At 71.3% G+C, this 54,940-nt stretch carries 55 protein-coding genes, 1 tRNA gene, 1 pseudogene and 1 riboswitch (2 of these 58 cut by a window edge); of the genes and pseudogenes, 18 read left to right on the top strand and 39 right to left on the bottom strand.

Annotated elements, in window-relative coordinates:
• The 7 genes from ADL29_RS09725 to ADL29_RS09695 all read right to left on the bottom strand — a co-directional run.
• Window positions 1-37: the beginning of a 2-aminoethylphosphonate ABC transporter permease subunit gene (locus tag ADL29_RS09725; RefSeq protein ID WP_078970861.1), read on the bottom strand. The gene continues 911 nt to the left of window position 1, outside the view; only the first 37 of its 948 coding nucleotides appear in the window; its start codon is at window positions 35-37; its stop codon lies off the left edge, out of view.
• Entirely contained in the window at window positions 30-1,265 is a 1,236-nt protein-coding gene (locus tag ADL29_RS09720; protein ID WP_078970860.1) for an ABC transporter ATP-binding protein, read from the bottom strand. The genes ADL29_RS09725 and ADL29_RS09720 overlap by 8 nt, the downstream gene beginning before the upstream one ends.
• A gap of 1 nt (window position 1,266) precedes the next feature.
• Window positions 1,267-1,998 carry a phosphonatase-like hydrolase gene (locus tag ADL29_RS09715; protein WP_053923278.1) on the bottom strand — a complete coding sequence of 244 codons (732 nt, stop codon included), beginning with the start codon at window positions 1,996-1,998 and terminating at the stop codon, window positions 1,267-1,269.
• Window positions 1,992-3,113 carry a TIGR03364 family FAD-dependent oxidoreductase gene (locus ADL29_RS09710; protein WP_053923277.1) on the bottom strand — a complete coding sequence of 374 codons (1,122 nt, stop codon included), beginning with the start codon at window positions 3,111-3,113 and terminating at the stop codon, window positions 1,992-1,994. Before ADL29_RS09710 ends, ADL29_RS09715 begins: the two co-directional genes overlap by 7 nt.
• Window positions 3,114-3,258: 145 nt before the next feature.
• Window positions 3,259-4,029 carry a GntR family transcriptional regulator gene (locus ADL29_RS09705; RefSeq protein WP_053923276.1) on the bottom strand — a complete coding sequence of 257 codons (771 nt, stop codon included), beginning with the start codon at window positions 4,027-4,029 and terminating at the stop codon, window positions 3,259-3,261.
• Window positions 4,030-4,080: 51 nt separating this feature from the next.
• Window positions 4,081-4,911, bottom strand: a complete 831-nt coding sequence (locus ADL29_RS09700) for a hypothetical protein (RefSeq protein ID WP_053923275.1) — start codon at window positions 4,909-4,911, stop codon at window positions 4,081-4,083.
• Between the two features lie 228 nt (window positions 4,912-5,139).
• Complete coding sequence (locus tag ADL29_RS09695; protein ID WP_063788427.1) at window positions 5,140-6,321, bottom strand: ROK family transcriptional regulator; 1,182 nt, start codon at window positions 6,319-6,321, stop codon at window positions 5,140-5,142.
• Between the two features lie 116 nt (window positions 6,322-6,437).
• Here ADL29_RS09695 and ADL29_RS09690 point away from each other — a divergent pair.
• Window positions 6,438-7,448: pseudogene (locus tag ADL29_RS09690) on the top strand (Gfo/Idh/MocA family protein); the annotation flags it as partial.
• A 308-nt stretch (window positions 7,449-7,756) separates the two neighbouring features.
• Here the strand turns inward: ADL29_RS09690 and ADL29_RS09685 are convergent.
• The 3 genes from ADL29_RS09685 to ADL29_RS09675 form a co-directional block, all read right to left on the bottom strand.
• Window positions 7,757-8,614 carry a fumarylacetoacetate hydrolase family protein gene (locus ADL29_RS09685; RefSeq protein WP_053923273.1) on the bottom strand — a complete coding sequence of 286 codons (858 nt, stop codon included), beginning with the start codon at window positions 8,612-8,614 and terminating at the stop codon, window positions 7,757-7,759.
• Between the two features lie 138 nt (window positions 8,615-8,752).
• Window positions 8,753-9,721 carry a YidC/Oxa1 family membrane protein insertase gene (locus ADL29_RS09680; RefSeq protein WP_063788426.1) on the bottom strand — a complete coding sequence of 323 codons (969 nt, stop codon included), beginning with the start codon at window positions 9,719-9,721 and terminating at the stop codon, window positions 8,753-8,755.
• A gap of 111 nt (window positions 9,722-9,832) precedes the next feature.
• Window positions 9,833-10,138, bottom strand: coding sequence for a DUF6412 domain-containing protein (locus tag ADL29_RS09675; protein ID WP_053923272.1), 306 nt, complete (start codon window positions 10,136-10,138; stop codon window positions 9,833-9,835).
• 164 nt (window positions 10,139-10,302) lie between these two features.
• Between ADL29_RS09675 and ADL29_RS09670 the strand changes: the two genes are divergently transcribed.
• The 3 genes from ADL29_RS09670 to ADL29_RS09660 all read left to right on the top strand — a co-directional run bounded on the left by ADL29_RS09670 (window position 10,303) and on the right by ADL29_RS09660 (window position 14,774).
• Entirely contained in the window at window positions 10,303-12,282 is a 1,980-nt protein-coding gene (locus tag ADL29_RS09670) for an AMP-dependent synthetase/ligase (protein ID WP_053923271.1), read from the top strand.
• Window positions 12,283-12,502: 220 nt separating this feature from the next.
• Window positions 12,503-13,177 (top strand): DUF4142 domain-containing protein, encoded by a 675-nt coding sequence (locus ADL29_RS09665; protein WP_245689276.1) that lies wholly within the window; start codon window positions 12,503-12,505, stop codon window positions 13,175-13,177.
• A 100-nt stretch (window positions 13,178-13,277) separates the two neighbouring features.
• Window positions 13,278-14,774, top strand: coding sequence for a DUF1996 domain-containing protein (locus tag ADL29_RS09660; RefSeq protein WP_245689262.1), 1,497 nt, complete (start codon window positions 13,278-13,280; stop codon window positions 14,772-14,774).
• Between the two features lie 193 nt (window positions 14,775-14,967).
• Here the strand turns inward: ADL29_RS09660 and ADL29_RS42435 are convergent, their stop codons facing one another.
• A complete protein-coding gene (locus ADL29_RS42435) occupies window positions 14,968-15,255 on the bottom strand; it encodes a hypothetical protein (RefSeq protein ID WP_157878434.1) in 288 nt (95 codons plus the stop codon).
• A gap of 495 nt (window positions 15,256-15,750) precedes the next feature.
• Window positions 15,751-16,551, bottom strand: a complete 801-nt coding sequence (locus ADL29_RS09650; protein ID WP_078970874.1) for a PucR family transcriptional regulator — start codon at window positions 16,549-16,551, stop codon at window positions 15,751-15,753.
• Window positions 16,552-17,178: 627 nt separating this feature from the next.
• On the opposite strand from ADL29_RS09650, the gene ADL29_RS09645 reads away from it, so the two are divergent.
• The 3 genes from ADL29_RS09645 to ADL29_RS09635 all read left to right on the top strand — a co-directional run bounded on the left by ADL29_RS09645 (window position 17,179) and on the right by ADL29_RS09635 (window position 20,814).
• A complete protein-coding gene (locus ADL29_RS09645) occupies window positions 17,179-17,967 on the top strand; it encodes a hypothetical protein (RefSeq protein WP_245689260.1) in 789 nt (262 codons plus the stop codon).
• A gap of 91 nt (window positions 17,968-18,058) precedes the next feature.
• Window positions 18,059-19,591, top strand: coding sequence for an NADH-quinone oxidoreductase subunit NuoF family protein (locus ADL29_RS09640; protein WP_053923266.1), 1,533 nt, complete (start codon window positions 18,059-18,061; stop codon window positions 19,589-19,591).
• A 248-nt stretch (window positions 19,592-19,839) separates the two neighbouring features.
• Window positions 19,840-20,814 carry an SCO0930 family lipoprotein gene (locus tag ADL29_RS09635; RefSeq protein ID WP_053923265.1) on the top strand — a complete coding sequence of 325 codons (975 nt, stop codon included), beginning with the start codon at window positions 19,840-19,842 and terminating at the stop codon, window positions 20,812-20,814.
• Here ADL29_RS09635 and ADL29_RS09630 read toward each other — a convergent pair.
• The 3 genes from ADL29_RS09630 to ADL29_RS09620 all read right to left on the bottom strand — a co-directional run bounded on the left by ADL29_RS09630 (window position 20,798) and on the right by ADL29_RS09620 (window position 24,220).
• Window positions 20,798-22,318, bottom strand: coding sequence for a sodium:solute symporter family protein (locus ADL29_RS09630; RefSeq protein ID WP_053923264.1), 1,521 nt, complete (start codon window positions 22,316-22,318; stop codon window positions 20,798-20,800). The two genes, ADL29_RS09635 and ADL29_RS09630, sit on opposite strands and share 17 nt — an antisense overlap.
• Window positions 22,315-22,557: a DUF3311 domain-containing protein gene (locus ADL29_RS09625; RefSeq protein ID WP_053923263.1), complete on the bottom strand. Its 243-nt coding sequence runs from the start codon at window positions 22,555-22,557 to the stop codon at window positions 22,315-22,317. Before ADL29_RS09625 ends, ADL29_RS09630 begins: the two co-directional genes overlap by 4 nt.
• A gap of 310 nt (window positions 22,558-22,867) precedes the next feature.
• A complete protein-coding gene (locus ADL29_RS09620) occupies window positions 22,868-24,220 on the bottom strand; it encodes a DUF445 domain-containing protein (protein WP_053923262.1) in 1,353 nt (450 codons plus the stop codon).
• 273 nt (window positions 24,221-24,493) lie between these two features.
• Between ADL29_RS09620 and ADL29_RS09615 the strand changes: the two genes are divergently transcribed.
• Window positions 24,494-25,804: an SGNH/GDSL hydrolase family protein gene (locus tag ADL29_RS09615; protein WP_053923261.1), complete on the top strand. Its 1,311-nt coding sequence runs from the start codon at window positions 24,494-24,496 to the stop codon at window positions 25,802-25,804.
• 11 nt (window positions 25,805-25,815) lie between these two features.
• Here ADL29_RS09615 and ADL29_RS09610 read toward each other — a convergent pair whose 3' ends face one another.
• The 4 genes from ADL29_RS09610 to ADL29_RS09595 are packed head-to-tail and all read right to left on the bottom strand — an operon-like array spanning window position 25,816 to window position 29,180.
• Complete coding sequence (locus ADL29_RS09610; RefSeq protein ID WP_053923260.1) at window positions 25,816-26,499, bottom strand: DUF1707 SHOCT-like domain-containing protein; 684 nt, start codon at window positions 26,497-26,499, stop codon at window positions 25,816-25,818.
• Between the two features lie 9 nt (window positions 26,500-26,508).
• Window positions 26,509-27,513, bottom strand: coding sequence for an ABC transporter ATP-binding protein (locus tag ADL29_RS09605; RefSeq protein ID WP_053923259.1), 1,005 nt, complete (start codon window positions 27,511-27,513; stop codon window positions 26,509-26,511).
• Between the two features lie 7 nt (window positions 27,514-27,520).
• Window positions 27,521-28,360, bottom strand: coding sequence for an ABC transporter permease (locus tag ADL29_RS09600; protein WP_053923258.1), 840 nt, complete (start codon window positions 28,358-28,360; stop codon window positions 27,521-27,523).
• A 22-nt stretch (window positions 28,361-28,382) separates the two neighbouring features.
• Window positions 28,383-29,180: an ABC transporter permease gene (locus tag ADL29_RS09595; protein ID WP_053923257.1), complete on the bottom strand. Its 798-nt coding sequence runs from the start codon at window positions 29,178-29,180 to the stop codon at window positions 28,383-28,385.
• 299 nt (window positions 29,181-29,479) lie between these two features.
• Between ADL29_RS09595 and ADL29_RS09590 the strand changes: the two genes are divergently transcribed.
• Window positions 29,480-31,726: a transglycosylase domain-containing protein gene (locus ADL29_RS09590; protein ID WP_053923256.1), complete on the top strand. Its 2,247-nt coding sequence runs from the start codon at window positions 29,480-29,482 to the stop codon at window positions 31,724-31,726.
• A 78-nt stretch (window positions 31,727-31,804) separates the two neighbouring features.
• Here the strand turns inward: ADL29_RS09590 and ADL29_RS09585 are convergent, their stop codons facing one another.
• From ADL29_RS09585 to ADL29_RS09575, 3 genes are all read right to left on the bottom strand, one after another.
• Window positions 31,805-32,125, bottom strand: coding sequence for a DMT family transporter (locus ADL29_RS09585; RefSeq protein WP_046927856.1), 321 nt, complete (start codon window positions 32,123-32,125; stop codon window positions 31,805-31,807).
• A 40-nt stretch (window positions 32,126-32,165) separates the two neighbouring features.
• Window positions 32,166-32,226: riboswitch (guanidine-III (ykkC-III) riboswitch) on the bottom strand.
• A 94-nt stretch (window positions 32,227-32,320) separates the two neighbouring features.
• A complete protein-coding gene (locus tag ADL29_RS09580) occupies window positions 32,321-32,686 on the bottom strand; it encodes a GroES family chaperonin (protein WP_046927855.1) in 366 nt (121 codons plus the stop codon).
• Window positions 32,687-32,879: 193 nt separating this feature from the next.
• Window positions 32,880-33,200, bottom strand: a complete 321-nt coding sequence (locus ADL29_RS09575) for a DUF3618 domain-containing protein (protein WP_046927854.1) — start codon at window positions 33,198-33,200, stop codon at window positions 32,880-32,882.
• Window positions 33,201-33,366: 166 nt separating this feature from the next.
• Here ADL29_RS09575 and bcp point away from each other — a divergent pair, with 166 nt between their 5' ends.
• A complete protein-coding gene (gene bcp, locus ADL29_RS09570) occupies window positions 33,367-33,834 on the top strand; it encodes a thioredoxin-dependent thiol peroxidase (RefSeq protein WP_053923255.1) in 468 nt (155 codons plus the stop codon).
• Between the two features lie 123 nt (window positions 33,835-33,957).
• Here bcp and ADL29_RS09565 read toward each other — a convergent pair whose 3' ends face one another.
• Together ADL29_RS09565 and ADL29_RS09560 are read right to left on the bottom strand one after the other, a co-directional pair.
• Window positions 33,958-35,229: a sensor histidine kinase gene (locus ADL29_RS09565; RefSeq protein WP_053923254.1), complete on the bottom strand. Its 1,272-nt coding sequence runs from the start codon at window positions 35,227-35,229 to the stop codon at window positions 33,958-33,960.
• Entirely contained in the window at window positions 35,229-35,735 is a 507-nt protein-coding gene (locus tag ADL29_RS09560) for a hypothetical protein (protein ID WP_053923253.1), read from the bottom strand. Before ADL29_RS09560 ends, ADL29_RS09565 begins: the two co-directional genes overlap by 1 nt.
• Before the next feature lie 195 nt (window positions 35,736-35,930).
• Here ADL29_RS09560 and ADL29_RS09555 point away from each other — a divergent pair, with 195 nt between their 5' ends.
• From ADL29_RS09555 to ADL29_RS09545, 3 genes are all read left to right on the top strand, one after another.
• A complete protein-coding gene (locus ADL29_RS09555) occupies window positions 35,931-36,593 on the top strand; it encodes an HNH endonuclease signature motif containing protein (protein WP_053923252.1) in 663 nt (220 codons plus the stop codon).
• Window positions 36,594-36,646: 53 nt separating this feature from the next.
• Window positions 36,647-37,177, top strand: a complete 531-nt coding sequence (locus tag ADL29_RS09550; protein ID WP_245689258.1) for an HNH endonuclease — start codon at window positions 36,647-36,649, stop codon at window positions 37,175-37,177.
• 55 nt (window positions 37,178-37,232) lie between these two features.
• Window positions 37,233-37,305: transfer RNA gene (locus ADL29_RS09545), tRNA-Leu, on the top strand.
• Window positions 37,306-37,361: 56 nt separating this feature from the next.
• Here ADL29_RS09545 and rdgB read toward each other — a convergent pair.
• From rdgB to ADL29_RS09525, 4 genes are all read right to left on the bottom strand, one after another.
• Entirely contained in the window at window positions 37,362-37,997 is a 636-nt protein-coding gene (gene rdgB / locus ADL29_RS09540) for an RdgB/HAM1 family non-canonical purine NTP pyrophosphatase (protein WP_053923250.1), read from the bottom strand.
• Window positions 37,998-38,064: 67 nt separating this feature from the next.
• On the bottom strand, window positions 38,065-38,475 hold the full coding sequence (locus ADL29_RS09535; protein WP_053923249.1) for a hypothetical protein: 411 nt from the start codon (window positions 38,473-38,475) through the stop codon (window positions 38,065-38,067).
• Between the two features lie 122 nt (window positions 38,476-38,597).
• Window positions 38,598-39,329, bottom strand: a complete 732-nt coding sequence (gene rph, locus ADL29_RS09530; RefSeq protein ID WP_053923248.1) for a ribonuclease PH — start codon at window positions 39,327-39,329, stop codon at window positions 38,598-38,600.
• A gap of 87 nt (window positions 39,330-39,416) precedes the next feature.
• A complete protein-coding gene (locus ADL29_RS09525; RefSeq protein ID WP_078970859.1) occupies window positions 39,417-39,656 on the bottom strand; it encodes a PTS sugar transporter subunit IIB in 240 nt (79 codons plus the stop codon).
• A gap of 283 nt (window positions 39,657-39,939) precedes the next feature.
• Between ADL29_RS09525 and ADL29_RS09520 the strand changes: the two genes are divergently transcribed.
• Window positions 39,940-41,265 (top strand): PTS transporter subunit EIIC, encoded by a 1,326-nt coding sequence (locus ADL29_RS09520; RefSeq protein ID WP_053923247.1) that lies wholly within the window; start codon window positions 39,940-39,942, stop codon window positions 41,263-41,265.
• 240 nt (window positions 41,266-41,505) lie between these two features.
• Entirely contained in the window at window positions 41,506-42,759 is a 1,254-nt protein-coding gene (locus ADL29_RS09515; protein ID WP_053923246.1) for a PTS transporter subunit EIIC, read from the top strand.
• Between the two features lie 111 nt (window positions 42,760-42,870).
• Here ADL29_RS09515 and ADL29_RS09510 read toward each other — a convergent pair whose 3' ends face one another.
• The 8 genes from ADL29_RS09510 to clpS form a co-directional block, all read right to left on the bottom strand.
• Window positions 42,871-43,623 (bottom strand): MBL fold metallo-hydrolase, encoded by a 753-nt coding sequence (locus ADL29_RS09510; protein ID WP_053923245.1) that lies wholly within the window; start codon window positions 43,621-43,623, stop codon window positions 42,871-42,873.
• 520 nt (window positions 43,624-44,143) lie between these two features.
• Window positions 44,144-45,094 (bottom strand): PLP-dependent cysteine synthase family protein, encoded by a 951-nt coding sequence (locus ADL29_RS09505; RefSeq protein ID WP_053923244.1) that lies wholly within the window; start codon window positions 45,092-45,094, stop codon window positions 44,144-44,146.
• 2 nt (window positions 45,095-45,096) lie between these two features.
• Window positions 45,097-45,402: a MoaD/ThiS family protein gene (locus ADL29_RS09500; protein ID WP_053923243.1), complete on the bottom strand. Its 306-nt coding sequence runs from the start codon at window positions 45,400-45,402 to the stop codon at window positions 45,097-45,099.
• 127 nt (window positions 45,403-45,529) lie between these two features.
• Window positions 45,530-45,703 (bottom strand): putative leader peptide, encoded by a 174-nt coding sequence (locus ADL29_RS42430; protein ID WP_342671148.1) that lies wholly within the window; start codon window positions 45,701-45,703, stop codon window positions 45,530-45,532.
• 107 nt (window positions 45,704-45,810) lie between these two features.
• Complete coding sequence (locus tag ADL29_RS09495; protein WP_053923242.1) at window positions 45,811-46,236, bottom strand: M67 family metallopeptidase; 426 nt, start codon at window positions 46,234-46,236, stop codon at window positions 45,811-45,813.
• A 79-nt stretch (window positions 46,237-46,315) separates the two neighbouring features.
• Window positions 46,316-47,743 carry an amino acid permease gene (locus ADL29_RS09490; protein ID WP_046927838.1) on the bottom strand — a complete coding sequence of 476 codons (1,428 nt, stop codon included), beginning with the start codon at window positions 47,741-47,743 and terminating at the stop codon, window positions 46,316-46,318.
• Between the two features lie 387 nt (window positions 47,744-48,130).
• A complete protein-coding gene (locus ADL29_RS09485) occupies window positions 48,131-48,721 on the bottom strand; it encodes a DUF2017 domain-containing protein (RefSeq protein WP_053923241.1) in 591 nt (196 codons plus the stop codon).
• Entirely contained in the window at window positions 48,721-49,029 is a 309-nt protein-coding gene (gene clpS / locus ADL29_RS09480) for an ATP-dependent Clp protease adapter ClpS (RefSeq protein ID WP_030072305.1), read from the bottom strand. The genes ADL29_RS09485 and clpS overlap by 1 nt, the downstream gene beginning before the upstream one ends.
• 142 nt (window positions 49,030-49,171) lie before the next feature.
• Between clpS and ADL29_RS09475 the strand changes: the two genes are divergently transcribed.
• Both ADL29_RS09475 and ADL29_RS09470 read left to right on the top strand, forming a co-directional pair.
• Complete coding sequence (locus ADL29_RS09475) at window positions 49,172-50,500, top strand: nicotinate phosphoribosyltransferase (protein WP_053923240.1); 1,329 nt, start codon at window positions 49,172-49,174, stop codon at window positions 50,498-50,500.
• A 125-nt stretch (window positions 50,501-50,625) separates the two neighbouring features.
• A complete protein-coding gene (locus ADL29_RS09470) occupies window positions 50,626-51,222 on the top strand; it encodes an isochorismatase family protein (RefSeq protein WP_053923239.1) in 597 nt (198 codons plus the stop codon).
• Window positions 51,223-51,269: 47 nt separating this feature from the next.
• Here ADL29_RS09470 and ADL29_RS09465 read toward each other — a convergent pair whose 3' ends face one another.
• Window positions 51,270-51,656, bottom strand: a complete 387-nt coding sequence (locus ADL29_RS09465) for a hypothetical protein (protein ID WP_046927834.1) — start codon at window positions 51,654-51,656, stop codon at window positions 51,270-51,272.
• Window positions 51,657-51,772: 116 nt separating this feature from the next.
• The gene (locus ADL29_RS09460) at window positions 51,773-54,145 is read right to left on the bottom strand and encodes an immune inhibitor A domain-containing protein (protein ID WP_107094924.1); all 2,373 of its coding nucleotides are present in this window, start codon (window positions 54,143-54,145) and stop codon (window positions 51,773-51,775) included.
• Window positions 54,146-54,586: 441 nt separating this feature from the next.
• Between ADL29_RS09460 and ADL29_RS09455 the strand changes: the two genes are divergently transcribed.
• On the top strand, window positions 54,587-54,886 hold the full coding sequence (locus ADL29_RS09455; RefSeq protein ID WP_046927832.1) for a hypothetical protein: 300 nt from the start codon (window positions 54,587-54,589) through the stop codon (window positions 54,884-54,886).
• A 33-nt stretch (window positions 54,887-54,919) separates the two neighbouring features.
• Here the strand turns inward: ADL29_RS09455 and ADL29_RS09450 are convergent, their stop codons facing one another.
• Window positions 54,920-54,940, bottom strand: the 3' portion of a protein-coding gene (locus tag ADL29_RS09450; RefSeq protein ID WP_053923237.1) for an RDD family protein. Its footprint extends 675 nt past the window's final position; 21 of the gene's 696 nt are visible here — the last part of the coding sequence; the start codon falls outside the window, past its right edge — the gene reads right to left on this strand; its stop codon occupies window positions 54,920-54,922.

Raw genomic sequence — 54,940 nt, 5'->3', positions numbered from 1 at the left:
TCGGAACCGTCGCCCGGCCTGTCTGCGGGCTAGCCATGCCGGCTCCCGGTCCCGCTGAGGCCGGCCCGGCCGGCCTCCTGCTTGCCGGTCCACTGCCCGCCGGCTCCCCACCCGCGGGTCCCCTCCTCGGCGGCCCCGTTCCCGAGCGCCCCGACCCCGCCTGCCCCGCCCTCATATGTCCCGTCGCCGCCGATTCCCTCCGGGATGAGGACGCCGTCCTCGGGCGCGAAGTGCAGCGCGATCTCCTCGCCGAGGGCCGGGGTTTCCCGCAGTTCCCGCAGGTCGGCGATGATGCGGTGGCCGTCGACGTCCACTTGCAGGCGGTGCGTCGACCCCCGCCACTGGACCTCGGTGATCCTGCCGCGGAGCGTGTTGCCGTCCCCTGCGGGACTCTCGCCGAGGCCGACGAGATGGGGGCGTATGCACAAGGTGGCAGTGGCGCCCTCGGCCACACCGGCCACCGGGACCGTCAGCGCCCGGCCGGCGAACCGTACGCCGTCGCCCGCCACCGTGACCGGCAGCAGATTCGCGCTGCCGACGAAGGATGCGGTGAAGGCGGTGCGCGGGCGCCGGTAGAGCTGCTGCGGGGTGCCGCAGTCGCGCAGCCTGGCCTTGTCCAGCACGGCGATCCGGTCGGCCAGGGTCAGCGCCTCGACCTGGTCGTGGGTGACGTAGAGGATGGTGACGTCGGGCAACTCCCGGTGCAGTCGGGCGAGTTCGGCCAGCATGCCGGAGCGGAGCTGCGCGTCGAGGGCGGAGAGCGGTTCGTCGAGAAGCAGGACGCCGGGGCGGATGGCCAGGGCGCGGGCGATGGCGACGCGCTGCTGCTGGCCGCCGGACAGCTCGCGGGGGTGCCGGCCGGCATAGGTGGCCATACCGGTCATCTCCAGCGCCTCGGCGACCCGTCCGGCGATCTCGGCGCGCGGCACCTTCTGCGCCCTCAGACCGAAGGCGACGTTCTCGGCGACCTTCATATGCGGGAAGAGCGCGTACTGCTGGACGACCATGCCGATGCCGCGCCGGTACGGCGGCAGCCCGGTGACGTCCCGGCCGCCGATCAGCACCCGTCCGGAGACCGGCCGGACGAAACCGGCGACCGTCCGCAGCGCGGTGGTCTTGCCGGAGCCGGACGGGCCGAGCAGGGCCATCACCTCGCCCGGTTCGACGGTCAGGGAGAAGGAGTCCAGGACCGTGTTCCCGCCGTGCCGGCCATAGGCGACGGACACCTCGTCGAAGCGGATCCCGGCCTCCGGGGCGGCGCCCATGTCAGATCACCCCCAGCAGGGCGGGGAGTTCGGCGACCGAGCCGAGGATGTGGGTGGCACCCGCCGCGGTCAGCTGCGCGGTGTCGTGCGCCCCGGTGAGCACCCCGGCCACGGTCCCGGCGCCCGCCCGGCGTCCGGAGAGCATGTCGTACGAGGTGTCGCCGGCGACCGCGATCCGGCGTACGTCATCGGCGGCGCCGGTGCGCAGCAGGGCGGCCAGCACCATGTCGGGGTAGGGGCGGCCGCGGCCGCCCGCGTCGGCCGGGCAGAGCGTCAGTGCGACCAGGCCGCGCCAGCCGAGCGCATCGAGGATGGCGTCCTGGGTGACGCGCGCGAAGCCGGTGGTGAGGACGACGGTGCGGCCCGCGGCCCGGAGCGCCTCGATGGCCTCGCGGGCGCCGGGGACGGGGGCGATCCGGCCGCCGTCCACCAGCTCCCCGTACGCCTCCTCGAAGGCCTGGTTGGCGCGCCGGGCCGCGTTCTCCTCGCCGAACAGATGCCGGAAGACGGAGATCTTGGACTCGCCCATGGTGGCGCGGACATGGGCGAGCTTCTGTGCGTGGTCCGCGCTGCCCGGCTCGACGCCGAGGCGGCGGGCAGCGGCGTCGAAGGCCAGCTCGACCAGGCCGCCGTCGGCGACGGTCGTACCGGCCATGTCGAGGACGACCAGCTCGGCCGCGCTCGGCGTACCCGGCTCCGGAGTGGCTGTGTTCTCGGTCAAGTCCCTCACCATCCCAGTTCGTTCGCGGTGGTCTCGGCGATGGCCGGCGAGCAGGTCATGCCGCGGCCGCCGGGCCCGGTGACCAGCCAGACGCCGTCGCGGGCCTGCTGCCGGTGGACGACGCGGGAGGTGTCGGTGCACTGCGCGTACACCCCGGCCCAGCGGCGGCGGATGCGCGGCAGCGGGCGGCCCAGGAGCGACTCGACGACGCCGGTCAGATGCTCGTACGGCTCCTCGACGGTGTCGAAGGCGAACGGTGTCTCGTACTCGTGGGTGTCGCCGATGGTCAGTCCGCCGTCGGCGCGCTGGACCATCAGCAGCTGCATCCTGTGCTCGGCGGCGGTCGGCGCCTGGGCCTGGCCCGCGTTGAGTGCGTCCAGGGCGTCGCTGCGGTACGCCGGGTAGTAGCGGAAGCTGTCGGCGTCGGCGACGGAGGTGGTCAGCGGCTCGCCGAGCGGGTCGGTCTGCATCATCTGGAGGCGTACGCGGCGCACCGGCAGGTCCGGGATCAGCTCGCGGACCAGTCCGCCGAGCCAGGCGCCGGTGCACAGGATGACCGCGTCGCCGTGGTGGATCTCGCCGTGGTCGTCGCGTACGGAGCGCTCGCCGGTCACCTCGCGCACCTCGCGGCCGCCGAGGTAGGTGTACCGGCCGGACGTCAACAGCTCGTCCTTCAGGGCGCGTTGGGCGAGGCGCGGTTCCACGGCGGCATCCCGCTCGCACCACAGGGCGCCGGTGAACCCGCCGCGCAGTGCGGGGTTCAGCTCGCGGGCCTCGTCGGCGGTCAGCAGCCGGTAGCCGCGGGCGGCCGCGTCGGGGCGGCGGGTGGCGGCCTCGGCGACGGCCCGCTCCGCCGCGTTCCTGACGAGGGTCAGCGAGCCGATGGCGCGGAAGCCGAGCCCGGGGACCCGGGCGCCGATGCCCTCCCACAGGTCGCGGGCGCGCAGCGCGGTGGCCAGCTCCTCGCCGCCGGCCCGGCCGCTGACCCAGATCTGCCCGAAGTTACGGACCGAGGCGCCCCGGGCCTCGGCCTCCCGCTCGATGTGCAGGACCTCATGGCCCCGTTCGACCGCTTGCCAGGCGTGCATGGTTCCCAGCACCCCGGCTCCGACAACTATGACTCGCATGCCCCAGACGGTCGTGGCGGCGGGTGGCCCGGAACGGTCCGGTCGGCGACGCAACGGTGAACAGGGCCTCAAACTTGGCCTAGACCCGTTATCTTTTCGTGACTTATGAGAGGCGCCCATGGACCAGGGGACGGGCGGGGCCGCCTCAGCCCGGCGCCGGCCCGCCCAGGTGGGTGGTGAACGAGAACCGGTCCCCCCGGAAGAGGGACCGCACCCGCTCCAGGGGACGGCCCTCGGTGTCCCGCGACAGCCGGTGGATCAGCAGCATGGGCAGCGCACCGGGCGTGCCGATCAGCAGGGCCTCGCGCGGGGTGGCCAGTACCGTCTCCAGGCGCTCGTCCGCATCGCCGAAGCCGATGCCGAGCCGGTCGTGGAGGTAGGCGTAGAAGGACGAGTCCGGTGTGAAGTCGGTGTCCAGGGCGGGGACGCGGCCGACCGCGACATAGGTGCTCTCCAGTCCGACCCGTTCGTCGTCGGCGAGCAGCACCCGTTCCATGTGCCAGACGGGATCGCCCACTTGGAGCCCGAGGTCGCCGGCGAGGGGCGCCGGGCACGGGAAGCGGTCGAGGCCGACGAGATGACGGCCGGGGGTGCGGCCCTGGAGGCGGACCCCCTCGGTGTAACTGGCGAGGGAGAGCGGCTGCTCCATCTTGGGGCCCGCGACCACCGTGCCGCGCCCCAGGCGCCGCAGCCGTCCCTCCAGGATCAGTTCGCGCAGGGCCTGGCGCAGCGTCTCTCGGGACACCTCGAAGCGCAGCGCCAGATCGCGCTCCGCGGGCAGCGGCTCGCCCTCCCCCAACTCCTTGAGCAGCGCGGCGATTTCGACCTTCGCCGCGTAGTACTTGGGGATGCGTCCGTGCTCGGGGATGCCGGCCCGGACGGGTGCGCCAGGTTCCTGGCCGTACTCGTACTCCACCTGGTGATCCTCGCATTACGCAGGGATCCCCGGCCCCGGGGCCCCGCCCGGTCAGCGGCGCAGGCGCCGGGCCCCGGCCCGCAGGAGGGCACCGCCGGTGAACAGGCCGGCGGCCAGCAGGGCGAGCGCTCGTGCGGGGCCCTGCGCGGTGGCGGCCAGTTCCGGCGGTGCGGCGGGGGCCGGGGGCGCGGAGTGCTCGGGGAAGGCGTCCGGAGAGGTCTCCGGCCGGGTCCTGGGGAGCGCCTCCGGGGAGGCGGGCGTGCTGTCCGCCGCCTGGACGGCGAAGCGGTAGCCGCCGGACTGGCCGGTCCATTCGCCGTCGCTGCCGCGGCGCTGGACGGTGGTGACGGTGGCGGTGATCCGGTCCGGGGCGGTGTCCGGGGCGAACCGCAGCCGGACCGGGACGGTGACCGTCCCGTTGGCGGGGACGGACAGCCCGCCCCCGGGGCCGTCGGCGCCCCGCTTGGCGAACACCCCGATCTGTTCGTCGCGGTCGGTGGCCTCGAAGGGGACCGGGCGCCAGTCGCCGCCCGCCGGATCGCGGTACTCCAGCCGGATCCGCTCGGGACGCAGGCCGTGGCGGGCGGCGGCGAGGACGACGACGGGGTGGATGTCCTCGCAGGCGGCGCCGGTGGTGTTGCGCAGTTCCAGCCGCCAGGTGCGCCAGTCGCCGCCCGCCCGGTAAGCGGCCGGGCCGCCGTACACCCGCGAGGCGAGGGGGAAGTCCGGGCTGTCCGGGCGGCCGCAGGAGAGGGGACCGAGCGGGGACGCCTGCGCGCAAGCCGCGCCCAGGGCGGCGGTCGTGCCGAGTACGCCGCCGAGCAGACCGACGGCGAGCGCCTTCCGTACGGTGCGCGGGTGGCGTTCGCCGGGCGGCTGCATGGCGGTCGGTCCTCCACTGCTCGGAAGGGCTCGGGGGCCTCGGGCTCGGCTCGTGTCCGGGTCGGTCGTCCTTGAGGACCCTGCCACGCCTGCCCCGGGCCACCCGGCGCATACGGCGGCGATGCGCCCGACCGGCCGACGGATCCCGCCTGATCAGCCGACTTTCCGCCGATTACGGTGGGCGGGGCATCGCGGTCGGCGGGGCCGGGCGGCCACTCCGGCCGGCCCCTACGGGACGTCCGGCATGCTCGCCTGCGGGACGTCCGCGCGCGCCGCGAGGCCCGGATGCCGCGGCCCGAACAGCGGCGCCAGCACCAGCTGCGCCGCCCCGTCCGCGACCGTCCGCGCGCCGCCCGGGGCGATCGACACCGGCACCTCGGCGCCCGCCCCGGTGCGCGTACGGGCCCGATCGGCAAGCACCTGGGCCACACCCCCCACGAACCCCTCGGGGTTCTCCAGTACGGTGCGCCCGCCGAGCAGCACCCGGTCGATATCGAGCAGTTCCACCAGGTTGGCCGCGCCCACGCCCAGCACCCGCGCCGCCTCCGCCAGATCGCCGCGCGCCACCGCCGCCAGGCACAGCGCCTCGACACAGCCGCGCTTGCCGCAGCCGCACACCGGCCCGTCCAACTGCACCACCTGATGGCCGAATTCACCGGCCCCGGTGCGCGCCCCCCGGTACAGACCGCCGCCCAGCACCAGCCCGGCGCCGAGCCCCGTCCCCAGATGCAGATACGCAAACGATCCGGCGCCCTCACCTGTCCCGGCGCCCTCCCGTATCCCCTGCGCCAGGCCGAGTGCTGCCGCATTGGTGTCCTTGTCGAGGACGACGGGCAGGCCGAGCCGCTCGGCGAGCGCGTCCCGCAGGGGGAAGCCGTCCCACCGGGGCGCGCCGGTGACGCGGTGCAGCACCCCCGCGGTGTGGTCCAGGGGGCCGGGGCAGGCGACCCCCGCGCCCAGGACGAGCGGCCCGCCGGCCCGTTCCCGCAGCGCCGCCACCTCCCGTTCGACGGTGGTCAGCACCCGCTCGGCGCCCGCTTCGAAGGCGAGCGGGGCGCGGCGCACCGCGACCGGTTCGCCCGCGAGATCGGCGAGCACGGCCGTGAGCTCATCGCGGTCCAGGTGGAGGCCGATGGCATGCCGGGCGCCGGGGACCAGCCGCAGGACCGTCCGGGGCTTGCCTCCGGTCGAGGCGCGGCGGCCCGCCTCGCCCGCCAGGCCGTCGGCCCGCAGCCGCGCGGTGATCTTGCTGACGGCCTGCGGGGTCAGCCCCGTGGCCGCGGCCAGCTCCAGGCGGCTGACACCCTGCTCCCCCGCCGCCCGGAGCAGCCCGAGCACCAGCGCGGCGTTGTGCCCACGCAGCGCGGGGAGGTTGGCGCCCGGATTGCCGCCCGGTCCGTTGCCCGTCATGCCACCCGCCATGCCGCTTGCCGTGCCACTTGTCACCCCGCTGGTCGCCCCACTCGTCACCCCCTCATTGTCCCCAGCGCTTGCACTTTGGCAACAGCGTTGCTTAAGTGGACGTCATGAGCGAGTTGAGTGACGAGCACACCCCCCGGGCCCCGCTCCGCGTCGGCCTCATCGGCTACGGCCTGGCCGGCTCCGTCTTCCACGCCCCGCTGATCGCCGCCACCGAGGACCTGGTCCTCGACACCGTCTCGACCGCCAACCCCGAGCGGCAGGCGCAGGCCCGCGCCGAGCATCCGCAGGTCCGCACGGTCGACACCCCCGAGGCCGTGCTCGACCGCGCCGCCGACCTCGATCTGATCGTCCTGGCGAGCCCGAACAAGACCCATGTACCGCTCGCCACCGCCGCCCTGAAGGCCGGGCTCCCGGTCGTCGTCGACAAGCCGCTGGCCGCGACCGCCGCGGAGGCCGAAGAGCTCGCCGCGCTCGCCGCCGACCGCGGCCTGCTCCTCTCCGTCTTCCAGAACCGCCGCTGGGACAACGACTTCCGTACGGTCCGCAAGCTCGTCGAGGACGGCACCCTCGGCGAGATCCAGCGCTTCGAGTCCCGCTTCGAGCGCTGGCGGCCCCAGCCCAAGGGCGGCTGGCGCGAATCCGGCGACCCGCTGGAGATCGGCGGACTCCTCTACGACCTCGGCAGCCACCTGGCCGACCAGGCGCTGACCCTCTTCGGTCCGGCCGTCTCCGTCTACGCCGAATCCGACATCCGCCGGCCGGGTGCCCAGGCCGACGACGACACCTTCATCGCGATCACCCACGCCAACGGCGTCCGCTCCCACCTCTGGGTGAGCGCCACCGCCGCCCTGCTGGGCCCGCGCTTCCGGGTGCTGGGCAGCAAGGCGGGCTACACGAAGCACGGCCTGGACCCCCAGGAGGCGGCACTGCGGGAGGGCCTGCGGCCCGGCACCGAAGGCGCGGAGTGGGGCGTGGAACGGAAGTCCTCCTGGGGCCGGATGGGCGCGGGGGCGTCCCCGCGGATGGGGGGCGGCGAGCCGGTGCCGACCCTGCCGGGGGACTACCCCGCGTACTACGCCGCCATCGCCCGGGCGTTGCGCGATGGCGGCGAGCCGCGCGGCGGGCTGGTTGCCGCTGCGCGGGGCTGTCCGGCAGCGGCACCGGGCTTACACGGCTCCGCCGCTACAGCCCGGCACCTCCCCGTTGAGGGTGGGAGAAGACCCGTGGGGGTGCCCGTCGTCCCGTACGCACGCGCAGTGGGAGTGGGACGCTCGCCCCCACCCTCCTCACCCCCCACCGTCGGGAGGGGACGGACCGCAGGACGAAGTCCGGAGGGCCGGCACCGCGGCCGACAAACAACCCCCGCCCGCCGCCAGGCGCAACGGCGAAACACCCCTACGGCGGGACAGCCGACAACGTGGGGCTAAGCCGAGCGCAGCGGCTGCCGCTGGCGGCCCAAGCCGTCGATCTCCAGCTCCACCACGTCCCCGGCCCGCAGATACGGCTTGGGCTCGGGCTGCCCCATCGCCACGCCCGCCGGGGTGCCGGTGTTGATGACGTCGCCGGGGTAGAGGGTCATGAACTGGCTGACGTAACGGACGACCTCGGCCACCGGGAAGATCTGGTCGGCGGTGGTGCCGTCCTGTTTGAGGTCGCCGTTGACCCAGAGGCGGACGCCGAGGGACTGGGGGTCGGGCACCTCGTCCGCGGTCACCAGCCAGGGGCCCAGCGGGTTGAACGTCTCGCAGTTCTTGCCCTTGTCCCACTGGCCGCCGCGCTCTATCTGGAACGCGCGCTCGGAGACATCGTGCGCCACCGCGTATCCGGCGACCGCCGCCAGGGCCTGCTCGTCGCTCTCCAGGTAGCGGGCGGTGCGGCCGATGACGACCGCCAGCTCCACCTCCCAGTCGGTCTTCTCGCTGCCCCGGGGTATCAGCACTGTGTCGTCGGGGCCGACGACCGTGTCCGGGGCCTTCATGAAGATGATCGGCTCCTCGGGGGTCGCGGCCCCCGTCTCCCGGGCGTGGTCGTGGTAGTTCAGCCCGATGCACACGACCTTGCCGATGCCGGCCACCGGGGCGCCGGTGCGCAGCCCGGAGGCGTCGAGGGCGGGCAGCTCGCCGGACGAGGCCGCGGCACGGATCCGCGCCAGCGCCTCGTCGTCCGCGAGCAGCGCCCCGTTGATGTCCGTCACCAGGCCCGAAAGGTCCCGCAGGGTCCCGGACTCGTCGAGCAGCGCCGGGCGTTCCGTCCCCACCGGTCCGACACGCAGCAGCTTCATCGGTACAACTCCCGTGGTCGAAGGGTCGGCCCGGAAGGGCTCTTCCGGGCCGGCCGATGGGGGACGGCCATCGAGCGATTTGGCTGATCCTCCAAGAACGAGGTCCAGTCCGCAAGACCCAGTTCAGGGAGTGGACCTTTACTGAGGGGTAGTAACGGTTTTCGCCCTGGTCCTGGCCCGCGCCCGGGCCCTGGCCGCCTCCTGGCGAGCGGCGCGGGTCTTCGGCGTACGGCGCGCCGGGGGCGTGGTCCGGTCCCCGGCCGGCTTGCCGTTGGCCGGCGCGGCCTCGGCCGCCGGCTCCGGCTCACGCTCCCGCGTCTTGTCCTCGCCGCCGTCCCGCTCGGGGTCCCGCTCGGGGTCCCGCTCGGCGCCCGGCTTCCGGTCCCGGTGCAGCAGCGCCCGCTCGCACGCCGTCCAGGTGGTCGTCGCCACCATGTACAGCCCGGCCGCCAGCGGCACCACGGCCACCGTGATCAGCGTGCCGAACGACAGCAGCGGCAGCACCTTCGCCAGCCCGCCCAGACCGGGCTGACCGAGCGGTCCGGGCAGCGCCGGGCCGTCGCCCGGGACCGGCTTCGGCGCGGCTGCCGTCGCGGCCCGCGCCCGGCGGAAGTTCCAGGTGGCGACCGCGCCGATCAGCACGAACAGCGCGAGATAGACCAGCCCCTGCGCCCCGAACACCCCGCCGTCGGCCAGCGCCTGGCCCCAGTGCCCGCCGAGCGGCGCACCCAGCAGCGTGTGGTCGAGCAGGCCGCCGCCACCGGTGGAGAAGAGGTGGTACATGACGAAGAAGACGGGCAGCTGGAGCAGGGTGGGCAGACAGCCGGCCAGCGGGGAGGCCCCGGTCTTGGCGTACAGGTCGGCCACCGCCTTCTGCAGGCGTTCCGGGTTGCCCTTGTGCTTGCGCTGGAGTGCGGCGATCTGCGGGGCGAGCGCGGCGCGGGCCTTCTCGCCGCGGGCCGCGGCGCGGGCGAGCGGGTGCAGCGCGGCGCGTACGGCGAGGGTGATCAGGACGATGGCGGCGGCCGTGGCCGCGCTGCCGAAGAGCGGGGTGATCGCGTCGGCGACGCGCGTCAGCCCGTCGCCGAGAATGCCGAAAACGGACATGGATGAGCCCTCCACGGGTCTCGTCGTGCCGGATGGAAATGCGGATTCGGCGTGACGAGCGGCGCGGACACGAGAGGTCAGGAACGCGAGGTGTCGGCTGTCCCCGGGTGTCTACGCGGCCGTCGGGAGGCGACGGCCCGGTGCTCGGGGGCGCGGCCGGCCCGCCGCATCGGGATCGCGTTGCGGCAGGAAGGCCGTACGGCGCTCACGGTCGCGGATGGCGGTGCGGACCCGGCCCGGTGGTACGGGCGCGGCGCAGGCGGCGACGAGGAAGGCGCTGCACAGGAGCAGCACCGCGGCCATGGTCGCGGCGGCCGTCAGAGCCGACGTCAGACCGCTCTGCGCGAGCAGGAGTCCGGCGAGCAGGAAGAAGAGCGCGGAGGTGTACAGACGCCAGGCGTCGGCGATGCGGTACATCCGCTCCCCCTCCCCGTGCATCGTCCTTGTCGGCTTCCGCTCAAGAGTAGCCGGGGACCTGGGCAGACGGATGACGGGTGGGTAACTTGCCCTCCCTGCCGCCGGGACCGGCGGCGGATCAGGGGGAATTCAGGGGGATTCCAGGGCAACACCTAGGAGGTGCTGTGCGCGACATCAGCGTTCCGGCCCTGGCGGCGCCACTGCGGACCGGCGGACTGGCCGACTCCGTCTTCGACACCGCCGCCTACCAGCCGGACTTCGCCCAGCTCGCCCGCCGCGACGCCGCCGACCCCGGCGCCTGGCGGAAAGTGACCGCGGCCGAGTTCCGCGACGAGGTCCTGGCCCTGGCCAGAGGGCTGCTGACGGGCGGGATCCGGCCCGGCACACGGGTCGCGCTGATGTCCCGTACGCGCTACGAGTGGACACTGTTCAGCTATGCCCTCTGGGCGATCGGCGCGCATCTCGTACCGGTCTATCCGACCGCCTCCGCCGAACAGCTGCGCTGCATCCTCTCCGGGGCGCGGGTCACCGCGATCGTCGTCGAGAACGAGGCACAGGCCATGACCGTGGCCGCGGCCTGCGATGACGCGACGGGGCTGCGGCGGCTGTGGCAGCTGGACCGGGACTGCGTACGGCGGCTGGCCGAGGAGGGCACCCGGCTGACCGACGCGGATGTGCACCGGCTGCGCCGCGCGGTCACCCCCGGCTCCGTCGCCGCGATCGTGCACACCTCGGGGACCACCGGCGTCCCCCGCGGCTGCGTGATCACCCACGCCAACCTCGCCGCGGAATGCGACACCCTCCACGCGGGCTGGGGCAGACTCCTCGCCGCCCCCGGGGAACGCCCGTCCCTGCTGGCCTTCCTCCCCCTCGCCCATATCTACGGCCTGATGGTGCAGGTGGCGTGCCTGCGCGGCGGCATCCTCCTCGGCCATCAGCCGGACCTGTCGCCGGACGCCCTGCTGGCCGCCCTCGCCTCCTTCCGGCCGACCGTCCTCTTCGCCGTCCCCTACGTCTACGAGAAGATCTGCGACCGCGCCCGCCGGGCCGCCGAACGGGCCGGGCGGCGGCGGACGTTCGACGCGGCGATGACCGTCGCGGTGCGCTACGCGGAGGCGCTGGCGGAGGAGGAGCGGGGCACCGGGCGCGGCCCCGACCCGTTCCTGCGGGCCCGGCACGCGGTCTACGAACGGCTGGTGTACTCCCGTATCCGCGAGTCGCTGGGCGGCCGGGTGCGGACCGCGGTCTCCGGCGGTTCCCCGCTGCTGCGCGAACTGGGCCTGCTCTACGCGGGCATCGGCATCACCATCTACAACGGCTACGGCCTGACGGAGACCACCGGGGCCATCACCGTGCAGCCGCCTGGACGGGTGCGGTTCGGGACGGTGGGGATGCCGCTGCCGGGGAGCGCGGTGCACCTGGCGCTGGACGGCGAGGTGTGGGTGCGCGGCCCGGTGGTGTTCGCCGGCTATCTGGACGAGGGCGACGAGAAGGGCACGTGGGGCAGCGGGCTGTACGACGGCTGGCTGCCGACCGGTGACCTCGGGCATCTCGACGACGACGGCTATCTGGTCATCACCGGCCGCAAGAAGGACATCATCATCACCAGCGGCGGCAACTGCGTCGCCCCGCAGGGCCTGGAGGAACGGCTGCGCGCCCATCCGCTGATCTCGCAGTGCGTGGTGATCGGCGACAACCGGCCGTATGTGACGGCCCTGATCACCCTGGACCCCGATGCCCTGGCGCACTGGCGGCGGCTGGACGGGGACGGTGCACAGGACCGGGAGGACGAGTACGAGGACGCGTACGGCTTCGGCGGGGCCTACGGTCCCGGCCGCTCGTACGGCCGGTCCGCGCCGGACGCGTCCCCGGAGGAGCAGGTGCGGGCCGAGGTCCGGCGGGCGGTGGCACGCGCCAACAGCTCGGTCTCCCACGGCGAGTCGATCCGCGCGTTCCGCATCCTGCCCGGCGAATTCAGCCAGGAGTCCGGGCTGATGACGCCGTCGCAGAAGCTGCGCCGGGCGGCGATCGTACGGGCGTACGCCGTGGAGATCGACGCCATGTACGCGCAGGGAGAGCACGATCTGCGCGAATCCCGCGCGGAGCGGCGCCGGGCCGCAGCCGCGGGACCGTACGCGCGCTGAGGCCGGCAGCCGGGCACAGAGCCGCAGGCCGCAGGTCACGGGCCGGATGGCCCCACGCACGCCGCACGGTAGCAGTGCCCCGCCGGGACCGGGCGTTATTTGTCCAGGGGTGAGGACCCCGGGCCACGGGCCCGGCCCGGCACTTAGCGTCCGGTGGCATTCCGGTGGGCTCCACCCGGGGGCCCGCCACGGAACGGACCGGGAGGGTCATGTGCGGTCGATAGTCCGCAACTCCGCGGTGTCGAGAATCTCGGCGGCGTCCGGGAGTTCCGCGCTCTCCGGACGGACCATCGCCACCGGCCTGGTGGTCTGTGCGCTCGTCGCCACGCTCGCCGCGCTGCTGCTGCCGGTGCAGCTCTTCGGCGAGAGCGCGGCAGCGGCGACGAACACGGTCGCGTACGACGACGACGGCGGCGGCACCGTGAACACCCGCTACGGGCCGCTGACCCCGATGGACCGGGACTTCGTACGCAAGGTCAGGCTGGCCGGACTGTGGGAGATGCCGGCCGGCCGCCAGGCACAGGAGCGTGGCACGACCGCGGCGGTGCGCACCGCGGGGAACCATCTCGTCGCCGGACACACCGAGTTGGACCGGCGGTCGATCGAGGCCGGACGGGCGCTGGGCATCCAGCTCGCCAACCAGCCCACCCCCGAGCAGCAGAGCTGGCTCGCGCAGCTCAGCGCCGCCCAGGGCGACGACTTCGCCCCGGTGTTCGCGAAACTGCTGCGCCGCGCGCACGGCAAGGTCTTCGGCCTGGTCGCGCTGGTCAGGGACCAGACGCAGAACTCGATGGTGCGCGCGCTGGCGAACCGCGCCAATTCCGTCGTCCTGGACCACATCACGGTCCTGGAGAAGACCGGCCGGGTCGACTTCCACACCCTGCACAACAACTGAGCCACCGGACGCACGAGCCGCCGGGCGCCGGCCGCCGGGCGCCGCACCGGACGCAGGAATCGCCGAACTCACGAACCACCCGACGAAGCGAAGTGATCCCATGAGCCCCACACCACGCCAACAGGCACACAAACGCTCGCGCCTGACGACCAGAATGGTCGTCGCCGCGGCCGCCCTCCTCCTGGGGGGCGGCGGCCTGGCCGCGGTCGCCACCACCGCACTGGCCGGGAACTCCGAACCGGACACGGCGAGCGGCCATCAGCACACCGTCACCGCGACCACCGTCTCCTGCCCCGACGTCGGCGACCGGCTGCGGAGGGTCCCGCGCAGCGCCCGCCTCCAGGTCTCCAAGGGGCTGGCCGCCCTGGACCGCCAGGTGGCCACCGCGTACGAGAAAATGACCAACGGCGACGGCAGCGACGCACTCACCCGGCTGAAGCAGCAGCGGAGCAAGACCATCGGCACGATGGCGGACGCGATCGCCCGGGACGCGAAACGGCCGACGTACTTGCTGGCGATGAGCGGCTGCAAGATCAAATCCACGGGCGAGCAACAGACCGCGGACACCCGGAGCGGCTCCGGCTACGGCACGAAGTCCACGAACGACGGCTGGGGCCAGGACCAGCAACAGAATCAGACCCAGGGAGGAGACCAAAGCCGGCAAGGCCAACAGCAAGACCCCCAGCAAGGCCAACAGGCACCGGGCGGGCCGGGCGGCCCCTCCCCCGACGACTTCGCCGACATCACCACCGTCCAGCCGAACGCCGGCGAGCCGCCGTTCGCCGCCCCCAAGGGCAACGGCGCCTCCACCGGCACCTTCACCAGCGAGTGCGGCCGTAACGAGGACGGCCACTTCAACTCCGACAACGTCATCGTGACACCCGGCGTGAGCAACGGCGCCCACCACACCCACGACTACGTGGGCAACAAGGCCACCGACGCCTTCTCCGACGACCGGAAGCTCGCCGCCTCCGACACCACCTGCACCAACGGCGACCTGTCCACGTACTACTGGCCGGTGCTGCGCAAACTGGACGGCACCTCGGAGCACAAGCCCGGCGCCGGCCACGACGGCAACAACGGCTCGGTCCTGACCCCGGCCTCGGCGACCATCCAGTTCCGCGGCAGCCAGTCCGGCGCCGTACGCGCCATGCCGCAGGGCCTGCGCATCATCACCGGCGACGCCAAGGCCTTCACCAACGGCACGGCCAACGCCAACGCCTCATGGAGCTGCACCGGCTTCGAGGACCGCCAGCTGAAGGACAAATACCCGCTGTGCCCGCAGGGTTCGCAGGTGGTCCGCACCTTCGCCTTCCAGAACTGCTGGGACGGCCGCAGCACCGACAGCGCCAACCACCGCACCCATGTCACCTTCTCGGACCGCAACGGCCTCTGCCCTCAGGGGTTCACGGCGATTCCCCAGCTGGTGGAGCGCGTCACCTACGACGTCCCGCAGGGCCAGAGCTTCGCGGTCGACAGCTTCCCCGAACAGCTCCACAAGCCGGTGACCGACCACGGCGACTTCATCAACGTCATGCCGCAGGATCTGATGAACAAGGCCGTCGACTGCATCAACCGCGGGCAGCAGTGCACATAGCCGCGTGCTCGTAGGCCAAGGCTGCCGCGTGCCTTGCGGCGCGGCCACATCCCTCGCTGCGCATGCGTATCCCCTACGGGACCTGGGAGGACAGGTCCCGTAGGGGATACGGCGTACGAGGTGGAGACGACCTGCCGCCTCGGGCAGCGGCGTCGGTCACGCATATCGGGCCCGAGCCCATGCGGGATATCCGTCAGATGCAGATGATGTTGATGAAGGCGTGGCAGTCGTCGGCGCTGCCTCCGTGGTCACCCCCAAAGCCATCATCGTGGCCGCGCCCGCCCCCGTGGCCGCCGCCGTGGCCGCCACCTCCGTGGCCGCCTCCGTAGCCGCCCTCGTCGCCGCCCTTACGGCCACCGCCCTCGTAACCGCGCTGGACGCTGTCGCCGTAGCCGCCCTGACCGCCACCGCCCTCGTAACCGCCCCCGCGGCCCCCCTCCTGGTCGCCCCCGGGGCTCGGCTGGGCGGCCTTGGCAGTCATGGCGCCCTGGGTAGCTGGCGCCGCGGCAACGGCCGATGCGGCCGTCGCCGACCCCGCCGCCAGAGCAATACCCAGGGCAGCGCCGACCGAGAATATTCGCATAACGGCCGTCATCGGCCGATTCATCGGTGCAGTGTTCATGGCATCACCCTGCATTCCCCCGCGGCCGATTTCTCCCCGGAGATGGCCGGACGGGTGAACCGCCCGTTCGCGAGCAGCCGGCAAACCTGGCCGCACACGAGGGCGCCCCGACCGTACGCAACGGCCGGGGCGCCCCTGCGCCATCTCAGGCGCCGAGCAGGCTCAGGGTGGTGGGGGGCAGGTGGTGGGGGGCAGGTGGTGGGGGGCAGGTGGTGGGGACGCCGGGCCTGCGGCGCGCCCGGTACTCGTACGCCCGGGAGTCCGTGAAGCACCGCCGGGGAAGCGATGACCCGGCGCCCGTCGGCGTAACCGATTACGCGGCGGTCGTCCGCGTCACCGGTAACAGATGTCTCGTCAAAGCCCGTTCACCCGGGCCTCCCTGGCCACTCCGATGGGCCGGATGCTGGAGGCGACGGAGCGGGCGCGGCGGCCGGCGCGGGCACGGTAGGAGCGGAGGTGCGCCATCAGACGGCGGCTGCGGAGGGCCATCTCCAGTTCGAAGCGGCTTCGGGGGTCGCGGAGGACCGGTCCGAAGAGCTTCTCGATCTGGCGCAGGCGGTAACGCACCGTCTGCGGGTGGACATGGAGGAGTTTGGCGGCTTCGGGTGCACCACCGCCCTCCAGCCACGCCAGCAACGTCACTTCCAGGCGCTCGCTCTGACGGGGGGTGAGTTCCTCCAGCGGGCCCAGCCAACGGGAGGTCAGGGCGTCGGCGAGGGATTCGTCCTGGAGCAGGAGCAGCGCGGAGAGGTGGTCGTCGACGAAGGCGGCCCGCGCCTCCGGGCCGACCCGGCTCGGGGCCAGGGTCAGCAGATAGCGCGCCCAACGGAGCGAGGACGCGGCCTCGGTGGCGGTGACGACATGGCCGACGGCCGCCGCCCGGCCCTTGAGCGCCGCCTCCAGGCGGGCCCGGGTCTGGGTGGCCGGGTCGGGGACGACGAGACAGGTGTCGCCCTCGACGGTGCCGATGAGCGCATGGCCCAGGGCGGCGGCCAGTTGGGGCGCTTCGGCCGGCGTCGCGAGGACGACGACCTGGACGGTGTCCGGCACCGGCCAGCCGGCCGCGCGGGCCAGGCCCTCCAGGCCCTCGTCCGGTACGTCGCGCTGCCCGGCGAGCACATCGAACAGGTCCTGGCGGGCCCTTGCGACCGGCATGGGCGTGACCACGGATGTTACGGCCGGACGTTTACGTTTCGACTCTTTTTGGTACCCGAGGCATGTGAGCAGGGCCTGTTCAAGTGCCCATTGGGCCTCTTCTACAGGCGTATTTCCGAGGAGTCGTGCCATTTCGGGAAAACCGCGCTGCAGTTCGGTTACGACCTTCTCCGCGAAGTCCGGGATTTCCCTTCTCACCACGTGGGCCCACTCGCCACGGGGGCGCGACCAGATGCGGTTCAGGAGATCACACATCGCTACCTCAATCCTGGCGGGGATGCGGCTGGGACAGGCGCTGAACTCCCCCGTACGCCTGAGTCGGCATCATCGGGAGTTTGCGCGCGCGACCGCGATGCCGGTGCCGGAATTTGTCACAGCACGATAAACCTTACGAAATCCCAAGGGCGTTCGGTGATGCTTTTGCACATCCGGATTACGGCCCTACGTATCTGCCCGGTCACAGAATGTTCACTGTTACCGGGGGTCACTGGAAAGTGTTACCGGGGGTCACCGGCACAAAAGCCTCGGCAGATATACCAGCACTACTCAGCAGCACTCAAATGCCGCGGCCGGGAGATTTTTCGGAAATTCGCATCCTGCACCCCTGCCCTGCCACCGGGAGGTCCGATGCCCGCCCCTCGTCTGGAGAACCGACGGAGCGGCGCAAGCCGGCAGAGTCCGACGAGCCGTCATGCGCGGCGTGCGGCACGGCCGTCGATAGCCCTGCCCCGCCCCCGCCGCCCGCCCCGGGACCCCGGGCCGCCACCGAACGGCCCGTCGGACGGACGGACCGTCAGCTCGACCGCCGCCACAACCGCCGTGCTGCGCGCGGCACTTCCGGCCGCCCTGCTGCTGTTCCTGGCGGTCACCGTGCACGCGGGCGCGATGGACACCCTCATACGGTTCCTGGACTTCGGCGCCGGCGTGCTCGCGCTGGTCTCCCTGTCCGTCACGGTGCTGTGGGGGCTGGCCGCCACCGACCGGATGGTGCTGCACACCGGCCACCGGCTGCTCGCACAGGCCGTGCACCGCGGAACCGGCGTCGCCGGGCTCGGCTTTCTCGGCCTGCACATCTGGGTGAAGGTCACCGAGGGGCACACCGGCACGCTGTCCGTCGCGGTGCCCTTCACCGACGGCGCCCGCCCCGTCCTCATCGGGCTCGGCACGCTCGCCGCCTATGTTTTCGTCGCCGTCGCGGTAACCGGCGCGGTACGCGGCGCGTTCACCGGCGTCACCGGCTCGCGCTGGTGGCGGGCGCTGCACATGAGCGCGTACCTCGCCTGGGCGCTGGCCCTGGTGCACGGCCTCAAGGCGGGGCGCCAGGCCGCGGGCTGGGCGACCGCCGGATACATCCTGTGCCTGGCCGCGGTGGCGGTACGGCTCTACCTGCGGCTGCGCGCCGCACGCCGCAGCTGACGCGCGCAGCAGCCCCCGCCGCCCGGAACACCCGCGCCGCGCTCACCGCACCGCGTACCCCCCGCACATGAGCAGCACTCAGGAGAACCCCATGACCGCCCCCGCCCCGACCCGCCTGCTGCCGGTCGTCCCCGAGCCCGATCCCGTGCCCACGCTGGCGTCCCTGGGGCCGCCGCGGCTGCTGGCCGGACTCGACGAGGCGCCGCGGCTGGACCGGGTGGCGCATCTGGCCCGGCACGGCGGACTGCCCCAACTCACCGCGCAGGAGCTGGTGGCGCTGGCCGAGGACATCGATCTGCGCGGCCGTGGCGGCGCCGGCTTCCCCTTCGCCCGCAAACTGACCGCCGTGATGGAGGGCATGCGGCGCGCCGACGGCAAGGGCGCGGTGGTCGTCAACGGCAGCGAAGGCGAGCCGAGTTGCCTCAAGGACACCGCGCTGCTGCTGCACGTACCGCATCTGGTGCTGGACGGCGCGCTGCTCGCCGCGGACGCACTCGGCGCGCAGGAGGTGGCGCTCGGGGTGACCCGGCCGGATGTGGCGGACTCGGTGCAGCGCGCCATCGACGAACGCGGCCCGGTGCGCCCGGCGTTAAGGGTCACCCTGCTGACCGAGCGGTTCGTCACGGGCGAGGGGTCCGCCATGACGAACGGGCTGAGCGGCGGGCCGGGCCTGCCCTCGGGCCGCAAGGTCCGCTCCAGCGAACGCGGTCTGAACGGTGTGCCGACCCTGCTGTCCAACACCGAGACGTTCGCCCAGCTCGCCGTGGCCGCCCGGCTCGGCGCGCTCGGCTACCGCACCACCGGCCTGCCCGCCGAGCCCGGCACGCTGATGCTGACCGTCGCCGGCAGCAAGGTCGTGGAGGCTCCGTACGGCGTCCCGCTCACCCGGGTGCTCGCGCTGTGCGGGCTGGACCAGGGGCAGGGCGTGCTGATCGGCGGCTACCACGGCACGTTCATCTCCCCCGTCGACGCGCAGACGGCGACGCTGTCGCGGGACGCGCTGGCCGCCTACGACGCGGTGCTCGGCGCCGGGGCGGTGCTCCCGCTGCCGTACGACACCTGTCCGGCGGGCGAGACGGTACGGGTCGCACGCTGGATGGCCGCCGAGTCGGCGGGCCAGTGCGGGCCGTGCGTCCTGGGCCTGCCCGCGCTCGCCGAGCAGCTCGACGAGGCCGTACGGGGCGGCGGGGACGCCGCTCTGGAAGCCGTGCGGGCCCGGATGCGGGCCGTGGAGAAGCGCGGCGCCTGCAGCCACCCGGACGGTACCTCGCGCTTTGTGGCCTCGGCCCTCGCCGCCTTCCCCGAGGAGTTCGAGCGCCATGCGCAGGGGTTCGGGTGCGGCCGCCCGGTGACCGGGGCCCTGCCGGTCACCGGGCACGAGCCGCCGCCGCCCGCCCTCCCCTCGCCCAAGCCGCTGCGGCCGCAGGAGCGGCTGCTGGTCGACTGGACGCTGTGCCGCGGCCACGGCCTGTGCGCCGATGTCGTCCCCGGCATCGTCAAGCTCGGACCGGACGGCTATCCGCAGCAGGCCAGCATGCCGCTGCCGGCCCGGATGCGGCGCCGGGCGCAGCTGGCGGTGCGCCGCTGCCCGGCGCTGGCGCTGCGGGTCCAGGAGGCCGGCTGACCTCCGGCGACGTCAACCCGCGCTCCCGGCAAGGACTTTGTCACCGGAGAGAAATTCTCCCGCCCGTTGAACGCGGCTCCCCCCGGGCCGCGTATCCCACCCACGAACCCCTTCACCACAGCAACCGAACCCGTCCACGACAGCAGCCGACAGGCCCGAGGGGCCGAGGAACCGAGCAGGACCACCGGCAGACCCAAGCATCCGAGCCACGCATCCGACCCACCCCACCGACCCACGGAGGACGGACCATGACCACCACCCGACGCCGCGCCGGACTCGCCGCCACCGCACTCGCCACCCTGGCGCTCACCGCCGCCTGCGGCAGCAGCGGCAACCAGAGCGCCGGCACCCCCACCACCGACACCGTCCAGCCCGCGGGCCAGGGCACCAGCAACTACGGCTACGGCTCCTCCGGCTCCGGTCAGGGCGACGACGGCTACGGCGGGCAGGCAGGCGGCGACGACAGCGGGGCGGGGAAGGAGGCGAAGAAGTGGCCGAGCGCGGGCAAGCTCGCGCTGTGGGCGTCCCCCGAGCTCGGTCCCGTCGTCACCGACTCCAAGGGCATGACCCTCTACCGCTTCGACAAGGACACCGCCGAGCCGCCCAAGTCCAACTGCTCCGGCTCCTGCGCCACCACCTGGCCGCCGGTCCCCGCCGACGGCGCCGAGGCACCCTCCGGGATCGACAAGAGCGCGCTGGGCTCGGTCCTCCGTGCGGACGGCACCAAGCAGCTCACCATCGGCGGCTGGCCCGCCTACCGCTACATCAAGGACAAGAAGCCTGGCGACACCACGGGCCAGGGCGTCGGCGGCACCTGGAACGCGCTGGCCGCCGACGGCAAGAAGGCCGCCGCCCAGCAGACCGGCGACGTCGCGGTGTTCAACCACCCCGAGCTCGGCAAGATCCTGGTCAACGGCAAGGGCATGACTCTCTACCGCTTCAACAAGGACAGCGCCTGGCCGATGAAGTTCGGCTGCAACGACGCGTGCCTGGACACCTGGAAGCCCGCCAAGCCCGCCGACCGCTCCAAGCTCGCCGGTATCGCCCCCAAGCTGATCTCCACCGTCACCCGCCCCGACGGCACCCGTCAGCTGGCCGTCGACTGCTGGCCGGTCTACTGGTTCAAGGGCGACAAGCAGCCCGGTGACATCAACGGCCAGGGCAAGATGGGCCTGTGGTTCGCGGTCTCCCAGGACGGCAAGAAGATCACGACGACGCCCTGACCGGCCGGTCCTCGCCCCTGGCAGACGCAGCATCCCGGGGGAACCCGTCGTCCAGCGCCAGCACTTCGGCATCCGGCCGCCCGTCCCGCTCCCGCGGCCCCCGCCAGGTGACCGCCAGCGCCACCGCCACGTTCACGGCGAGAGCGACGAGCCCCGCGTTCATCCCCCACAGCGGGTCGTGCCCGCTGAACACCAGCACACAGACCAGCGTGAAGCCCGCCACCAGGCCGCTCACCGCGGCGTGCACCGTCAGCCGCCGCCACACCAGCCCCAGCAGCAGCATCGGTACGAGCTGCGCCATGCCCTCGTACGAAATCAGGGACAGCCGGACGAGGGTGTTGGGGACGGTGTAGGTGAGCAGCAGGGCGAGCGCTCCGGCGGCCACCACGACCACCTGGGACGAAAGTTTCTGACGGTGCGCCAGCCGGGGGATCGCGCCCAGTACGCTCCTCCCCCACATCGTGCCGATGACCAGCATGAACACGGCCATCGGCACGATGGAGGAGAGCGCCGCGGCCACCCCGGTCAGCCCCACGGCCCAGGCCGGGAGGGAGTCCACGACCAGCTTGAACAGCGCCAGGTTGGAGTCCGCGCCGACCAGCCCCGGCACCACGAACAGCGCGGCCAGACCCAGCAGCATCGGTACGTACAGCAGCACGTTGTAGAAGGGCAGGTACATCGCATTACGGCGCAGCGCATCGGCGTTGCGGGCGCCGAGGTAGCCGGCGACGGTCGTCGGGAAGATCACCACGGTGAGGGAGTTGATGAGGGTGGTGGTGATGAACCAGCTGCCGCCCAGGCCGCCGGACGCGTGTCCGGGGAAGGTCAGCCACTGCGGTTTCTCGGCGACGATGCGGTGCAGCAAGGGGCCGTAGCCGCCGAAGTAGTGCAGCGGGACATAGACCGCGAGGAAGCCGAGCGTGGCGATGACCAGGATGTCCTTCAGCACGGACACCCAGGCGCTGCCGCGCAGGCCGCTGATGACGACGAAGGCGGTGGTGACCGCGAACGCCAGGAAATAGGCCCAGTCGAGGCTGATGGCCCCGTAGGAGATGGTGGAGACGACGACGCCCATGCCGGTGATCTGCAGCTGGATGTACGGCAGCAGGCAGACGGTGGCGAGGACGGCGACGGCGGCGCCGAGCCACGGCCGGCCGTAGCGGTGCGCGACGATGTCGGTGATGCCGACCAGGCCGTGCCGGCGGGCGTAGGCCCACAGCATCGGGCCGACGACGTAGCCGAGCGCATAGCCGCAGGACATATAGGCCACGACGTAGAGGACCGGGGCGCCGAAGTTGTAGCCCCAGCCGGCCGCGCCGAGGTAGCTGAAGCTCGTATAGCTCTCGCCGGCCATCAGCACCCAGATGAAGACGGTGCCGAGGCTGCGCCCGCCCACCGACCACTCCGCAAGACCGCCGCCCGCTACCCGGCCGCGCACGGCAAGCAGCCCGAGGGCAACGGTGAGCACCATGAAGGCCCCGAAGAGGGCGGTGGCGACGTTCATGCCCTGCCCCGCTTGCGGTCACCGCGCCGGGCCAGCCACACCGACAGCGGGGTGGCCAGCGTCGCCACCAGCATCCAGAAGAACAGGAACGGCAGCCCGAGGACGGTCGGCGTGACCCGGTTCACGAGCGGCAGCGCCGCGAGGAACAGCACGTAGGGGAGCAGCAGCCACCACCTGTTCGCTGCGCTGGGCCTGGGCCGTACGTTGTCGGCTTTCCCGCCGTTCGAGTGATTTCGCACGTCTGCAGAGCCTATCCTCTGCGCTTGGCTTTGGCCGTACGTTGTCGGCTTTCCCGGCGTGGGGGTTTCTCTGGTGCGCCTGCGGCCCCTCCGCTGCGCTTTGCCTGGGCCGTACGTTGTCGGCCGTCCCGCCGTGGTGTCTTCTCGCCGTTGCGCCTGCGGCGGGCCCGCCCGCTGCGCGGGGCTGTTCGGCAGCGGCGCCGGGCTTACACGGCTCCGCCGCTACAGCCCGGCACCTCCCCGTTGAGGGTGGGGAAGACCGGTGGGGGTGGAGGTGAGCCCGTATGTACGCGCAGTGGGCGGATCGCGCTCACCCGAACGCCTGGGACACCACGTAAATGGCCAGGCCTGCCAACGCCCCCACCACCGTGCCGTTGATGCGGATGAACTGCAGGTCACGGCCGATGTGGGCCTCGATCTTCCGGGACGTGTGCGCCGCGTCCCAGCCGGCGACCGTGTCGGTGATCAGGGAGGTGATCTCGCTCTGATAGGTGGTCACCACATAGACGGCCGCGCCCTCCAGCCAGCCGTCGACCTTGCCCTGGAGCCGTTCTTCGGAGGCCATCCGGCGGCCCAGGGACAGCAGCGACGCCCGTACCCGCAGCCGCAGCTGGCTGCGCTCGTCCTCGGCGGCGGCCACGATCATGGCGCGGACCGCGCCCCAGGCGGAGGCGATCAGGTCCTGGACCTCGCCGCGGCCGAGCACCTCGGACTTGAGGCGTTCGATCTTGGCGCGGGTCTCCGGATCGGTCTGGAGGTCGGTGGCGAAGTCGGTCAGGAAGCGGTCGACGGCGCCGCGGGCCGGATGGCCGGGCATATCGCGCATCTCGGTGACGAAGCGGAGCAGCTCCTTGTAGACCCGGTCGCCGACCTTGCGGTCGACGAAGCGGGGGGTCCATCCGGGGGCGCCGCCGGAGACCGCCTCCATGACGGAGTCGCCGTGCTCGACCAGCCAGTCGTGGGCGCGGGCGCAGATCAGGTCCACCACCCGGGTGTGGCCGCCCTCGGCGACGACCTTCTCCAGCATGGTGCCGATGCCGGGGGCGATCTCCTGGGCGTCGGCGCGCCGGGTGATCGCCTCGCCGACGACGGCCTGGACGTCGGAGTCGCGCAGGACGGTCAGCGCGCCGCGCAGCGCGGTGGACAGCTCGCTGGTCACCCGGTCGGCGTTATCGGGCTCGGTGAGCCAGCGGCCGAGCCGTCCGCCGATGCCCACGGAGCGCAGGCGGCGCCGTACGACCTCGCCGGAGAGGAAGTTCTCGCCGACGAAATCACCCAGGCTCTGACCCAGTTGGTCCTTTTTGGTGGGGATGATGGCGGTGTGCGGGATCGGCAGGCCCATCGGCCGCTTGAACAGGGCGGTGACCGCGAACCAGTCGGCCAGCGCACCGACCATGCCGGCCTCGGCCGCCGCCGCGACGAAGCCGGTCCAGCCGCCCGCCCCTGAGGACTGCGCCCATTTCGCCAGGGCGTAGATCAGCGCCACGGCCAGCAGCAGGCCGGTGGCCAGCGTTTTCATCCGCCGTACGCCGCGTCGCTTCTCCTCGTCGGCGGGGCTGTCGCCGAAGCCGCCCAGGGGGACCCGCCCGGCCGGCGCCGGCGCCGTGCCCGGCTCCGGCGGACCGTCCGCCGTGTTCGCCGTGTCCGCCTTCGTGCGTTCCATGCGCTCCACCGTTCCCACCGTTCCCCCGCCGTCCGTTCGCCGTCGGTTACTCCGCCGTATGTCCCACTGTGACCTACTCGCGGAACGAACCACGAGTTCCCCGCGTCCACGTCATGAGGGGCCGGCAGCGGCCATCGCCAGGGCGCCGGGCGGCGCCCCGGAGGTCCGTGGGATCATGCAGAAACGATCGGACCGCAATGGTGCCGCTGGTCACTCGCTGCCCTTGCCCACCCGGAGCGCCGCGCTCCGCCAGCCTCAGGAGACCTCTCCCGCATGAACAAAAGTGTGGGTTACGCCCTGCTCGCCGGTCTGGCGGCCGTGGTGGTGCTGATCTCGACCGCCATCTTCGTGGGCTTCGGCGGCGGCCACGACGGCCTGGCCGGTGGCCCGCACAAGCCGCGCAATCCGGCGGCGCCGGCGGTCTCCGGACAGTGGGTGGGCACCTGGTCGGCGGCCGCCGCGGCCGCCGAGCCCGGCACCCTGGACGGCTATGCCGGGATGTCCATACGCAATGTCGTGCACACCAGCGTCGGCGGCGCCGGAGCCCGGATCCAGCTCTCCAACCTCTACGGCACCCGCCCGCTGTCCGTCAGCCACGCCTCGCTGGCGGTGGCCAGCGCCCCCAGCAACCCGACGGCCGCGGCCGGCACCATGCGGCGGCTGACCTTCGGCGGCAAGCCCGCGGTGGCCATCCCGGCCGGCGGCGCGGTCACCAGCGACCCTGTACGGCTCAAGATCCCCGCCAACGCCGATCTCCTGGTCACCACGTACTCCCCCTCCCCCGCGGGCCCGGCCACCTACCACCCGTACGCCCGCCAGACCTCCTACCTGGCGCGCGGCGACCGGACGGAGGACGCCACCGGCGCCGCCTACACGGAGCAGAGCCCCTACTGGCGCTATCTGACCGGGCTGGACGTGTGGAGCACCGAGGCCCAGGGCACGGTCGTGGCCATAGGGGACTCCATCACGGACGGGATCACCTCGACGGCGGGCGCCAACCACCGCTGGACGGACTTCCTGGCCGAGCGGCTGCGGGACGAGCCCGGCGCGCCCCGTTACGGCGTCCTCAACCAGGGCATCAGCGGCAACCGCCTGCTCGTCAACGGCAGCCGTTTCTCGCCGAACAACGGGCCCAGTGTGATCTCCCGGCTGGACCGGGACGCGCTCTCGCGCACCGGGGTGAAGGCGGTCGTGGTCGAAATAGGGCTGAACGACCTGTTCAAATCGCCGCGGCAGTGGGACCCGCAGAAGATCGTCGCGGGGATGCGGTCGCTCGTGCGCGAGGCGCACGCCCGCGGGCTGCGGGTCACCGGCTCCACGCTGACGCCGTTCGGCGGGCACCGCGGCTACTCCACCCGGATGAACCAGGTACGCGAACAGGTCAACCGCATCATCCGGTCCGGTTCGGTCTACGACGAGGTCGTGGACTGGGACAGGACGCTGCGGGACCCGGCGGCGCCGGAGCGGCTGCGGCCCGTCTACGACTCCGGTGACCATCTGCACCCGAGCGACGAGGGCTACCGGGCAATGGCCTATGCGCTGAACCTGGACCATCTCAAGCGGTCGGCGCCGGCCCAGCTCTGAGACCGGGGCCGTCAGCCGAGCTCCTTGCGCGGCCGCTCCCCGAGCGCCTCGCGCCGCGCCTCCTTGAGCCGCTGCCGCTCGGCCTTGGTGGCCTTGCGCTGGGTGTCCACGCCGCCCTGGAAGACGAAGCCGGTGATGTTCACCACCGGGGCGCCCGGGTCGCCGGTGCCGTCCTCCGCGCGCCTGAAGCGGCCCATCAGGGCAAACCCCTTGACCCGCACCTGGACGCCGGGCGGCACCACGACCTCTATGCCGCCCTGCACGGCGATACAGCGGATGGTGATCTCGGGTGTCTCGAAGTCCGCCTCGCGCAGGTCGATCTTGCCGCCGCCCTGGAAGGTGACCCCGGTGAACCGCCGCGGCGCGGTCCACCGGCCCTTGCGCCGGAACCCGCTCCACATCGCGAACGCGCCCCGCGAGGTGGGGGTGCCGCCGATCCGCCCGGCCCAGCCGTCCGGCATCCCCGCCGAGTTCGGCCGCCCGGCGGCCGAACTCGGCGGCGTCACCGGCAGATCGGCGGTCAGCGGCGCCAACTCCCCGTACGTACGCGCCTGGTAGGCCGCGTCCAGCCGCTCCTCGAACTCCGTCATCTCGAGCCGGCCCTCGGCAAGGGCGTCCCGCAGGATGTCGGCCACCCGCTCGCGGTCGGCGTCGGCAGCACGCAGCTCGGGCAACTCGGGGCGTCCGTCGGTCATATGAACAGATTACGGGGTGTCCGCGGCCGTGGCGGTGCGATCGGGACGGCCGCCGTCGCCCGCGTACAGCTTCGCGATCACTTCCTCGATGTCCGGCTCCCGCACCGACAGATCCACCAGCGGATAGCGTTCGGCGATGGCCGCGACCAGCGGCGCCGCGCTCCGGCCGGCCGGGAAGGCCAGCCACTGCCGGGGCCCCTCCACCTTGACCGTACGGGCCCCGGGCACACCCTCGATCGGCGGCAGTTCCCGCTCCAGGTCCACCACCAGCGTCCGCTCACCGTCGCCGGCCGCCCGCAGACCGTCCAGCCCGCCGTCGTAGACGAGACGGCCGTGGTCGATGACCATCACGCGGCGGCACAGCTGCTCGATGTCGGTCAGATCGTGGGTGGTCAGCAGGACGGTGGTGCCGCGCTCGGCGTTCACCTCGCGCAGGAATTCCCGGACCTTCGCCTTGCTGATGACGTCGAGGCCGATGGTGGGCTCGTCGAGATAGAGGATCTCGGGGTCGTGCAGCAGCGCCGCCGCGATATCGCCGCGCATCCGCTGGCCGAGGGACAGCTGCCGTACCGGGACGTCCAGCAGCGGGCCGAGGTCGAGCAGTTCGGCGCAGCGGGCGAAGTGGGCGCGGTAGACGGCATCGGGGACCCGGTACATCCGGCGGACCAGCTCGTAGGAGTCCTTCAGCGGCAGGTCCCACCACAGGGTCGTGCGCTGGCCGAAGACCACCCCGATCCGGCGGGCCAGCCGGGTCCGTTCGCGGGCCGGGTCGATGCCGGCGATCCGCAGCCGGCCGCCGCTGGGCACCAGAATGCCCGTCAGCATCTTGACGGTGGTGGACTTCCCGGCGCCGTTCGGCCCGATGTAGGCGACCATTTCGCCGCGCGGCACCTGGAAGGTGATGCCGTCCACGGCCCGCACCTCGTGCCGTACGCGCCGCAGCCGGCCCGCCTTGCGCCGCACCGTGAACACCTTCTCGACGCCGTCCACGTCGATGAGCCGCTCTGCCGTCATCCGTTCCTCAGCTTCCCGTACTCCGGTAGGCGCGCAGCCCGTACCGCCACGCCAGCCCCGCGCCCGCGCACATCAGCGCCGCCACCGCCGGTCCCAGGAAGTCCACCCAGCCGGGCAGCCCCAGCGGATCGGGGTGGCCCAGCAGCCGCAGCGCGGGCAGCCAGTTCACAAAGGCCAGCGGGATGACGAAGGTGACCCCGCGCACCAGGTCCTTGGCGAAGACCGTGGGCGGGTACTGGAGCAGGGCGTTGCCGCCGTAGGTGAAGGAGTTCTGCACCTCGGCCGCGTCCTGCGCCCAGAACTGGAAGGCCGCCCCGGCCGTGAACACCGCCCCGAAAATGGCCGTACCGCACAGCGCCATCAGCGGCACCAGCAGCACCCGGCCCGCCGTCCAGTCCACCTCCAGCTCCGTCAGCGACCAGCCCAGCACCAGCACCGCCTGGCTGACCCGGCCCAGCCTGCGCAGCGCGAAACGGTCGGCGGCGACCTGCGCGAAGACCGGTACGGGGCGCAGCAGCAGGGTGTCCAGGGTGCCGTCGCGCACCCGCCGGCCGATCCGCTCGATGCTGCCGAGCAGCAGGTCGGCCAGGCCCAGCGAAAGGCTGGACGTGCCGTAGAGAAAGGCGACTTCGGGCAGCGAGAAGCCGCCGAGGGCGTCGATCTGGGAGAACATCAGCAGGATGGCGACGAAGTCCAGGCCGGTGGCGGCGAGGTCGCCGACCGCCATCATCACGAACGAGGTGCGGTAGGCGAGGGTGGAGCGGATCCACATCCGGACGATCAGGCCGTACGCGCGCAGACCGTGCGCCACCGCCGCCGCCCGTCCGGTCCGCCCGGGGTGCCGCATCCGCTCCGCGCCGGCCGTTCCGCTAGCCACCCTGCACGACCACCTTGCGGGTGGCGGCCGCCTGCACCAGCCGGCCCAGCGCCAGCAGCGCCACACCCCACGCCGCCTGGAACGCCAGCCCCCGCAGCAGCGATCCGCCGGTCCGCGTGCCGATCAGAACGTCCACCGGCACCTGGAGGATCGCCGCCCACGGCAGCAGCTGCGCGACCTCGGCCAGGGCGCCGGGGAAGGCCCGCAGCGGCAGCACCATCCCCGAGAAGAACATGCAGGCCAGGCCGCTGATCAGGGCCAGACCCGAGCCGTCGAGCAGCCAGAAGGACGCCAGCGCGACGAGATAGCGCAGCGCAAAGCCGACCACCACCCCGAGTGCCACCGAGAACAGGAACGTCAGCCAGGTCAGCGCGTCGCCGGGCAGCGCGAGCGGAAAGCACAGGGCGCCCACCGCCAGCGGGACCACGCCCCGTCCGATCAGCTGGAACGCGGCCCGGCCGAGGTCGGCGGCCAGCCACCACAGCTGGAGATCGGCGGGCCGGCAGAGGTCCACCGCGATGTCGCCGCTGCGGATCCGCTCCTGGAGTTCGTCGATACCGCCGCCGTACAGCAGCGCCGACGCCGCCAGCAGCGCCTGCGCGGTCCATACGAACGTCAGCGCCTCCGGCCGGCCGTAGCCGCCGAGGTGCGGGCGCTCCGTCCACAGGGCGATATAGGTGTAGGCGACGATGAAGCCGAAGACGGTGTTGGTGAAGACGCCCGCCACGGTGGCGGTCCGGTAGGTGGCGTACCGGCGGAAGCTGCCGGCCGCCACGGCCCTGTACCACACCTCCGCGTTCCCCCCTGCCCCTTGTCATCCGGCGACAAAGCATCGGAGCCTAGTGGGGCAGGCGGGGACCGCACCATCGGTTATTCACCGGTCCGGGTGACCCACGGGCGCCGTTCGGCCGGTCAGGCGGCGGTCACCGGTGCGCGCCACCCCTCGCGACCGGGACAGATGATGCGACAGTTCTCCAGTAGTGGCTTATCGGGCGAACACAACCTTCTGGGCATCATGCACGGTTCCCCGACACCCCATCGATCCGCCGCGGCACAACCTCCGGCGGCCGCCGAGGAGTCCATACCGATATGAGCGACGATCCGGAGGGCAGGACGACCACCCCGGGCAGTGCGGCACGCCCCCGGCGCACCGGCTGGCGCCGCCTCGTGCCCACCTGGCGGACGGTGCTGACCTCCGTCGTGCTCTTCCTGCTGGTGCTCGTGGGCGGCCTCGTCGCCGGCTACCTCCTCGTCGACATCCCGCCCGCCAACAGCGCCGCCAAGGCCCAGAGCAACGTCTACCTCTACTCCGACGGCACCTTCCTGGCCCGCGACGGCGACGTCAACCGCGAGAACGTCGCCCTCAGCCAGATCCCCAAGACCACCCAGCAGGCAGTACTGGCCGCCGAGGACCGCGACTTCTACTCCGAATCCGCCGTCGATCCCGCCGCCATGCTCCGCGCCGCCTGGAACACCGTCACCGGCAAGGGCAAGCAGTCCGGCTCGACCATCACCCAGCAGTACGTCAAGAACTACTACCTCGGCCAGGAACAGACCCTCACCCGCAAGGCCAAGGAATTCTTCATCGCCATCAAGCTCGACCGCGAGGAGACCAAGGACCAGATCCTCGAGGGCTACCTCAACTCCAGCTACTACGGCCGCAATGCGTACGGCATCCAGGCCGCCGCCCAGGCCTACTACGGCAAGAACTCCGAGCGGCTCACCACCGCCGAGGGCGCCTATCTCGCGACCCTCCTCAACGCCCCCAGCCTGTACGACATCACCGCCCACCCCGAGAACAAGCGGCGGGCCCTGGCGCGCTGGAACTACGTCCTCGACGGCATGGTCAAGAAGAAGTGGCTCAGCCGCGCCGAACGCGCCGCCATGAAATTCCCCGAACCCGGACCGGTCAAGGCCTCCGCCGGACTCTCCGGCCAGCGCGGCTATGTCGTCGAGGCCGTCAAGGACTATCTGACGCGCAACAGGATCCTCGACGAGGACACCCTGCGGGCCGGCGGCTACCGCATCACCACCACCCTCGGCAGGCACCGCCAGGACGCCTTCGTCGACGCCGTCACCACCCGCCTGATGGACAAGCTCGACAAGACCCGGAAGGTCGACACCTACGTCCGGGCCGGCGGCGCCTCCATCGACCCCGCCACGGGCCGGGTCGTCGCCATGTACGGCGGCATCGACTACGCCAAGCAGTACGTCAACGGCGCCACCCGCCGCGACTACCAGGTCGGCTCCACCTTCAAGCCGATCGTCTTCGCCTCCGCCGTCCAGAACCGCTCCACCACCCAGGACGGCGTCCCGATCACCCCCGAGACCGTCTACGACGGCACCAACAAACGCATGACCCTCAGCCACGGCTCCCCCACCGGCTTCGCCCCGGCCAACGAGGACGACCGCTCCTACGGCCCGATCACCGTCACCGAGGCCACCGACAGATCCGTCAACGCCGTCTACGCCCAGATGGGCATCGACGTCGGCCCCACCAAGGTCCGGAACACCGCCGTCGACCTGGGCATTCCCCCCGACACTCCCAGCCTCGCCGCCTCCCAGGGCGCGATCTCCCTGGGCACCGCCACCCCCAGCGTGCTGGAGATGACGCAGGTCTACGCGGGCTTCGCCCACCACGGCAGACAGCGCCCGTACACCCTCGTCGACAAGGTCGCCAAGAGCGGCGGGAACATCCCGCTGCCCGAACGCGCCGAGCGCACCGCCCTCGACCGCAGCGCCGCCGACACCACCACCTCGATCCTGCGCAGCGTCGTCGACGGCGGCACCGGCACCGCCGCCCAGGGCGCCGGACGCCCGGCGGCCGGCAAGACCGGCACCGCGGAGGGCGACAAGGCCGCCTGGTTCGCCGGATACACCCCCGAACTCGCCACCGTCGTCGCCGTGTTGGGCCAGAATCCCAAGAGCGCCGCCCAGGAGCCGCTGTACGGGGCGGCGGGCGAGCCCCGCATCAACGGCGGCGGCTTCCCCGCCGAGATCTGGGCCGACTACACCGCCGCCGCCCTGGAGGGCCGCCCGGTCACCGACTTCGACCTCCAGCTGGAGCCGGGCGCCGGCCCCCTGCCGCCCGCCCCCACGGACTCGGGCACGGCCCCCGAACCACCCGGCACCACCGCCCCGCCGACCGCCGGACCGACGACCGTGCCCCCCAGCACCGGCCCGCCGACCGGCACCCCCACCACACCGACCGTCGAACCGCCCACCCCCACCTTCCCGACCGAACAGCCGACCACCACCGAGCCCACGGAGGAATTCCCGACGGTGGGGCCGGAGGGAGCGGCGGCGTACGCGGGGCGGCGGGAGTGGCTGTTGTAGTCCCCGGGAACCCGCAGGCGAAGGCGCCGGGCGAAGGTCCCGCGCCGCGGCCCCCGGGCCCCGGGCCCCCGGCCGCGATCAGTGCCCCGCCGTCGCCTTGAGTCCCACCACCGCCACCAGCAGCAGGCAGATGAAGAAGATCCGGGCCGCGGTCATCGGCTCCCCCAGGACCAGCATCCCCACCACCGCCGCACCGGCCGCCCCGATGCCCACCCATACGCCATAGGCCGTACCGATCGGCAGCGTCCGGGCCGCGTACGAGAGCAGCAGCATGCTGGCGACGATGCCCGCGCCGGTGAACACACTGGGCCACAGCCGGGTGAAACCCTCGGTGAACTTCATCCCGACCGACCAGCCCACCTCCAGCAGACCGGCGACGACCAGCAGGACCCATGCCATGACGGCACCTCCGTGAAAACGCTGCAACAGCTTCAACAGGGGTGCGTCGTCTTGTCCTGACCCGGTACGGCGCGTCTCGTCGGGTACGTCCGAGGCTAGCAAGCGGCCGACAGGCGACAAACGGAACGGGCGGTGACCTCGGTCACCGCCCGTCAAGGACAGAGTCGTCGGATGCCGGGGGCCGCCCGGCCGACGTCAGAGATACAGGCCGGTCGAATCGGTCGCGCCCTCCAGCCGCTCCGCGGCCACCGCATGCAGATCGCGCTCCCGCATCAGCACATACGCCACACCGCGCACCTCGACCTCGGCCCGGTCCTCCGGGTCGTAGAGCACCCGGTCCCCCACCTCGACCGTCCGCACGTTCTGCCCGACCGCGACCACCTCGGCCCAGGCCAGGCGGCGGCCGACCGCCGCGGTCGCCGGAATGACGATGCCCCCGGTCGAGCGGCGCTCGCCCTCGGGGATGTCCGTCCGGACCAGCACACGGTCGTGCAGCATCCGGATCGGCAGCTTGTCGTGGGTGTCCTTGGTGTTATTCGGGCTCACGGCATGACCGTACATGCCCGGCACGGCACCCCGCGTCGCGGTGGACCGGGGCGGGAGCCGACGTCGGTTGCGGTCAGCGAAAACACCTCAGCACATGCCCGGCACGGCACCCCGCCTCACGGCGGACCGGGGCGGGAGCCGACGTCGGTTGCGGTCAGCGAAAACACCTCAGCACATGCCCGGCACGGTTGCGGTCAGTGAAGACACATCAGCCGCGGCGCCGCCTCGCACTCACGGCCAGCAGCCCCACCACGGCCACACCCACCACGGCCACCGGAACGATGCGCTCCAGCCGCGGCGCCCCGTCCTCCGACACCAGCTGCGCCCGCACATCCGCCAGCACACGGTGCGCGGTCACATACGCCCGCCCCGCCGTACGGTCCACCGCCGCCGCGGCCGCCGCCTTCGCATCGCCAATGATCGTCCTCGGGTGCAGCCGCACACCGATCTCGTCGAGCGTCACGGCAAGCTCCTGCCGCCTGCGGGCGATGTCCGCCTCGATCTGCGCCGGGGTCCTGGCTTCCGCCACCGCGCTGCCTCCGTCGTCTCGCGCCATTCGTGATGGACAGTCTGTCAGCTCGCACCCGCACACGCCCCACAGCACCCCCGTTTCACGCACCCGAGGCGCCCGCGCACCCATCTCCCGGCCCACCTGGCTAATGTCGGGGCACACCCCGTATCAGTAGGAGGACACCATGAGCGAGCGACTGCAGCCCGGCGACACCGCCCCCGCCTTCACCCTGCCCGACGCCGACGGCAAGCAGGTCTCGCTCGCCGACCACAAGGGCCGCAAGGTCATCGTCTACTTCTACCCGGCCGCTCTGACCCCCGGCTGCACCAAGCAGGCCTGCGACTTCACCGACAACCTCGGCTTCCTGGCCGGCCACGGCTACGACGTCATCGGCATCTCCCCCGACAAGCCGGAGAAGCTCGCCAAGTTCCGCGAGAAGGAAGACCTGAAGGTCACGCTGCTCGGCGACCCCGACAAGAAGGTCCTCGAGGCCTACGGCGCCTTCGGCGAGAAGAAGCTCTACGGCAAGCTCGTCAAGGGCGTCATCCGCTCCACCGTGATCCTGGACGAGGAGGGCAAGGTCGAACGCGCCCTCTACAACGTCAAGGCCACCGGCCACGTCGCCAAGATCATCAAGGACCTGGGCCTGTAACACCGCGCGACCCGGGAATCCCGCCCGCACCCGCCACGTTGCGGCCTGCAAGGGGCCGCCCGCATCCCCTAGGGGATCCGTTCGAACGCCCCCTAAGGGTTCCCCAAGGGGTGCCCCGCCCGCCTACGGACCGTACGGCCCCGGCGCCGCCACCGCCGTACGGTCCGGCAGCTCCAGCACGGCCTCGGCGCCGCCCTCCGCGGCGGCGCCGAAGTCCAGCCGCGCGCCCAGCACATCCGCCTGCCCGACCGCGATCGTCAGCCCCAGGCCATGCCCCGTGCCCCGCTCCGGCGCCGCCGTACGGAACCGCCGCGGCCCCTCCGCACACAGCTCCGCCGGATAGCCCGGACCGTGATCCCGCACCACGATCTGCGTCCCCCGCACCACCACCTCGATCGGCGGCTTCCCGTGCTTGGCCGCGTTCGCCAGCAGATTCACCAGCACCCGCTCCACCCGCCGCCGGTCCGTCTCCACGATCTGCGGCTCGCCCTCGACGGTCACCGACACCTCGTCGACACCCCGCTGCCGCTCCGCCCGCCGTACGATCCCGCGCACCAGCGACGGCAGCTCACAGGCATCCAGATCCGCCCGCTCCACCCCCGCGTCCAGCCGCGACACCTCCAGCAGGTCCTCGACCAGCCGCCGCATCGCCTGCGCCCGGTCCTGCACCATCTCCACGGCCCGCGGCTGCGGCAGCAGCTCCGCCGCCGCCACCAGCCCGGCCACCGGAGTACGCAGCTCATGCGCCACATCCGCGGTGAACTCCCGCTCCGCCTCCACCCGCGCCGCCAGCGACGTCGCCATGTGATGCACACTGCGGCCCAACTCGGCCACCTCGTCCCGGCCGTTACTCGCCAGCGCATCCGCGTCCGGCGGCTCACCCGCCGCAATCCGCCGTGCCGCCGCCGCGCTCAGCCGCAGCCGCCGCGACAGCCGCTGCGCCACGAACCACGACACCACCGCCATCAGCGCGACCGTGCCGCACCCCGCGATCAGCAGCGCCCGGTCCAGCGCCACCTGCGCCGGATCGTCGTCCGGGTACGCCGCCGACACCGACAACGACCGGTCCGGACGGCCCCCGCCGCCGTCACCGACCCCGGTCGCCGCCCACACCCGCGGATCCTCACCGCCGCTGATGTACGTCCCCGACCGGTTCTTGAACACCGCCTCCCGCAGCGGCAACGGCAAGGCCGCACTGTCCAGCTGCGCGCCCAGCACCAGCTTCCCGTCCCGCTCGTAGATCTGCAGCGCCGAACTCAGCCGGTCGTCCTGGTAGGCCCGCGCCGACCGCTCCCGCTCGGCATCCGCTATGTGGTGCACGGCGAACCCGAGCACCACCACGGCCAGCGCCGTCACACAGGAAATGGCCAGGGCGATCCGGCCTCGAATGCCCATCACGCGAGCTTGTACATCTCCGTCGTCACACCGAGCGGCGTCGAGCCCTCGTACGTCACCTCGAGCCCCGTGAAGGCCCGCGCTCCACCGACCGTCCGGACGCCGTAGAGCCGGAACGTCGCCGGGAACCCGGCATCCGTCCCGGCCCCCGCGGCCGTCTTCTGCACCTGCACCACACCGGTGCCCTCCGCCTCCCGGGAGTCGTACCGGTCCCAGGAGATCGCGGTCGCCACCATCCCCGCATCCGCGCAGGTCAGCGTGATCACCTGCGGCTTGATCGCCGGATCCCCGATCCCGCAGTCCCGCACCACCGGCAGCCCGCCGGACCCCTTGCCGTCCACCTTCACGCCCTGCACCGCCGCGGTCTTCGGCGCCGCGCCCACCGCCGACGCGCGGTCGGCGGACTGGCTGACCCACACCCCGGCGGCCGCCAGCACCGTCACCACGGCAAACGCCGTCAGAGCGGTACGCCCACGGGCCCAGCGGGACCCCGCGCGGTCGGTCATCACGTTCTCCTCCCGGGGCTCCCACCCCGTACCCCCACCAGCCGGCACACCCCAAAAGAGCGGTTTCCGGCCTGTTGCGTTCCGTTGCCCACACCACAAGTCCGGCACGTGCCCGGCAAGCAGCCACCGGCCCCGTAACCGGCCCCACATTCGATCGTTGATTTGTTCGAGAACCGGAACGTTGGGGGAGGAAACATGCCGGTCAGTCCGTACACCCGAGAGCGCCTCGCCGAGGCGGCGGCGTCTTCGCGGACGCTGTCGGAGGCGTTGGAGAGGTTAGGGGTGGATCCGTGGAGTTCGAAGCGACGGTACATCTGGGAAAGGATGAAGAAACTCGGGGTGGACACGTCCCACTTCGAGCGGGAGGGGGTGAAGTGGACCCGGGAGATCCTCGAGCAGGCGGTGTCGGTCTCGACGAACATGTGCGAGGTGCTGCGGCATCTCGGGCTTGACGTTGTCGGCGGGCACCACACGCACATCAGCCGCCGGATCACGGCGTACGGGATCGACACCTCGCACTTTCAGCTGCCCACCCAGCGTGGCAAGTCCCGGCGTCCCCCGACACCTGAGGGTCTGCTGGTCAAGCAGCCGACCGCTCATGCCCGGCGCATCCAGAGCAATCGCCTCAAGCAGGCAATGCTCGATCAGGGAAAGGAAGAGCGCTGCGCCCTGTGCAGGACGGAGGCGGTGTGGCTCGGAGAGCCGCTGCCGCTCGAGGTCGACCATGTAGACGGCGACTGGCGCAACAACAGAATCGAGAACCTACGGCTGCTCTGCCCTAACTGCCACTCGACGACCGACTCGTATCGCGGCCGCAACAAGGCGCTTCGCGCCAGGCAGGCGGAGGGACAACGGTGAGTGGCAGCGTGCGCTACACCAGGGAGGTGTTGGCGGAGGCGGCACATCGGTGCATGAGCATCGATGAAGTCATCACATTCTGCGGCGGCCGTCCGTATCACCAGCTTCGGCGGCATCTGACGAAACGCTTCGCGCACTTCGGCATCGACATCTCGCACTTCAACCCGATTGCACGGCGTACCGCCCACTCCCGCCCCGCAAGAGATGCGCTGCAACAGGCCGTCAGCGCATCGGTTTCCATCTCGGCGGCCCTGCGGCACCTGGGGAAGCCCGTCAACTCTCGCAGCCGCACGCTGTTCCACCAGTGGGTGGCCGAGTACAGCATCGACACCAGGCACTTTCTGGGACAGGCGCACCAGCGAGGCAGGCCTGACTTCGACAGGTTGGCTCCGGCGGAGATCCTGGTGAAGCGCAATGGCAAGCGACGCAGCCAGACGTCGCGACTGCGCCGGGCCCTGCTGGAGATCGACCACATCAACGGTGACTGGAGCGACGACCGACGGGAAAACCTGCGGCTGCTCTGCCCCAACTGCCATGCGATCACCGCCACCTGGTGTCGAGGAGGTCGACGGCGCACCCCATAACCGACATCCCCCCACCGGCATGCGGCCTCGCCCAGTAAAGTAGGCGGCGGCACAGGCGCCCGTACGCCAAGGGCTGAGCGGCGATCTTTAGGTGGTCGTGTTTGTCGGTTCGAATCCGACCGGGCGCACAGGAATAGCAGGCCCTGTACCTTCGATTCGCAGGTACAGGGCCTGCTTCGTAAAGTCACCCCAACAACTCCCTCACCACCGGCACCAACGCCCGGAACGCCTTGCCGCGATGGCTGATGGCGTTCTTCTCGGCTGGGGTCAGTTCGGCGCAGGTGCGGGTGTCGCCGAGGGGCTGGAGGACGGGGTCGTAGCCGAAGCCGCCGGTGCCGGAGGGGGTGTGGCGGAGGGTGCCTTCGAGGGTGCCTTCGACCACTCGTTGGGTGCCGTCGGGGAGGGCGAGGGCGGCGGCGCAGCGGAAGTGGGCGGCGCGGTGGTCGTCGGAGATGTCGGCGAGCTGGGCCAGGAGGAGAGAGAGGTTGGCCCGGTCGTCGCCGTGGGTGCCGGACCAGCGGGCGGAGAAGATGCCGGGGGCGCCGCCGAGGACGTCGACGCAGAGCCCGGAGTCGTCGGCGACGGCCGGGTGGCCGGTGGCCTGTGCGAGGGCGTGGGCCTTGAGGAGGGCGTTCTCGGCGAAGGTGACGCCGGTTTCCTTGACGTCCGGGATGTCGGGGTAGGCGTCGGCGCCGACGAGTTCGACGTCGAGGCCGGCCGCCTCCAGGATGGCCCGGAGTTCGGTGATCTTGCCGGCGTTGCGGGTGGCGAGGATGAGGTGGGTGCGGGGTGCGGGGTGCCCGCCGGTTCGAGACTGCATGGGGGTGATTATTCCGGGCGGGGGGTGCGGTGACCCCGGGGTGGGGGCTGCCCCGGGGTGCGGGTGCTCAGCCCGGGGTGCAGATCTTGGTCATTTCGCCGGCCGCGTCGGTGATGGGCTGCAGGTCGGGGGCCTTGGCGGCCTTGATGTCCTTGCGGGCGTCCTTGATGCCGGTGTTCATCTTGTCGATGGCCTTGGCGAGGTCGGGGTCGCTGGAGGAGTCGCGGGCCTTCTTGAGGTTGCGGTCGATGTCGTCGAGGGCCTGCTCGGCCTTCTGGGGGTCGTCGAGTGCGCTGCCGGTGGCCTGCTGGAGCTTGTCGACGGCGTCGACGACGGCGGAGGCGGTATTGGCGCAGTTCACGGCCTTGTTGACGGCGCTGCAGGCGGAGAGGGCCGGTATCGCGAGGGCGGCGGCGGTGAGCACGGCGAGTGCGGTGGTGACGGGGCGGCGGGTGCGGCTGGTCGTGTGCGGGGACATGGAGCGGATCCTTCCCTGGGTCATGAGCGGGCAAAGGAAGAAACGCGTGGCGCCCCGCTTTGGTTGACGGGGCGCCAGGGTGAGGGAGGGGGGCGGGGGGCCGGCCGGTGGCCGCGCTTCCGTCAGAGGTCGCGGGCCAGGGCCTCTCGCTGGGCCGCGTCGAGGTCGCGGCAGCCGGCGACGGCCAGGTCGAGGAGGGCGTTGAGTTCGTCGCGGGCGAAGGGCTCGGCCTCGGCGGTGCCCTGGACCTCGACGAAGCGGCCGTCGCCGGTGCAGACGACGTTCATGTCGGTTTCGGCGCGGACGTCTTCCTCGTAGCAGAGGTCGAGGAGGGGCACGCCGGCCACGATGCCGACGCTGACGGCGGAGACGGTGCCGGTGAGCGGCTGGCGGTTGTGCTTGATGAGCTTCTTGCGCTGGGCCCAGGCGATGGCGTCGGCGAGGGCGACGTAGGCGCCGGTGATGGCGGCGGTGCGGGTGCCGCCGTCGGCCTGGAGGACGTCGCAGTCGAGGACGATGGTGTTCTCGCCGAGGGCCTTGAAGTCGATGACGGCGCGGAGGGAGCGGCCGATGAGGCGGGAGATCTCGTGGGTGCGGCCGCCGATCTTGCCGCGTACGGATTCGCGGTCGCCGCGGGTGTTGGTGGAGCGGGGCAGCATCGAGTATTCGGCGGTGACCCAGCCTTCGCCGCTGCCCTTGCGCCAGCGCGGGACGCCTTCGGTGACGGAGGCGGTGCAGAAGACCTTGGTGTCGCCGAAGGAGATGAGGACGGAGCCTTCGGCGTGCTTGCTCCAGCCGCGTTCGATGGTGACCGGGCGGAGCTGTTCGGGGGTGCGGCCGTCGATGCGAGACATGGCGTAGACCCTATCGGGAATGGCGAGGGCCCCGTCCCGGGGCGGAGGTGTGCACCGGTGCGGGGCCCTGGGTGAGCCTGGCTCAGCTCACATCATGTCTTCGATCTCGGCGGCGATGGGGTCGGCGTCGGTGCCGATGACGACCTGGATCGCGGTGCCCATCTTGACGACGCCGTGGGCGCCGGCGGCCTTGAGGGCGGCCTCGTCGACGAGGGAGGCGTCGTTGACCTCGGTGCGGAGGCGGGTGATGCAGCCCTCGACCTCTTCGATGTTGTCGAGGCCGCCGAGCCCGGCGACGATCTTCTCAGCCTTGCTGGCCATGTCCACTCCTGCTTGTCTCGGCCGCCGACGGTTCCGCCGAGCGGTTTTTCCACCGTAATGCACGTAGATGAGCGGCTGTGTGCGTGCGGCCCGCCTGCGTCTGTGCCCGTTCAGCCCAACTGCGTGGGCGGTTGGGTGCCATCTGGCGAAGGATGGCGGTCACCGGGGCCGCACGCCGGACGGCACCGGCAACTGCCCAGTGGTCTACACCACCAGTATGCGGCACGTGTCAGGGGGGTGCCGACGGGCCGGCTGCGGGGAGGACGGACAGAAGGGCGGAGGGACGGAGATGGGTTCGGACGCAGCGGCGGCGGCGCCGGGGAAGAAGCCGGTGAAGTCGCGGGCCTCGGCCGTCTTTCAGGGGCTGCAGAAACTGGGCCGGAGCCTTCAGCTGCCGATCGCCGTCCTGCCTGCCGCGGGCATCCTCAACCGCCTCGGCCAGCCGGACGTGTTCGGCGCGGACGGTCTGGGCTGGGACAACGTGGCCAAGGTGTTCGCGGGTGCGGGCGGTGCGCTGCTGGATTCGGGACTGGGGCTGCCGTTGCTGTTCTGTGTCGGGGTCGCGATCGGGATGGCGAAGAAGGCGGACGGCTCGACGGCGCTGGCGGCGGTGGCGGGGTTTCTCGTCTATTTCTCGGTGCTGCATCAGTTCCCGGTGATCTGCGCTTCGGGGCAGACGTATACGCAGGCCGGGCTGTGGGGCGGGGTGTGTATCGACAAGACGGGGACGGCCACTCAGGCGACATTCCAGAATCCGGGGGTTTTCGGCGGCATTGTCATGGGCTTTCTGGCGGCCTGGTTCTGGCAGCGGCTGCACCGGGTGAAGCTGGTCGACTGGCTGGGCTTCTTCAACGGCCGCCGGCTGGTCCCGATCGTGATGGCGTTCATCGGTCTGGCCTTCGCCGTGGTGTCCCTGTGGGTGTGGCCGCCGGTCGGTGATGCGCTGACCGATTTCAGCAAGTGGCTGACGGATCTGAACTGGCTCGGGTCGGGCCTTTTCGGTGTCGCGAACCGTGCGCTGCTGGTGGTCGGGCTGCATCAGTTCCTGAACACCTTTGTGTGGTTCCAGTTCGGCAGTTTCACGAAGCCGGACGGGACGGTCGTGCACGGTGACATCAACCGCTTTCTGGCGGGTGATCCGACCGCGGGCCAGTTCACCACCGGCTTTTTCCCGATCATGATGTTCGCCCTGCCGGCGGCGGCGCTGGCCATTGCGCACTGCGCCAAGCCGCATCGTCGCAAAGAGATCTCCGGAATGATGCTGTCGGTCGGGCTGACGTCCTTCGTGACCGGGGTGACCGAGCCCATCGAGTATTCGTTTCTCTTCGTCGCGCCCTTGCTGTACGTGTTCCACGCGGTGCTGACGGGTGTGTCGATGGCGGTGAGCTGGGCGCTGGGTGTGCACGACAGCTTCAGTTTCTCGGCGGGGCTGATCGACTACGTCATCAACTGGGGGCTGGCGACCAAACCGTGGCTGATCATTCCCATCGGTGCGTGTTTCGCGGTGGTCTATTACGCGCTCTTCCGGTTCGCGATCACGAAATTCGATCTGCAGACGCCGGGCCGCGAGCCGGATGAGGTGGGGGATGCCATGGAGGAGGCGAACGTCAAGTAGGCGGCGGTCATCGAGGCGGTCACCAAGCCGGTCTTCCGGCCCTCAGGTCCCCGGACTTGGGGGCCTTTGCCATGTGGTCCACACCACTTGGAACGATGGATTCCTTTGTTCCGGGGCGGCGTGCTAAGAATGGTCTAAACCACCAGTGGTGTAGACCAAGGTGTAGACCAAAGACCAAGGGTAGACCATCCAGCGGGCCGTCCCCCTCTTCCGAGTGCCCGCCTCACCAGGAGGAATCCGATGAGTTCGGACACTGCCGCGAAGGCGGCCCCCGCAAAGAAGCGGGGCTCGGGCCTGTTCCAGGGCCTGCAGAAGATCGGCCGCAGCCTCCAGCTGCCGATCGCCGTCCTGCCCGCCGCGGGCATCCTCAACCGCCTCGGCCAGCCGGACGTCTTCGGTGAGAAGGGCCTGGGCTGGATCGATGTCAGCAAGGTCTTCGCCGCGGCCGGCGGCGCGGTCTTCGACAACCTGCCGCTGCTGTTCTGCATAGGCGTCGCCATCGGCTTCGCGAAGAAGGCGGACGGCTCGACGGCGCTCGCCGCCCTGGTCGGCTTCCTGGTCTACAGCAATGTCCTCAAGGCATTCCCCGTCAAGGAAGGCCACATTGAGGACGGCAAGTGGGTCGAGCCGGTCGTCAACAACCCCGGCGTCTTCGGCGGCATCATCATGGGCCTGCTCGCCGCGGTCCTGTGGCAGCGCTACCACCGCAAGAAGCTGGTGGACTGGCTGGGCTTCTTCAACGGCCGCCGGCTGGTCCCGATCATCATGGCCTTCGTGGGCACCGCCGTCGGCGTGCTCTTCCTGCTGGTCTGGGAGCCCGTCGGCAACGCCATCACCGGCTTCGGCGAGTGGATGACGGGCCTGGGCGCGGGCGGCGCCGGTCTGTTCGGTCTGATCAACCGGGCGCTGCTGCCGATCGGCATGCACCAGTTCGTCAATGTCGTCTCGTGGTTCCAGCTCGGTGACTTCACCGACGCCGCGGGCAAGGTCGCGCACGGCGACATCGGCCGCTTCTTCGCCGGCGACCCGTCCGCCGGGCAGTTCATGTCGGGCTTCTTCCCGATCATGATGTTCGGCCTGCCGGCCGCCGCGCTGGCCATCGCGCACGCCGCCCGTCCCGAGCGCCGCAAGGCCGTCCTGGGCATGATGATCTCGCTCGCGCTGACGTCGTTCGTCTGCGGTATCACCGAGCCGATCGAGTTCTCGTTCATGTTCATCGCGCCGGTGCTGTATGTGATCCACGCCGTGCTGACCGCCGTCTCGATGGCCCTGACCTGGGCCCTCGGCGTCCACGACGGCTTCACCTTCTCGGCGGGCGCCATCGACTACGTACTGAACTGGCACCTGGCCACCAAGCCCTGGATGATCATTCCGCTGGGGCTGGCCTTCGCGGTGGTCTACTACACGCTGTTCCGCTTCGCGATCACCAGGTTCAACCTGACCACCCCGGGCCGGGAGCCCGAGGAAGAGCTCGAGGACCTGACGAAGGCGTAGCGGCCACCGGCCCGTATACGCGGCAGGGCCCCGGAACCGTCACCTCGGTTCCGGGGCCTTCGGCGTGCTGCGGCGCCGCCGCCGTGCGGGACGGGCCGCCCGGCGGTGCGGTCAGACCTCGTACGTCGCGCCCGCCTTGGCGACCTCGACGGAGCCGTCGTAGACCTTCTGCGCGTCGCGGATGTTGATGTCCGGGTCGGTCCACGGCGGGATGTGGGTCAGCACCAGGCGGCCGGCACCGGCGCGGCGGGCGTGTTCGCCGGCCTCCCGGCCGTTGAGGTGCAGGTTCGGGATGTCCTCCTTGCCGTGGGTGAAGGAGGCCTCGCACAGGAAGAAGTCGGTGCCCGCGGCGAGGGTGTCCAGCGCCTCGCAGGGGCCGGTGTCGCCGGAGTACGTCAGGGACCGGCCGCCGTGCTCGATACGGAAGCCGAAGGCCTCGACGGGGTGGCTGACCCGCTCCGTACGGATCGTGAACGGGCCGATGTCCAAAGTGCCGGGGGCGAGCGTACGGAAGTCGAAAACCTCGCTCATCGCCCCGTCGTGCGGCAGGTCGTCATGCGCGGCGGTCAGCCGGCGTTCGGTGCCGGCCGGGCCGTAGACCGGCAGCGGTGTGCAACGGCCGCCGTCGGGCCGGTAGTACCGCACGACGAAATAACCGCACAGGTCGATGCAGTGGTCGGCGTGCAGATGCGACAGGAGGATGGCGTCAAGGTCGTAGAGACCGATGTGGCGCTGCATCTCGCCGAGGGCGCCGTTGCCCATGTCGATGAGCAGCCTGAAGCCGTCGGCCTCCAGGAGGTAGCTCGAGCAGGCCGATTCCGTCGAAGGGAACGACCCCGAGCAACCGACGACAGTGAGCTTCATGCGGGCGTGAACCTCCGTGGGCGGGGGCGGCGGGCCGGGGGCCTCCCCTGCTCGAACGCAGTTGAGAGCTCGGAGGAGGGTCCATGCGGCGTTTCCCGGCGGGTCCTTGCCGGTGTGTGCCAGGTCTTGGTGGTCGTTGCGGTGCCCACGAGCGTACGGCGCAAAGGGTCCTGGAGCGCCTCCGGCGGGGCGAGCTGTGGGCGGAATCACCAGTCCGGGTGGGCTGTTCGTTACGCCCGGTAAGGTCTTCGGATCCGGCGCGCCCGCGGCGCTGCGGCCGGGCGCCGTGCCGCCGGACGGCTTTCCGCCCCGCCAGGCCCGAAAGGCCCGGAAATACCGCACCGCCGGGGCGAAGCGCCACGGCGGCGGGGGTCCGGCGGGGACCCTTAGGAGTCGTTCGAACAGATCCTCTAAGGGTGACGAGGGCCCCCTGCGGGGCCACAGCGTGGTGGGTGGTGCGGGTGTTCCCGTGGTGCGTCACGGGAACCGGAGCCGCCGCTCACGCCCGGCCGCCCCTGGCTTACGCCCAGAGCTGCCCCTGAAGCGTGGCGATCGCGGCCTCGGTGGATTCGGCGGTGTAGACGCCCGTCGAGAGGTACTTCCAGCCGCCGTCGGCGACGACGAAGACGATGTCGGCGGGTTCCCCGGCGCGTACCGCCTTCTTGCCGACGCCAATGGCGGCGTGCAGGGCGGCGCCGGTGGAGATGCCCGCGAAGATGCCTTCCTCGGCGAGGAGTTCGCGGGTGCGGCGGACCGCGTCCTCGGATCCGACCGAGAAGCGGGTGGTCAGGACGGACTCGTCGTAGAGCTCGGGGATGAAGCCCTCGTCGAGGTTGCGCAGGCCGTAGACGACGTCGTCGTAGCGGGGCTCGGCGGCGACGATCTGGACGCCGGGGACCTGCTCGCGCAGGTAGCGGCCGACGCCCATCAGGGTGCCGGTGGTGCCCAGGCCGGCCACGAAGTGGGTGATGGAGGGGAGGTCGGCGAGGATCTCGGGGCCGGTGGTGGCGTAGTGCGCGCCGGCGTTGTCGGGGTTGCCGTACTGGTAGAGCATCACCCAGTCGGGGTGCTCGGCGGCCAGCTCCTTGGCGACGCGTACGGCGGTGTTGGAGCCGCCGGCCGCGGGCGAGGAGATGATCTCGGCGCCCCACATGGCAAGCAGTTCGCGGCGCTCGGAGGAGGTGTTCTCCGGCATGACGCACACCATGCGGTAGCCCTTGAGCTTGGCCGCCATGGCGAGCGAGATGCCGGTGTTTCCGCTGGTCGGCTCGAGGATCGTGCAGCCGGGGGTGAGCCGGCCGTCCTTCTCGGCCTGTTCGATCATGTGCAGCGCGGGCCGGTCCTTGACCGAACCCGTGGGGTTGCGGTCCTCCAGCTTGGCCCAGATGCGGACGTCGTCGGAGGGCGAAAGGCGCGGGAGGCGGACGAGAGGGGTGTTCCCGACCGCCGCCAGCGGGGAGTCGTACCGCACTGTCAGACCCACCCGGCGGAGCCGGACATCAGACCCGAGCCGCCGGCCACGGCCGGGAGGATCGTGACGCTGTCGCCGTCGGCCAGCTTGGTGGAGATGCCCTCGAGGAAGCGCACGTCCTCGTCGTTGAGGTAGACGTTCACGAAGCGGCGCAGCTGCTCGCCGTCGACCAGGCGCGCGCGGATGCCGGCGTGCCGGGTCTCCAGGTCGGCGAAGAGGTCGGCGAGGGTGTCGCCGGTGCCGGTGACGGCCTTCTCGTTGTTGGTGTAGGTGCGCAGGATGGTCGGGATGCGGACCTCGATGGCCATGGGAGGGCTCCTGTGGGAGTGGGGCGGTGGCGGGCGTCCGTCGCGCGGTGTTGCGGCGCGGCGGGGGCGTCGGGTGACGCGGGAGGTGCGGGGTGAGCGGCGCGCGCCGCGCCCGGCGTGGACCAGGTCAGGCGGCAGCGCAGCGCGGACAGATGGCGCTGGAAAGGCGGCACAGATCGACGTGCAGCCGTGCGGCTCCGCAGCCGAACGCGCCCAGCAGGGCAGATGCGGAGCGACGGACGGCGAGCGGAGCGGGCAGCAGCATGCCCGGCCTCTTCTCGCTCACGTCGTGGTCAACCATGCGGTCATCGTATCGATTCCCGGTCCGGGTATTGGAACCTCGTCCCATGATGCGGACGATCGGTGTACGTCAGGTGGGACGCGATCAAGGGGCGGCCCTGTCGGCGGTCAGGCGTATTCCGCCACGACCTCGACTTCTTCCTCGGTGACCTGGCCGTCGACGATCCGGAAGGACCGGAACTGGAAGGGGCCGGCGTCGTCGGTGTCGGCGGTGGATACCAGGACATAGTGGGCGCCGGGCTCGTTGGCGTACGAGATGTCCGTACGGGAGGGGTAGGCCTCGGTGGCCGTGTGCGAGTGGTAGATGATCACCGGATCCTCGTCCCGGTCGTCCATCTCGCGGTAGAGCCTGAGCAGGTCGGAGGAGTCGAATTCGTAGAACGTGGGTGAGCGGGCGGCGTTCAGCATCGGGATGAACCGCTCGGGGCGGCCGCTGCCGGCCGGGCCCGCGACCACGCCGCAGGCCTCGTCGGGGTGGTCCTGGCGGGCGTGCTCGACGATCTGGTCGTAGACGGCCTTGGAGAGGGTCAGCATGGGCCCAAGAATAAGCAGAGGGCCCGTACGTACCGAAGAGTGGTACGTACGGGCCCGCATGCTGGACAGGTCCGCCGGGTCAGTCCTTCTTCGCCACGGCGGCGGCCGCGTCCCGGCGCTTGATGGCCAGGTAGCCGACGGCCAGGATGACCACCCACACCGGGGCCGCGTAGAGCGAGATCCGCGCGTCCGGGTCGACGCCCATCATCACGATCACCATGCCGATGAAGGCCAGGGCGAAGATCGAGGTGTACGGGGCGCCGGGCGCCTTGAACTCGGACTCCGGGAGTTCGCCGCGGTTGGCCTTGGCACGGTAGCGCAGCTGCGAGAGCAGGATGACGATCCAGGCCCACATACCGGAGATGGTGGCGAAGGAGACGACGTAGTTGAACGCCTCGCCCGGCGCCGCATAGTTGAGCCAGACGCCGAACAGCATCATGCCGACCGAGACCGCGGTGCCCCAGGTGGGCAGGCCGGTCTTGCTGAGCTTGGTGAAGAACTTCGGGCCCTGGCCGTTGAGCGCGAGGTCGCGCAGCATCCGGCCGGTGGAGTACATGCCGGAGTTGGCCGAGGAGAGCGCGGCTGTCAGCACGACGAAGTTGACGATGGCCGCACCGGCCGGCAGGCCGATCTGCTGGAAGGCGGCGACGAACGGGCTGACGCCCGGCTTGAAGACCGTCCAGCTGACGACGGACAGGATGATGATCAGCGCGCCGATGTAGAAGAGGCCGATCCGCCACGGCACGGTGTTGATCGCCTGGGGCAGGGTCTTCTTCGGGTTGGTCGCCTCACCCGCGGTGACGCCGACGAGCTCGACGGCGAGGAAGGCGAACATCACGATCTGCAGCGTCATCAGCGTGCCGCCGATGCCCTTGGGGAAGAAGCCGCCGTCGGACCACAGGAGCGTGAAGGAGGCGGTGTCACCGGCGTCGGAGAAGCCGAGGGTGATCACGCCGAGGCCGATCAGGATCATGCCGATGATCGCGGTGACCTTGACCATCGAGAACCAGAATTCCAGCTCACCGAAGATCTTTACGGAGACCAGGTTGATACCGAAGAGCGCGACGGTGAAGACCAGCGCCGAGACCCATTGCGGTATGCCCTTGTTCCAGTACTGGACATAGTTGGCCGCGGCGGTCACTTCCGTGATGCCGGTGAAGACCCAGAAGAGCCAGTACGTCCAGCCCGTCACATAGCCGATGAACGGGCCGAGGAATTCGCGGCCGTACTCGGAGAACGAGCCGGAGACGGGCCGGTACATGAGCAGTTCGCCCAGGGCCCGCATGATGAAGAAGATGACCAGCCCGACGATGGCGTAGGCGAGGATGATGCTCGGCCCGGCCATGGAGATTGCCTTGCCTGCTCCGAGGAACAGTCCGGTACCGATGGCGCCACCAATGGCGATCATCTGGATCTGGCGGTTTCCCAGACCCCGCTGATAGCCCTCTTCGGGGTTTCCAGCGGCCTCACTGCCGTCGTGCTGCTTGTCGACCTGCACAGAGGTCATGAATGGTGCGCCTTTCTCCATACCGACCCGGTCTGTCCGGATCGGGTCCCGATCCCCCCGGATGGAGTCCTGTCCGCCGACGGTCGGCCGGCTAGCGCTCCCGCGGCGACAGGGGTGGCGTCACGCACGGCAGGTCGTGAACATTTATCACGGTCCTACGGAGATCAACTAATGTTGACGTGCGCCAGATCACAGGAAAATCGGGACAAAGGCCAAGCACCACGGCAAGACGTACCACCCCGGTGACGCGATCGTTATCCGGATTTGAGCCTCCGCTGAGCGAACACCGGACGAACGGGCGGGGTGAAACGGGCGGATTTACGCGGACACATGAGGCGGGGGTCCGCATTTCCCCCTGCGCCCGGCGGTCTCGCCCCGCTGGCCGCCTCAGCCCATCAGCGACTCGACGAGCGTCTCCTGCAGCCCGCCCAGCCACAGGTAGGCCATCACCATGGGCTTGCGCGGGTCGGTGTCGGGCAGCCGGAGGAGTTCGCCGCCGTCCTCCTCGTCGGTGACCTCCAGGCGGGTGCCGATGGCGAGCCGGAGATCGTTGAGGGCGCCGAGCCACTGGCGGCACTCGTCGGGCTTGAGGCGCAGCACCGCACCCTGGTCGATGCCGGGGCTGAGCGAGTCCAGCGCACGGACCAGCGCGAGGGCGTCGTCGCGCTTGCGGGCGCGCAGATCGTTCTCGGTGTAGCGGCGGAATTCGGCGGAGGCGGCGCGGACGTCGTCGTCGGGGACGAGGTCGGGGCCGCCGTAGGCGTCGGGGAAGAGACGGGCCAGGACCGGGTCGGAGGGCGGTTCGCTGGGGCCGTCGTTGAAGATGGCGGCGAGCGGGTCCTCGTCCTCGGCGCCCTCCTCCCCCGGGCCGATGAGTTCCATCAGCTGGACGGCGAGGCTGCGCAGGATGGAGATCTCGACCTCGTCGAGGGCGACGGCGGCGCCGCCGTCGGGCAGGGGCTCGAAGTGGCCGGCCATCAGCGGTCCTGCTGGAGGGTGGCCCACAGGCCGTAGCCGTGCATGGCCTGCACGTCGCGTTCCATTTCCTCGCGGCTGCCGCTGGAGACGACCGCGCGGCCCTTGTGGTGGACGTCAAGCATCAGCTGATGGGCCTTGTCCTTGGAGTAGCCGAAGTACGTCTGGAAGACGTAACTGACATAGCTCATGAGGTTCACAGGGTCGTTGTGGACGATCGTCACCCACGGGACGTCGGGTTCGGGAACCTCGAACGGGGCCTCGCTCGACTCGGGACGCTCGATCTCCACTGGGACACTCACACGCCCCATGCTGCCACCCGGGGGCGGGCGACGCACAAACACCCCTCGCGCGGGTCGCGTCGGGGGGCTTCCGGGTGTCCGCGCGGGTGCCGGTCCGGGCATCCGAACGGAAATCGTCAAAGTGACGAGTATCGGGGGTAGCATCGCTCCTATGAACACAGCAGACCTGGGGCTGCCGGTGGCCGTGCCGTCGACTGCGCTCTTCACCGACCAGTACGAACTCACCATGCTGCAGGCCGCGTTGCGGGCCGGGACCGCGGACCGGCGCTCCGTCTTCGAGGTCTTCACCCGCCGGCTTCCGGAGGGCCGCCGCTACGGCGTGGTCGCCGGCACCGGGCGGGTGCTGGACGCGGTGGAGAACTTCCGCTTCGACGAAACGATTCTGGGCTTTCTGCGGAACCGCGGCATCCTGGACGAGCCGACGCTCGCCTGGCTGGCCGACTACCGCTTCCGCGGCGACATCTGGGGCTACCCGGAGGGCGAGGTCTACTTCCCGGGCTCGCCCATCATGCGGGTGGAGGGCACCTTCGCCGAGGCGGTGCTGCTGGAGACGGTGATCCTCTCCATCCTCAACCACGACTCGGCGGTGGCGGCGGCGGCCTCCCGGATGGCGGTAGCGGCCGGCGACCGGCCGCTGGTGGAGATGGGCGCCCGGCGCACCCACGAGCTGTCGGCGGTGGCCGCGGCCCGCGCCGCGTACCTCGGCGGCTTCCACACCACCTCCGACCTGGCGGCCGGCTTCCGCTACAACATCCCCACCGTCGGCACCAGCGCCCACGCCTTCACGCTGCTGCACGACAGCGAGCGCGACGCGTTCACCGCCCAGGTGGAGACCCTGGGCAGCGGCACGACGCTCCTGGTGGACACGTTCGACGTCGCCGAGGCGGTCCGTACCGCCGTGGAGGTGGCCGGGCCCGGCCTCGGCGCCGTACGCATCGACTCCGGAGATCTGCTGCTGGTCGCGCACCGGGTGCGCCAGCAGCTGGACGAACTGGGCGCCGAGAAGACCAAGATCGTGGTGACCAGCGATCTGGACGAGTACGCCATCGCGTCGCTCGCCGCCGCCCCGGTGGACGCCTACGGCGTCGGCACCCAGCTGGTGACCGGCAGCGGCCACCCGACCTGCTCGATGGTCTACAAGCTGGTCGCGCGCGCCGACAGCGACGCACCCGATGCCCCGCTGCGGGCGGTGGCGAAGAAGTCGATGGGCGGCAAGACCTCGGTGGGCGGCCGGAAGTGGGCGGCCCGGCGGCTGGACGAGGACGGTGTGGCGGAAGCCGAGGTCGTCGGCACCGGGCCGGTGCCGGAGGAGCTGGCCGACCGGCAGCTGCTGGTGCCGCTGGTGCGCGGGGGCGAGGTGGTGGCCCGGGAGCCGCTGGACGCCGCCCGCACCCGCCATATCACGGCCCGCGCCGGGCTGCCGCTCTCGGCGACCCAGCTCTCCCGCGGCGAGCCGGTCCTTCCCACCGAGTACGCCTGAGACGGCCCGGCGGCCCCTCGGTCCGGGGCCGCCGGCCACTCCCGTAATCGGTCCCGAGTGGCTACCCTCGGTCACACCAGCACTCCGCGCCCCTCCCCACGATTCCCAGCCGGAAGGCACGCACCATGCACCGGGCATTGATCGTCGTTGATGTGCAGAACGACTTCTGCGAGGGCGGCAGCCTCGCGGTGGCGGGAGGTGCGGATGTCGCGGCGGCCATCACCGATCTGGTGGGCCAGGCGGCCGGCGGCTGCTACCGCCATGTCGTGGCCACCCGGGACCATCACATCGACCCCGGGGACCACTTCTCCGAAGCACCGGACTACGAGCGCACCTGGCCGGTGCACTGCCTGGCGGGTACCGAGGGCAGCTCGTTCCATCCGAATTTCGCGCCGGCCGTCGCCTCGGGCGCGGTCGACGCGGTCTTCGACAAGGGCGCCCACACCGCCGCGTACAGCGGTTTCGAGGGCCGGGACGAGAACGGCACGCTGCTGGCGGACTGGCTGCGGGAGCGGAATGTCACCGAGGTGGACGTGGTCGGCATCGCCACCGACCACTGCGTTCGCTCCACCGCCCTGGACGCGCTGCACGCCGGGCTGCGCACCCACGTCCTGCTGGATCTGACCGCGGGGGTGGCCGCAGGGACCACCGAGCGCGCGCTGGAGGAGCTGCGGGCCGCGGGGGCGGAGCTGACCGGGAAGCCGGTCCTCGCCGGCGGCTGACCTACGCCAAGGGCAAGGTCAACGCCGAGCCCCGCGGCCCGCTCGCCTCACACGCCGGACGCCGCCCGGCCGCGCACGCCGTACGGCGGGAATTCCGCCGACGGCGCCCGCAGCAGGGCCCGTATCGGATGCCAGGACTCCGTGTCGTCGTCCGGCGCCTCGCGCCAGACCAGGCCGTCCGGATGGTGCAGTACGGCCGTGACCTCGTCCGGAGTCGGCGGTTCGGAATTGCCGCGCAGATAGACGGCCCGCAGTCCGTGGTTGCGCAGCCTGGTCAGGGCGCGCTGGCGGTTTGCGGCGTGCACCAGGACCCGGACGCGGCAGCCGCAGTCGTAAGGGCCCGAACGTGCGCCGTGGGGCGGTCTGGGCAGCGAGAGGGCGACCACCACGCTTCCGCCAGGAAGCCTGATGAAGCCGCCACCGGTCAGTGTCATATCTCCCCCGTGAGACTTCGCGTCAACAAGGAACTCGTAGAACGCATCTAACGCGAATCGGCCGCCGCCCGCTAGGGGCGACGGCCGATGGGGCATTTGACCTGCAATTTTATCTTTTACTTACTCGCCGGGCCCACCCGGAGCGTCACCCAGGAGCCGTCCTCGCCCTCCTTGGTGATCTTGATTCGGGTGTTGGTGTCAGGAACGATCACCCCGCCCGTCGGGTTGGCGCTGTCGTAGTAGACGCCGTTCCGGTCGTCGAAGACCCGCACCCCGCGCTTGGACGCGATCTTGGTCTCCACGCCGTCCTTGTGGAGCGTGAGGGCGTCCGTGCGGTAGCGGGTGAAGGTCGAGTCGTAGGACTGGAAGCGGTTGCGCATCAGCTTGCCGTCGGCCCAGCGCTCCGCCGTGGGGTGCGCGTCGACGGGGAGGATCTGCCCGTGGCCGGGGTGCTGCCCGACGTTGTTGTCCGGCTGCGAGGTGTCCCAGAGCCAGATGAGCACGCCGTTCTGGTACGGGAAGTGCTCCACCCAGCCCGGCTTCGCCGTGGTCCAGCCGAAGTTGTACGGGCCGACCTTGAGGGTCTTGTCGTACGAGACGTACTGGCGGTTCTCGGCGATGTAGTACTGCGGGTAGTCCTTGGTGAAGGACGCGCCGACGTGCGAGAAGCCGTTGCTGGTCCAGCCGTTGTCGCCGTCCTCGGCGTTGTCGGTGAACAGCGGGTTTCCGTCGGCGACCACGCTGATCGTGTCGGCCGCGAAGCCCTTCTGGGCGGCGCCGCCGTCGGTCCGGTAGCGGAAGCGCAGGTCGACCTTCTTGCCCGCGTAGGCGTCCAGCGGGTAGACGAGGTCCTGGTAGGCGGAGACGGTACCGGTCAGCGCGGGCTTGTCGCCGCCGTCGCGGGGGATGGCCTTGCCGTTGGCGGTGCCGTCGAGCGGGGTCCAGTTGCTGCCGCCGTCGGTGGAGACCTCGGCGTAGAGGTAGTCGTAGTCCTTCTCGATGTCCCACCAGCCCTTGAGGGTCAGGAAGGCCTTGGCCTTGCCGGTGAGGTCGAGCGGCCGGGTCAGGGTGTTCTTCAGGTCGTTGCCCATGCCGCTCCACCACTGCCTGGTGCCTTCGGCGGGCTGGACGATGTCGGTCTTCACGGGCTTGGCGGGCAGTTCGACGACCACCGCCTGCTTGTGCCGGGTGTGGTACTCGGCGACGCCCAGCACGTGGGACGACTTGGTGGCCGCCTTGGCCTTGTCGTAGCTGAGCCAGCCCAGCTGGAGCTTGTCCCAGGCGCTCATGTCGCCGGGCAGATCGCCGATGGTGTTCTTGCCGGTGCCGAGCCAGGAGCCGGACGACATCAACGACCAGAAGTCCACGGAGGATTCGCCGGTGCCGGTGGTGTCGTACTCGTCCGGCAGGCCCAGGTCATGGCCGTACTCATGGGCGAAGACGCCGAGACCGCCGTTCTCGGGCTGCATGGTGTAGTCGCCGACCCAGATGCCGGTGGAGCCGATCTGGGTGCCGCCCGCCTTGTTGTCCCCGGGCCCGGTCTTGCCCGCGTCGGTGCCGTACGCGTACCAGCGGTGCGCCCACAGCGCGTTCTTCTTCTGGACGCCGCCGCCCGCGGACTCGTCCTCGCCGGCGTGCACGATCTGGAAGTGGTCGATGTAGCCGTCGGGCTCGTTGAAGTTGCCGTCGCCGTCGTGGTCGTAGCGGTCCCACTGGTCGTACTTGGCGAGGTCGGCCTTGATCTGGGCGTCGGTGCGGCCCTTGGCCTTCTGGTCCTCGGCCCACCGGTTGACGCCGTCGCGGATCAGGTCCCAGGCGTTGGCGCAGTTGGTCTGGCCGCAGTAGTTGGAACCGTAACGGGCCTCGTTCCAGTCGACCTTGACCCAGTCGGAGACCTCGCCCTGAACGGAGTAGCGGCCCGAGGACTGCCGCTCGTAGTACTTGGCCAGCGACTGCTTCTTCTTGTCGTGCGAGAAGTACAGGTCCTGGAAGTGCTGCCGGCTGAAGTCCTTCTGCCAGGCCGTGCTGTTGTCCTTCGTACGGTCCGGCTCGGCTATCCGGTTGTGCGCCGGGCCGGGGTCGCCGCCGTACTTCTTGACCGGGGGCTTGGGTCCGTCGCCGTCCGGGTCGAACATCGTGGTGTCGTCGACCTTGTCGCCGAAGTCCACCAGGATCGTGAAGATCTTGTCGGTCTTCTGGCGGGCCAGTTCGACGTATTTGCCGCGGGCCAGCTGGACGACCTTCGAGCCGCCGCGCTCGGTGGGCCGCGCGTCCCCCGATATGACCTGCTCGAGCGCCTCCTTGCGCTGCGCCGCCTGCTTGTCGCTGAACGGTCCTCTGAGGTTGTGGTCGACGGCCCGCTCCGGCGCGGGGTCATGGCCCTTGACGACGGGCGCGGGCGTCCGCGGCCCGGCGTTGGCCACCCCCGGCGACAAAGCGGCCGCCCCGGCTGCGGCGATCGCCGTGGCCAGGGCGGCCGGTCCGAACACCCTTCTGCGGTCTCTTCTCCGGCGCTGTTCTCTCACTTGGCGCTGCCCTCCCCTTCGAGCGGTCACTGGTCAGTGTTCGACGGCATTCGACCGGAAGCGCGGTGAAAAAGACAGATCTTGACTTGGACATGTTCAGCGAAGTACGTTAACCGGCCCGCGAGTTGCGGCTATCGGACATCCGGCGCCAACCCCTCCGGTTCCGCGCCGACGCAGTTGACGCATATGCCTCTCAGACATGCGCCCCCTCCCCAACTGGTCCGACCGCTCTGCTCGTACGTCTCCTCCGCATCGTGGACACCTCCGTGCGCCCCCTGTGCTCCGGGGCCGTGGGTTAGGTCACGCTTACCTGTCGTTCCGTCCGGGAAGTAAGGACCGTAGGCTCGTGTGATGGCGCGCCCCTGACCCACTCCCTCTGCCGACCCTCCGAGGACGGATTCCGCCATGCCTCGTCCGACCGCCACCCAGCTCGTCTACGGTTCGGCCACCGTCTTCCTCTCCACCCTCGCGATGCTGCTGCTCTCGCAGACGGAGACCGGGATCGGGGTCGCGGTCATCGCCATCGCCGGGCTCGGGCTCGGACTGCTGGTGGCCATGACGGTCCCGATGCCGGCCGCCTCGCGGGTGGTTCGCCGCGGCTCCGCACCGGAGGCCCGGCCGCAGCCCGCACCGCCCGCCGCACCCGCGCCGCTGCGCGCCGTGCCGGCCCCCGTCGAGGCCCGGGTCGGCGAGCACTCCCGCTGAGCGGCGGACGACGCAGCACCGGCACCGCACCGCTCAGGCCGCCGAGACCACCAC

The sequence above is a fragment of the Streptomyces chattanoogensis genome (assembly GCF_001294335.1).
GTDB lineage: Bacteria > Actinomycetota > Actinomycetes > Streptomycetales > Streptomycetaceae > Streptomyces > Streptomyces chattanoogensis.
This window is presented reverse-complemented; position numbering and strand designations above follow the sequence as displayed.

Bases quoted from the DNA above. Each gene is read 5' to 3' on its own strand.
- ADL29_RS09715 (WP_053923278.1), bottom strand. From the start codon at position 1,998: ATGGTGAGGGACTTGACCGAGAACACAGCCACTCCGGAGCCGGGTACG.
- ADL29_RS09550 (WP_245689258.1), top strand. From the start codon at position 36,647: ATGAGCATCGATGAAGTCATCACATTCTGCGGCGGCCGTCCGTATCAC.
- bcp (WP_053923255.1), top strand. From the start codon at position 33,367: ATGAGCGAGCGACTGCAGCCCGGCGACACCGCCCCCGCCTTCACCCTG.
- ADL29_RS09475 (WP_053923240.1), top strand. From the start codon at position 49,172: ATGAACACAGCAGACCTGGGGCTGCCGGTGGCCGTGCCGTCGACTGCG.
- ADL29_RS09675 (WP_053923272.1), bottom strand. From the start codon at position 10,138: ATGTACCGCATCGCCGACGCCTGGCGTCTGTACACCTCCGCGCTCTTC.
- ADL29_RS42430 (WP_342671148.1), bottom strand. From the start codon at position 45,703: ATGGTTGACCACGACGTGAGCGAGAAGAGGCCGGGCATGCTGCTGCCC.
- ADL29_RS42435 (WP_157878434.1), bottom strand. From the start codon at position 15,255: ATGACTGCCAAGGCCGCCCAGCCGAGCCCCGGGGGCGACCAGGAGGGG.
- rdgB (WP_053923250.1), bottom strand. From the start codon at position 37,997: ATGCAGTCTCGAACCGGCGGGCACCCCGCACCCCGCACCCACCTCATC.
- ADL29_RS09605 (WP_053923259.1), bottom strand. From the start codon at position 27,513: ATGACGGCAGAGCGGCTCATCGACGTGGACGGCGTCGAGAAGGTGTTC.
- ADL29_RS09580 (WP_046927855.1), bottom strand. From the start codon at position 32,686: ATGTACGGTCATGCCGTGAGCCCGAATAACACCAAGGACACCCACGAC.
- ADL29_RS09535 (WP_053923249.1), bottom strand. From the start codon at position 38,475: ATGTCCCCGCACACGACCAGCCGCACCCGCCGCCCCGTCACCACCGCA.
- ADL29_RS09455 (WP_046927832.1), top strand. From the start codon at position 54,587: ATGCCTCGTCCGACCGCCACCCAGCTCGTCTACGGTTCGGCCACCGTC.
- ADL29_RS09565 (WP_053923254.1), bottom strand. From the start codon at position 35,229: ATGGGCATTCGAGGCCGGATCGCCCTGGCCATTTCCTGTGTGACGGCG.
- ADL29_RS09520 (WP_053923247.1), top strand. From the start codon at position 39,940: ATGGGTTCGGACGCAGCGGCGGCGGCGCCGGGGAAGAAGCCGGTGAAG.
- ADL29_RS09490 (WP_046927838.1), bottom strand. From the start codon at position 47,743: ATGACCTCTGTGCAGGTCGACAAGCAGCACGACGGCAGTGAGGCCGCT.
- ADL29_RS09640 (WP_053923266.1), top strand. From the start codon at position 18,059: ATGACCGCCCCCGCCCCGACCCGCCTGCTGCCGGTCGTCCCCGAGCCC.
- ADL29_RS09720 (WP_078970860.1), bottom strand. From the start codon at position 1,265: ATGGGCGCCGCCCCGGAGGCCGGGATCCGCTTCGACGAGGTGTCCGTC.
- ADL29_RS09585 (WP_046927856.1), bottom strand. From the start codon at position 32,125: ATGGCATGGGTCCTGCTGGTCGTCGCCGGTCTGCTGGAGGTGGGCTGG.
- ADL29_RS09510 (WP_053923245.1), bottom strand. From the start codon at position 43,623: ATGAAGCTCACTGTCGTCGGTTGCTCGGGGTCGTTCCCTTCGACGGAA.
- rph (WP_053923248.1), bottom strand. From the start codon at position 39,329: ATGTCTCGCATCGACGGCCGCACCCCCGAACAGCTCCGCCCGGTCACC.
- ADL29_RS09495 (WP_053923242.1), bottom strand. From the start codon at position 46,236: ATGCTGACCCTCTCCAAGGCCGTCTACGACCAGATCGTCGAGCACGCC.
- ADL29_RS09600 (WP_053923258.1), bottom strand. From the start codon at position 28,360: ATGCGGCACCCCGGGCGGACCGGACGGGCGGCGGCGGTGGCGCACGGT.
- ADL29_RS09470 (WP_053923239.1), top strand. From the start codon at position 50,626: ATGCACCGGGCATTGATCGTCGTTGATGTGCAGAACGACTTCTGCGAG.
- ADL29_RS09485 (WP_053923241.1), bottom strand. From the start codon at position 48,721: ATGGCCGGCCACTTCGAGCCCCTGCCCGACGGCGGCGCCGCCGTCGCC.
- ADL29_RS09650 (WP_078970874.1), bottom strand. From the start codon at position 16,551: ATGCCGGTCGCAAGGGCCCGCCAGGACCTGTTCGATGTGCTCGCCGGG.
- ADL29_RS09590 (WP_053923256.1), top strand. From the start codon at position 29,480: ATGAGCGACGATCCGGAGGGCAGGACGACCACCCCGGGCAGTGCGGCA.
- ADL29_RS09515 (WP_053923246.1), top strand. From the start codon at position 41,506: ATGAGTTCGGACACTGCCGCGAAGGCGGCCCCCGCAAAGAAGCGGGGC.
- ADL29_RS09635 (WP_053923265.1), top strand. From the start codon at position 19,840: ATGACCACCACCCGACGCCGCGCCGGACTCGCCGCCACCGCACTCGCC.
- ADL29_RS09555 (WP_053923252.1), top strand. From the start codon at position 35,931: ATGCCGGTCAGTCCGTACACCCGAGAGCGCCTCGCCGAGGCGGCGGCG.
- ADL29_RS09660 (WP_245689262.1), top strand. From the start codon at position 13,278: ATGAGCCCCACACCACGCCAACAGGCACACAAACGCTCGCGCCTGACG.
- ADL29_RS09700 (WP_053923275.1), bottom strand. From the start codon at position 4,911: ATGCAGCCGCCCGGCGAACGCCACCCGCGCACCGTACGGAAGGCGCTC.
- ADL29_RS09685 (WP_053923273.1), bottom strand. From the start codon at position 8,614: ATGAAGCTGCTGCGTGTCGGACCGGTGGGGACGGAACGCCCGGCGCTG.
- ADL29_RS09695 (WP_063788427.1), bottom strand. From the start codon at position 6,321: ATGACGGGCAACGGACCGGGCGGCAATCCGGGCGCCAACCTCCCCGCG.
- ADL29_RS09620 (WP_053923262.1), bottom strand. From the start codon at position 24,220: ATGGAACGCACGAAGGCGGACACGGCGAACACGGCGGACGGTCCGCCG.
- ADL29_RS09560 (WP_053923253.1), bottom strand. From the start codon at position 35,735: ATGACCGACCGCGCGGGGTCCCGCTGGGCCCGTGGGCGTACCGCTCTG.
- ADL29_RS09615 (WP_053923261.1), top strand. From the start codon at position 24,494: ATGAACAAAAGTGTGGGTTACGCCCTGCTCGCCGGTCTGGCGGCCGTG.
- clpS (WP_030072305.1), bottom strand. From the start codon at position 49,029: ATGGGGCGTGTGAGTGTCCCAGTGGAGATCGAGCGTCCCGAGTCGAGC.
- ADL29_RS09500 (WP_053923243.1), bottom strand. From the start codon at position 45,402: ATGGCCATCGAGGTCCGCATCCCGACCATCCTGCGCACCTACACCAAC.
- ADL29_RS09610 (WP_053923260.1), bottom strand. From the start codon at position 26,499: ATGACCGACGGACGCCCCGAGTTGCCCGAGCTGCGTGCTGCCGACGCC.
- ADL29_RS09630 (WP_053923264.1), bottom strand. From the start codon at position 22,318: ATGAACGTCGCCACCGCCCTCTTCGGGGCCTTCATGGTGCTCACCGTT.
- ADL29_RS09465 (WP_046927834.1), bottom strand. From the start codon at position 51,656: ATGACACTGACCGGTGGCGGCTTCATCAGGCTTCCTGGCGGAAGCGTG.
- ADL29_RS09680 (WP_063788426.1), bottom strand. From the start codon at position 9,721: ATGTCCGTTTTCGGCATTCTCGGCGACGGGCTGACGCGCGTCGCCGAC.
- ADL29_RS09710 (WP_053923277.1), bottom strand. From the start codon at position 3,113: ATGCGAGTCATAGTTGTCGGAGCCGGGGTGCTGGGAACCATGCACGCC.
- ADL29_RS09645 (WP_245689260.1), top strand. From the start codon at position 17,179: ATGCCCGCCCCTCGTCTGGAGAACCGACGGAGCGGCGCAAGCCGGCAG.